Source organism: Pseudomonas sp. RIT623, assembly GCF_004519305.1.
Classification (GTDB): domain Bacteria; phylum Pseudomonadota; class Gammaproteobacteria; order Pseudomonadales; family Pseudomonadaceae; genus Aquipseudomonas.
Window position 1 is genome coordinate 1 of record NZ_SOZA01000041.1, and the last position, 44316, is coordinate 44316.

The following is a 44316-nucleotide window of genomic DNA, read 5'->3' on the forward strand; positions in this document are numbered from 1 at the left end:
GTCGCACGTGGGCTATGGCGCTAGCCTCTCGTTCGGCAACGGCAACGGCAACGGCAACGGCAACGGCAACCGAGCAGTTCCAGGTGGTGCAGGAGCGCGCATGGCGCCTGTAGGAGCCGGCCTTGCCGGCGAAGGGGCCGGACCGGCCTACTTGAATTTCGGCCCCGAGCGGGTATTGAGCCCCTTGGCCATGCGGTCATACAGCACCACGTTGACCGTCGCCGCGAGGTTCATGCAACCCTGGGTCGGGATATAGATAGTCTCTTCGCACCAACCACGTACGTCCTCGCTCAACGAGCCATCCTCAGGCCCGAAGATATAGATCGCCCGGTCCGGGTGGGTGTATTCGGGCAGGGCGCGCGCACCGTCCACCAGCTCCACCGCCACCGGCGTGCAGCCCAACGGAATGATGCGTTGCAGGTCGTCGATGCCGATCAGCGGGATGTCGTAGTGCACCCGCTTGGTATCGGTGACGAAATCGCGGGCGCGCTCATAGCGCTTGCCGGTGTAGAACACCGAGTTGACGCCATAACAGCCTGCCGCGCGCATCACCGAGCCGACGTTCTCGGCCGATTTGGGGTTGAACAGGCCGATGCAGCTGTACCGTTTATTCGCCACGTGTCGGGGCCCTTCGCAAAAAAAGCGCGATTATACGGGCTTGCCGACACGCCGGGGGCGGCAATCGACGGTCAGTCCTTGTTCATCAGCGCGGCCAGGCCGGCGAACGGGTTGTGGGTGGCCACGGCGACCTTCGGCGTGCTCAACGAGCCTTCGCTGAAATACTGCTGGTCGGTGTAGCGGGCGTGCTCGTTGTCGTGGCAGTACAGACACAGCAGCTCCCAGTTGGAGCCGTCCTGCGGGTTGTTGTCGTGGTTGTGGTCACGGTGGTGCACGGTCAGTTCCGACAGGCGCTTGCCAGAGAACTCACGGGTGCAGCGGCCACAGACGTGGGGATACATCTTCAGCGCCTTGTCGCGGTAGCCCATTTCCTTGTCGCGCTTGGCGTCGGCGAGGATACGGTCGAGGCGGGCGGTGGCGTCGGGGGTGGAGCTCATGGTGTTACCTTTTTCTGATCAGGCTGAGTGACGGTTATGCCGTTGAGTCTAGCGTGCCTGCAGGGCGGGCGGACAGGCGAAAATGCGCGGTTAGGCGTAGCCTGTAGGAAGGTTTCTGACAGGAGGTTGCCGATGCTGCATGCGATCCTCGCCGCCGTGCTGCTGGCCGCGGCTCCGCTGGCCGATGCTGCCGGCCAGCAACAGCGCCCGCTCACCCCGGTGCCCGGTGCCCCCGGCACGCCGACGCCCACGCCGTACCCGCAGATAACCCCCAGCACGCCGCCCAAGGCCGGTGCCAACCGGCCCGGTGCGCCGTTGCTGCCAGCGATGCCGGTGCCGGGGCCACCCAAGGACCAGCCGTTGCCGGGCCTGCAGCCGGCGCCGCCGAAGCCTGCGCCCAAGGCCGACTAAACCTGTTGCGACAGGCGCTGGCCGTCCTGCATGCGCAGGCGCCTGGAGAGCGCCACGGCCAGGGCGCGAATGATACGGGCGGCAATACGCGGCGCGTCGGCGAGCATCTTCTCCAGCGAGTCCTTGCCCAGGGTCAGCAACTGACAGTCGCTGGCGGCCACGCAGGTGGCCGAGCGGCGCTCGCCGTCGAGCACGGCCATCTCGCCGAAGGCACGGCCCTTGCGCAGGGTGGCGATTTCCACCTTGGTGCCGTTGCCGTCGGTCTTGCGCACCGAGACCACGCCACGGTGGAGGATGCACATGAAGGTACCGGCGTCGCCTTCGCTGAACAGGGTCTGGCCTTCGCTCACGGCGGTGAGGCTGAAATAGCCGGCGGCGGTGACGAAGTCGCTGGGCTGCAGGGTGTCGAACAGACCGCAGTCCATGAGCATGTCGCGGATTTCGGCGTTCAGGTGCTGGGTGTCGGGCATGTGTTGTTCTTCTTCGCATGTCTGGAAAGCGCCGCGTGCGCACAATCAGTGGCCGTGGCGCTTGTGAGACAACGAAATTCGCGTTTTACGCCACGCCCAGCTCATTGAAGACGAACGCATACTCCAACGCCACGTCGCGCAGCCCCTGGTAGCGGCCGCTCATGCCGCCGTGGCCTGCGCCCATCTCGGTCTTGAGCAGCAGCAGGTTGGCGTCGGTCTTGCGCGTGCGCAGGCGCGCCACCCACTTGGCCGCCTCCCAGTACTGCACTCGGCTGTCGTTGTAGCCAGCGATCACCAGCATGGCCGGGTAGGCCTGGGCCCTGACGTTCTCGTACGGCGCGTAGGCCTTGATCCGCGCATACACCTCGGGGTCTTCCGGGTTACCCCATTCGTCGTACTCGGTAACGGTCAGCGGCAGCTCGGGGTCGAGCATGGTGTTGAGCACATCGACGAACGGCACTTCGGCGATGGCGCAACGGAACAGTTCCGGGCGCAGGTTGAGCACCGCGCCCATCAGCAGGCCGCCGGCACTGCCGCCACTGATGGCCAGGCGTTCGCGGCTGGTCACGCCTTCGGCGATCAGGTGTTCGGCGCAGGCGATGAAGTCGTCGAAGCTGTTGTGCTTGTGTTCCTGCTTGCCGGCCCGGTACCAGGCTTCACCCAGCTCGCCGCCACCGCGCACATGGGCGATGGCGAAGGCCACGCCGCGCTCCAGCAGGCTGAGACGGGCATGGGAAAACCACGGGTCGAGGCTTTCGCCGTAGGCGCCGTAGCCGTAGAGGTACAACGGTACGCACTTGCCCTCGTCGGCGCGGCGGCGCACCAGGCTGATCGGCACCCGGGTGCCGTCCTTGGCCACTGCCCACAGGCGCTGGCTGATGTAGTCGTCGGCGTCGAACGCACCCAGTACCGGGGTTTGCTTGAGTACCTGCTGCTCACCGCTGGCCAGCTCCAGCTGACGCACCTGGGCCGGGCGGTTGAGCGCTTCGTAGCGCAGGCGGATGCGCGTGCTGGCGAACTCCAGGCTGTCCTGCACGTAGAGGCTGTAGGCGGCGTCCGGCAGCTCGACGCGGTAGGCCGGCAACCCCTGTGGATGCACCTCGATGATCGGCAGGCCGCCTTCGCGCAGGCTCAGGGATAGCGCCGTGGCATTGAGGCTGAGCCCTTCGAGCATAACGTCGTCGCGGTGCGGTACCAGCACCTGCCACTGCTCGCGGGTCGGCACTCTGTCGGCCGGCGCGTGGTACAGGGCGAAGTTGATGCCGGCCTGGTTGCTGCGCACGAACCAGCGCCACTGACCGTCGAGCTGGCCGTGGTCGGGGAAATACTCGTGGCCTTCGAGCCGCGGCGCCAGGCAGGTGAAATCAGCCTGTGGCGTGGCGGCATCGAGTACCCAGGCCTCGCTGGTGGTCTTGCTGTTGAGCAGCAGCACCAGCTGGCGCTCGGAGCTGGCGCGGTAGCAGTGCAGGAAGAAGCGTCCGTCGGGCTCCTCGAACACCGTGACGGCGCAAGCCTCGCCCAGGGTGTGGCGACGCAGGCGCCAGGGGCGATGAGTGTCGTCCAGTTCGGCGAAGAACAGCGTCTGGCTGTCATTGGCCCAAGTCATGCTGCCATCGCAGTCGTCGAAGGGCAGGGTGGTCAGCGTGCCGCTGGCCAATTCCTTGACGTACAGGGTGTAGACCTCGTCGCCACTGGTATCCAGGCTGTAGGCCAGCAGGCGATGGTCGGGGCTGATGCTGAAGGCGCCGAGGGAGAGGAAACCGTCGTTCGCCAGCGCATTGGGGTCGAGCAGCAGTTCCTCGCGGCTTTCATCTACCGTATTGCTGTCGTCGGCCGGGCGCGGGCAGCGGTAGTGACGCGGGTACTCGTCGCCGGCGGTGGTGCGGGTGTAATAAAGGTACGGGCCCCAGGGCGAGGGCAGCGACAGGTCGGTCTCGAGGATGCGGCTCTTGATCTCTGCGAACAGTTGCTCGCGCAGCGGCGCCTGGCCGGCCAGGCAGGCTTGCTGGTAGGCGTTTTCCTCGGCCAGGTAGGCCAGCACCTCGGGCGTGTCGCGGTCCTGCAGCCAGGCATAAGGGTCGTTGCCGTCGGCTTGATGGGCGATAGGGGCGGGAAGGGTCAGGGGCATGGGTGATCTCATCGATTGTGGACCCCATCGCGGGTCCCTTGCGGTGCGGGGGCAGCCTGCGCCGGTAAAAGTGTTTATCATAGGCCTCTCTTTGCCTGGCTTGCACCAACACCATGACCGAACACGACTATACGCTGGCCTGGGGCCTGTACGCCGTTGCCGCCCTGGGCTGCCTGCTGGTGGGCTTCAAGCTGACTGGCTGGATGTGGCGCTGGCTGCGCGAGCCGCTGCGGGTGATCATCGCCGTGCTGCTGTTTACCCCGACCATCGTCGACCCGGTCAAGGAAAGTTTCGCCCCGGCCATCGCCATCACCGCGCTGGATGTCGCCTTCAAGGTCGGCAACAACGCCTGGCGCGCAGCCTCCGACCTGGCCATGTACGGGATGATCGCCTTTGCCTTGTACTTCGTCTTCGTGCTGATCCGCTGGCCGCTGGAAAAGCGTGCCCGCGAACGCCGCGCCCAGCGCGAGGCCGTCGCCCAGCGCCAAAAGCAGGACGATGACCAGGCCACGGTCGAGACGCCGGTGGTCGCCAACCGCCAGGACCGCTACCGCGAAGAACCGCCGGCCACCCCGGTGCGCCGCGCGGGCCCCGGCCAGGGCCGGGTCGAACCACGTCTGTAAGCCAGGAGCCGCGAGCATGTGCGAACTACTGGGCATGAGCGCCAACGTCCCCACCGACATCGTCTTCAGCTTTACCGGCCTGATGCAGCGCGGCGGGCGCACCGGCCCGCACCGCGATGGCTGGGGCATCGGTTTCTACGAGGGGCGCGGCCTGCGCCTGTTCCAGGACCCGGCGGCGAGCAGCGAGTCGGAAGTGGCCAACCTGGTGCAGCGCTACCCGATCAAGAGCGAAGTGGTCATCGGCCATATCCGCCAGGCCAACGTCGGCAAGGTCTGCCTGTCCAACACCCATCCGTTCGTGCGCGAGCTGTGGGGCCGCAACTGGTGTTTCGCGCACAACGGCCAGCTGGGTGACTTCGCCGGCCGGCGCACGTTCTACCGACCGATAGGCGATACCGATAGCGAGGCCGCCTTCTGCGACCTGCTCAATCGTATCCGCGAGGCCTTCCCCGAGCCGGTGGCAGCCGAGCAGCTGTTGCCGGTGCTGGTCGAGGCCTGCGCCGAGTACCGCGGCAAGGGCGTGTTCAACTGCCTGCTCAGCGACGGCGACTGGCTGTTCTGCTTCTGCTCGACCAAACTGGTGCACATCACCCGCCGCGCACCCTTTGGCGCGGCGCGGCTGAAGGATGTCGACCTGATCGTCGACTTCCACACGCAAACCACCCCCAACGACGTGGTCACGGTGATCGCCACCGAGGCCTTGACCGAGAACGAGACCTGGAACCGCTACGAGCCGGGTCAATGGGGGCTGTGGCGCCATGGTGAGTGCGTCGCCCACGGCCAGAGCTAAGGAAGCTCCATGTTCAGAAGCTACCTGCGTTTGCTGTTGTTCACCTTCGGCCTGCTGGCCGGTCTCCAGGTGCCGGGGCTGGTCAAGGACTACAGCCAGCGCGTCGAGGCGCACCTGCTCGAGTCGCGCCAGGCCCTGGACGGCTTCCGCCAGACCGCGCAGCGCTTCTTCAATGGCGACCTGCAGGCGCTGGTGCGGCATTACCGCGGCAGCGACGATCCGGTGTTCAACAGCGATGCCAACAGCATCGACAGCCTGCTGATCCGCAACCAGGCGCTGGAGCATGAATGGCAGGCCCTGCAAGGCTCGTGGGTGAGCCGCACCTGGCATGTGCTGGTGCAGCCGGAGCCGGCGCTGCGCGAAGAGACGCTCAAGGGCTACAGCTACCGGATCCTGCTGGTGCCCGAGGCGATCGGCTGGGGGATTGGCAGCGGGTTCGTGCTGGCGTTCGTGGTCGAGAGCCTGTTGCTGGTGATTGGCTGGGTGATTCTCGGTGGGCGGCGCAAGGTGGTGAAAGAGAGCTGGCGCTAGGTTCGCCAGCAAGGCTGGCTCCTACAGGGGCCGCGCTCAACCTGGAGCCGGCCTTGCCGGCGAAAGGGCCTTTCAGACCAGCACGATCCGTTGCCCACCCACATCCCGCGCATAGCGCTCCAGCACCTGCCGGCAAACCCCCACCACCTCGTCCACCAGTGCCACACCGGTTTGCCAGGCCACTACCAGCTCCAGGCTCGGCGGCGGTTGCAAGCCGGCGAGCAACACCAGTTCACCGCGGCTCAATTCGCCATCCACCAGCGCCGGTGGCAAGGCGCCAATACCGAAGCCGTCGCGCAGCAGACGAGTGATGGCTGCCACCGAGTTCACGCAGTTCAGCCGCGGCGCCTCGGCCCCGGCGCCCTGCAGCAGGCTGAGCACTTCCTGGTGCGGCCGTGAGTTCTTCGAGAAGGTGATGATCCGCTCGCGGGCCAGCTGCGCCAGGTCGGCGTAGGCGCGGTGCTGCGGCGAGCCGGCGGCGACCAGCCAGCCCATGGGGTAGCGCGCCAGGTCCTGGCTGCGGATCGACTGCTCGCGCAGCAGGTCGGTCTGCAGGATCACGTCGAGAAAACCCTTCTGCAACTGCTCGCGCAGGTTCAACGCGGTATCGGCCACCAACTCGATCTCCACCTGCGGGTAGCGCTCGCCCAGTTCCGCCACCAGCGCGCTCATCCAGGTGTGGATCACCGTGTCCATTACCCCCAGGCGAATGCGCCCGGTCTTGGCCCGGTCGCTGTCCAGCGACTGCTTCATGGCCTTGGCGGTGTCGAGCATGCGCTCCGCGTATTCAAGCACCTTGGCGCCCTCAGGCGTCAGGCTGACCCCGCGCGAATCGCGCAGCAGCAGCTTGACCCCCAGGTCGGCCTCCAGCGCGGCGATGCGGCTGGAGACCGAAGCCTGGGTGGTGAACAGCTTCTCGGCGGTGAGGCGGAAGCTCTTGAGCCGGGCGACCCAGACGAAGGTTTCGAGGAAACGGAGGTTCATGATCAGTTTTTCTTGTTCCAGACCGACGGTTTTTCTCGTTGGACGGCCAGGGCATCGGCCTTCGAACATGGCGTCCAGGCCGCGACCTCGACGTCGCCCATAGAACAATACCAACAAGCCGAGGCAATCATGAACCCGACCGGCGTGCAGCAGCAGGCCCCCGCCCGTTCTTCGAGCGGCCCTTTCGCCTGGTACCGCGACATCGACTCCCAGCAACGCCGCACCTTCTGGAGCTGCAAGATCGGCTATGGCCTGGACGGCATGGACACGCAGATGCTGAGTTTCGTCATCCCCACCCTGATCATGCTGTGGGGCATCACCACCGCCGAGGCCGGGCTGATCCACACCAGCACCCTGATCGCCTCGGCCCTGGGCGGCTGGATCGCCGGGATTCTCTCCGACCGCATCGGCCGGGTGCGCACCTTGCAACTGACGGTGCTGTGGTTCGCCTTCTTCACCTTCCTGTGCGGCTTCGCCCAGAACTACGAGCAATTGCTGATCGCCCGTACCCTGATGGGCTTTGGCTTCGGTGGCGAGTGGACTGCCGGCGCGGTGCTGATCGGCGAGGTGATCCGCGCCCAGGACCGTGGCAAGGCGGTGGGCATGGTTCAGTCGGGCTGGGCCATTGGCTGGGGCCTGACCGCGATCCTCTATGCGCTGCTGTTCACCTGGCTACCGGCCGAGCAGGCCTGGCGCGCGCTGTTCCTGCTGGGGCTGTTGCCGGCGTTGTTCGTGATCTTCGTCCGGCGCCTGGTCAAGGACCCGGAAATCTACCGGCAGGCCAAGGCCGTGGAAAAGGCCGAGGCACCTTCGCACTTCTACGAGATCTTCGCCCCGGGCATGCTCTGGACCACCATCCGCGCCTCGCTGCTGACCACCGGTGCGCTGGGGGGCTATTACGCCATCACCTCGTGGTTGCCGACCTTCCTCAAGAACGAACGCGGTTTAAGCGTGCTGGGCACCGGCGGCTACCTGGCCATGGTCATCGTCGGTTCCTACATCGGTTATGTGGTCAGCGCCTACCTCTGCGACCTGCTGGGGCGCAAGAAGAACTTCATCCTGTTCGCCGTGGGCTCGTTCGTCATCGTGCTGCTGTACACCCAACTGCCGGTCAGCGACCAAGTGATGCTGTGGCTGGGCTTTCCCCTGGGCTTCTTCGCCTCGGGCATCTTCAGCGGCATGGGGTCGTTTCTCACCGAGCTGTTCCCCACCCGCGTGCGCGGCTCGGGGCAGGGGTTTTGCTACAACATCGGCAAGGTCATCGCGGCGATGTTCCCGCTGCTGATCGGCCTGCTGGGTGAAAAGATCCCGTTGGGCCTGGGTATCGGTGCCTTCGCCGCGGTGTCTTACGGCGTGGTGATCCTGGCGGCGTTGAGCCTGCCGGAAACCCGCGGCAAACAACTCCAGGCGCGCTAAGGTAGGCAGCATGAACATCGAAACAGGAGTCCGCGAAGTGAAACGCCTGCTGCTCAACTGCGACATGGGCGAGAGCTTCGGTAACTGGCGCATGGGCCAGGATGCCAAGGTCATGCCTTTCATCGACTGCGCCAACATCGCCTGCGGCTACCACGCCGGCGACCCCGGCACCATGCGCCGCACCGTGGCCCTGGCGCTGGAGCACCGGGTGGCGATAGGCGCGCATCCGGCCTACCCGGACCTGGCCGGTTTCGGCCGTCGTTCCATGGCCTGCAGCAGCGAGGAGATCCGCGACCTGCTGCACTACCAGATCGGCGCCCTGGACGGCATCTGCAAGGTGCTGGGTGGTCGAGTCGCCTACGTCAAGCCGCACGGCGCGCTGTACAACGACATGATGGCCAACCCGGACATCCTGCGTACCGTGCTCGAGGCGGTGGCGGCGTTCGACAGCGGCCTGCCGCTGATGCTGATGGCCACTGCCGACGACCGCGCCGCCCAGGCCCTAGGTGACGAGATCGGCGTGCCGTTGTGGTTCGAAGCCTTCGCCGACCGTGGCTACACCGCCAGCGGCCACCTGATGTCGCGGCGTCTGCCCAATGCGGTGCATCACGACCCGGCGCTGGTGGTCGAGCAGGCCTTGCGCCTGGCCAAGGGCGAGCCCCTGGTGGCCGACGATGGCAGCGAGGTACGGTTGAACGCCAGCACCCTCTGCGTGCATGGCGACAACGACGGCTCGGTAGCCGCCGTGCGCCAGATCCGCCAGGCCCTGGACGCGCTGGAGCAAGCATGACGCCACGTATCGAGGTGGTGGCCATCGACAGCCTGATGGTGCGGTTGTTCGATGCCATCGATGAAGCCAACATGCCGTGGATTCTTGCCGCCAGCCAGCGCTTGCGCGAGGCTTTCGGCCAACAGTTGATCGACCTGGTGCCGTCCTATACCACGCTGTTGGTGCAGTTCGACCTGGCACCGGGCGTAGCGCGCCAGCGCATCCAGCGCGCGCTGCAAGGGCTGCAGCCGGATGCCGGCAGTGGCGGGCGCCGGCACGAGATACCTGTGTGGTACCACCCCAGCGTCGGGCCCGAGTTGCCGCTGCTGGCGGCGCGCAGCGGGCTGAGCGAGGACGAGGTGATTGCCCTGCATGGTAGCCGTGATTACCCGGTGTTCGCCCTGGGCTTCGCGCCCGGCTTCGGCTTCATGGGGTTGGTCGACGAACGCCTGGCCACGCCGCGCCTGAGTACCCCGCGCAAACGCGTGGCGGCGGGCAGCGTCGGTATCGCCGAGCGTCAGACTGCAGCGTACCCGGCCGTTTCGCCGGGGGGCTGGAACTTAATTGGCCGCACCCCAGTGCGCCTGTTCGCGCATAGCCATAGCCTGCTGCAGCCCGGTGACCGGGTGCGCTTCGTGGCGGTCGGGCATGCCGAATTCATCAACCTGGGCGGTGACGACAGCCCGCTGGAGGCCCAGGCATGAGTCAGTTGAGAGTCGAAGCCAGCACCGCGCTGTGCCAGTTGCAGGACGCCGGGCGTTTCGGTGTGCGCCACTTGGGGGTGACCCAGGGCGGCGCGCTGGACTGGGTGGCCATGCGCTGGGCCAACTGGCTGCTGGGCAATGCCCTGGACAGCGCCGTGGTGGAAATTGCCCTCGGCGGCTTCAGCGTGGTCGCCGAGCAGGACTGCGTGATGGCACTGGCCGGGGCCGACCTGGATGCGCAGGTCGACGGGCAGGCTGTGGCGCCCTGGACCAGCTTCAACCTCGGCAAGGGCCAGCAGCTGACGCTGCGTCAGCCTCGCCAAGGGGTACGTGCCTATCTGGCGGTGCCGGGCGGGTTCGTGGGCGAGTCGGTGCTGGGGAGTTGTGCCACGGTGGTTCGGGAAGAACTAGGTGGAGTAGACGGCCAGGGCCTGGCGTTGGTGATAGGGGAGGTACTGCACGCTGCCGGAGCCATCGCGGGGCAAGTCGGGGCGCCGAACCGCCGCTTCCACGTTCCCGAAACGTTGCGGCCGATGTATGCGGACAAGCCTGTGCTGGACCTGGTGATGGGGGCGCAGATCGGCGATTTCAGCGGCACCAGTCTGTTCGAGGCGTTCAATCGCGACTGGACCCTGGACAGCCGCGCCGACCGCATGGGCATCCGCCTGCTTGGGCCGCAGCTGGTGTACCAGGGCGCGCCGATGATTTCCGAAGGGATCCCGCTTGGCGCTGTTCAGGTGCCACCAGACGGGCAGCCGATCGTGCTATTGAACGACCGGCAGACCATTGGTGGGTATCCACGGCTGGGGGCGCTGACACCGCTGGCGCTGGCGCAGTTGGCGCAGTGCATGCCGGGCGCGTCGGTACGCTTCAGGGCGGTGGTGCAGGATGAGGCCTGGCGGGAGCAGCAGGCCTTTGGTCGGCGTTGGCTTTGAGATTTTAGGGCCGCAGAGCGGCCCCAGGGCATTAGCTACTTGGACAGGTAACGCATCCCATCCTCCAACCCCTGCAAGGTCAGCGGGTACATCTTGTCCTCGATCAGGTCGCGCACCAGGTGGGTCGAGGCGGTGTAGTCCCAGGCCTGTTTGGGGTACGGGTTGATCCAGATGATCTTCCTGAACTTCTCCATGAAGCGCTGCATCCACACGTACCCGGCCTCTTCGTTCCAGTGCTCGACGCTGCCGCCGGGCTGGGTGATCTCGTAGGGTGCCATGGCCGCGTCGCCGACGAAGATCACTTTGTAGTCGTCGCCGTACTTATGCAGCAGGTCGAAGGTGGAGAAGCGCTCCGAGGTGCGGCGCAGGTTGTTCTTCCACACCGACTCGTAGACGAAGTTGTGGAAGTAGTAGTACTCCAGGTGCTTGAACTCGGTCTTGCAGGCCGAGAACAGCTCCTCGCAGACCTTGACGTGGGCGTCCATCGAGCCGCCGATATCGAACAGCAACAGCAGCTTCACGGTGTTGCGCCGTTCGGGGCGCATCTGGATGTTCAGCAAGCCGGCGTCACGGGCGGTGTGATCGATGGTACCGTCGATGTCCAGTTCCTCGGCGGCGCCTTCGCGGGCGAACTTGCGCAGCCGGCGCAGGGCCAGCTTGATGTTGCGCGTGCCCAGCTCGACCTGGTCGTCGAGGTTCTTGTATTCACGTTGGTCCCAGACCTTCACCGCCTTGCCCTGGCGCTTGCCGGCCTCGCCGACGCGGATGCCCTCGGGGTTGAAGCCGCCCGAGCCAAACGGGCTGGTGCCACCGGTGCCGATCCACTTGTTGCCGCCGGCATGGCGTTCCTTCTGCTCCTCGAGGCGCTTCTTGAATTCCTCGATCAGCTTGTCCAGGCCACCCAGGGACTGGATCTGCGCGCGTTCCTCGTCGCTCAGCGAGCGCTCGAACTCCTTGCGCAGCCACTCGTCGGGGATCAGCGCCTCGATATGCTGGTCGAGGTTTTCCAGGCCCTTGAAGTAGGCGGCGAACGCCCGGTCGAACTTGTCGAAGTGCCGTTCGTCCTTCACCAGGATGGCGCGGGCGAGATAGTAGAAGGCGTCCATGTCGGCGAACACCACGCCCTTTTGCAGGGCGTGGTGCAGGTCGAGCAGTTCGCGCACCGACACCGGCACCTTGGCCGCGCGCATTTCATTGAACAGGTTGAGCAGCATGGCCCGGCTCCTGTCAGCGGTTGCCGCGCCGGCTCATGAAGGCCAGGCGCTCGAGCAGCGTCACGTCCTGTTCGTTCTTCACCAGGGCCCCGGCCAACGGCGGGATGGCCTTGGTTGGGTCGCGTTCACGCAGCACCGCCTCGCCGATGTTGTCGGCCATCAGCAGCTTGAGCCAATCGACCAGCTCAGAGGTGGAGGGCTTTTTCTTCAGGCCCGGCACCTTGCGCACGTCGAAGAACACGTCCAGCGCCTCGCTGACCAGCGACTGGCTGATGTTCGGGTAGTGCACGTCGACGATCTGCTGCAGGGTGGTGCGGTCGGGGAAGGCGATGTAGTGGAAGAAGCAGCGGCGCAGGAAGGCGTCGGGCAGCTCCTTTTCATTGTTGGAGGTGATGATGATGATCGGGCGCTGCTTGGCCTTGATGGTCTCGTCGATTTCGTAGACGTAGAACTCCATCTTGTCGAGTTCCTGCAACAGGTCGTTGGGGAACTCGATGTCGGCCTTGTCGATTTCGTCGATCAGCAGGATCACTCGCTCTTCGGCTTCGAAGGCTTCCCACAGCTTGCCCTTCTTCAGGTAGTTGCGCACATCGTGGACCTTGTCCACGCCCAGCTGCGAGTCGCGCAGGCGGCTGACCGCGTCGTACTCGTACAGGCCCTGGTGGGCCTTGGTGGTGGACTTGATGTGCCAGGTGATCAGGCGTGCGCCGAAGGAGGCGGCCAGTTGCTCGGCGAGCATGGTCTTGCCGGTGCCCGGCTCGCCCTTGACCAGCAGCGGGCGCTCCAGGGTGATGGCCGCGTTGACCGCCAATTTCAGGTCGTCTGTGGCGACGTAGTCGCGGGTGCCTTCGAACTTCATTAACCGATCCTCTGGGGTGGCTGGCTGGCGTCATTGCGGGCAGACCCGCTCCCTGTGGGAGCCGGCTTGCCGGCGATAGGGCCGGCCCAGGCAATACATGTTTATTGATGTGCCAACGACTATAACGCCACGCCCGACGCGTGAAAACGCAGACCGGGTATTCAGTCCCTGAATGGTCCGTCACCCAGGGCTCAGTCGGATTTTGGCGCGGGCTGCTCGTAGCGTGCGTTGAACGCCTGGATGAAGCCGTTGCGCAGGATCTGCAGGAACGCCTCGAAGGCGCTGATGTCCTGTTGGTGCACGCTGCCGCTGAGTTCCACGCGGGTGGCGAACTGGTTTTTCGGCTGGTTCTTGAGCACGGTCTCGGTGGCGCCCACGACGGCTTCCCATATCGAGCGCAAGAAGCCCTTGTCCTTGTCTTCCACGTCCTGCTGCCAATTGAACACATCGACATCGCGCAACAGCGGCTTGATGTAGCCCTTGAGCCGGCCGTTCTCGGCCTCGGCCTCGATCACCACATCGCCATGCCCGGCATTGAAGTCGAACTTGCCGTAGGCGCTGGCGAAGTCGTTGAGCCGGCGCAGTTCGATGCCGGTGGCGCGCAGGCGGAACTGGAAGTCGTCGAAGTCGCTGAAGGGGTCGAAGCTGGCGCGGCTCTCTACCTTGGCATCGCCCAGCAGCAGCGCCGTTCCTTCGAAGCTGGCGTCGCGCCGGCCCTTTTCGTCGCGCACGTTGGTCAGGTTGCGGATGCTTGCGTCCAGCCGGGTGGCCTTGAGGTCCACTGGCGGGCTGGAATTGAAGTTGCGGAAGGCCAGGGTGCCTTGTTCGATGCGTACGTCGTTGAGGGTAATGGGCAGCAGTTTTTCCAGCTGTTGGCGCCAGTCGGTGCCCTGGCCGGTCTGAGAGTTCTGTTTGTTACCGCCGTCGACGAAATTGAGTTCGGGGCGAACGAAGGTTACTTCGGCGACCACGGCGCGGTCGTACCACAGCGAATGCCAGCTTACCGACAGGTCGATCAGCGGTGCGTCGAGCAGTGGCACTGGCACCTTGGCGCTGACCTTGACGATCTTCAGGCCATTGATCTGGTAGGCGCCGCGCCACCAGGCCAGGTCCACGGCGCGGACCTGGCCGCGGTAGTCGCCCATGTCTGCCAGCTTGTCGTTGAGGTAGTCACGCACCAGGTAAGGCATGGCCAGGTGCAGGGCCACCAGCAGTGCGAGCAGGCTGGCGAAGCCGAGCAGTGGCCAGCGGTAGCGCGCTTTCATCGGGTTTCTCCACGGGAGCATGTGCGGTTGACCGCGGGTCGTTTCGTCGAGTTCGAACGGGCTTTACGCTGACCGATTGCAGGCTTACCCTCAGGGTTTTCCCTGCACATTTTTCCTGTTCAAGGACCGCCGCCATGAGCCGTATCTACGCCGACAACGCCCACTCCATCGGCAACACGCCGCTGGTGCAGATCAACCGTATCGCCCCGCGTGGGGTGACCATCCTGGCCAAGATCGAAGGGCGCAACCCAGGTTACTCGGTGAAATGCCGGATCGGCGCGAACATGGTCTGGGATGCCGAAGGCAGCGGCAAGCTCAAGCCGGGCATGACCATCGTCGAGCCGACCTCGGGCAACACCGGCATCGGCCTGGCCTTCGTCGCCGCCGCCCGCGGCTACAAGCTGATCCTGACCATGCCGGCGTCCATGAGCCTGGAGCGGCGCAAGGTGCTCAAGGCGCTGGGCGCTGAGCTGGTGCTCACGGAACCGGCCAAGGGCATGAAGGGTGCGATCGAGAAGGCCAACGAAATCGTCGCCTCCAACCCTGCGCAGTACTTCTTGCCAGGTCAGTTCGACAACCCGGCCAACCCGGCCATCCACGAGAAGACCACCGGCCCGGAGATCTGGAACGACACCGACGGCGCGGTGGATGTGCTGGTGGCCGGTGTCGGCACCGGCGGCACCATCACCGGTGTGTCGCGCTACATCAAGCAGACCCAGGGCAAGTCGATCCTGTCGGTGGCGGTCGAGCCGGTCAGCTCGCCGCTGATCAGCCAGACCCTGGCCGGCGAGGAGCTCAAGCCCAGCCCGCACAAGATCCAGGGCATCGGCGCTGGCTTCGTGCCGAAGAACCTCGATCTGGCCATGGTCGACCAGGTCGAGACGGTGACCGATGAAGAGTCCAGGGCCATGGCCATCCGCTTGATGCAGGAGGAGGGCATCCTCTGTGGTATTTCCTGCGGCGCGGCGATGGCGGCGGCGGTACGCCTGGCCGAGAAGCCTGAGATGCAGGGCAAGACCATCGTGGTGATCCTGCCGGACTCGGGCGAGCGCTACCTGTCGAGCATGCTGTTCAGCGATATGTTCAGCGAGCAGGAGAACCAGCAGTAAGCGGCAAGCTGCAAGCGGCGAGTCGAAGGCATGGCCGTATTGACGCGGATCAGCTTGAGCTTGCCGGTTGCAGCTTCTGGCTTGCAGCTGCTCCTGATGGGTTTATGATGTCCGGCTATCTGGGGATGGCCTGATTTCCCCTCCAAGGAGTGTTGCATGACCTTTTCCTTCGTCGCCAAGGCGGGTGTCCTGCTGGTGTTCTTCGGCAGCGTGCTGTTCGTGCACCTGCGCGGCAAGGCACGCCTGCCGGTATTGCGCCAGTTCGTCAACCATTCGGCGCTGTTCGCCCCCTACAACAGCCTGATGTACCTGTTCTCCGGCGTGCCCTCCAAGCCCTATCTGGATCGCCAGCGCTTCCCTGAACTGGACGTGCTCAAGGACAACTGGCAAGTGATTCGCGAAGAGGCCATGCGCCTGTTCGACGAGGGCTACATCCGCGCGGCGGAAAAAGACAACGACGCCGGCTTCGGCTCGTTCTTCAAGAAAGGCTGGAAGCGCTTCTACCTGAAGTGGTACGACAAACCGCTGCCTTCGGCCGAAGCGCTGTGCCCGAAGACCGTCGAGCTGGTCAGCGCCATCCCCAACGTCAAGGGCGCGATGTTTGCCTTGCTGCCCGGCGGCAGCCATCTCAACCCGCACCGTGACCCGTTCGCTGGCTCCCTGCGCTACCACCTGGGGCTGTCGACGCCGAACTCGGACAACTGCCGCATCTACGTCGACGGCCAGCCGTATGCCTGGCGTGACGGCGAGGACGTGATGTTCGACGAAACCTTCGTGCACTGGGTCAAGAACGAAACCGACGTCACCCGGGTGATCCTGTTCTGCGACGTCGAACGCCCGCTCAACAGCCCGCTGATGACCCGCATCAACCGTAAGGTCAGCGCCTTCCTCGGCCGTGCCACCGCGCCGCAGAACACCGATGACGAGCGCGTCGGCGGGATCAACCAGGCTTATGCCTGGAGCAAGCGCTTCAGCAATGTCATCAGCACCCGGGTCAAGCGGTTCAAGCGCGCCAACCCCAAGGCCTACCGCATTCTGCGGCCAGTGCTGGCGGTGGTGGTGGCCTACGCGCTGTATCGCTGGTTGTTCTGAGGCGTCATCGCAAGGCAAGTCCGCTCCAATGTGGGAGTGGGCTTGCCCAGCGAGGATTCCCCCGCTATATTCCAAAGCACTTTCTTCCCAGAAGACTTGTTCATGCCTGCCATCCCTTCCATCACTGCTGACGTTCTCGCGCCTGTCGCGGGCGTTGTCGTGCGTGGCAGCCAGCAGCCGGCCATGATCAGTCACTATCCACCACCTGTCAGTGGCGTGGTAGGCGGCGTAGCTCCGCCTCCTCGCGCAGTCGTGGTGCTGGGCTGATCGGCCGCTGGCCGCATCCCCACCGCACGCGCAACTCACTGAACACGGTCGGCTATCCCTTCATCATGCGATAGGTCCGCCCGTACGGCTTTACTTGCCCATACAGGTGGCAACACATGTCTGTCCTTTCCAAAGCATCCGTGGCCTCGGCGGCCACTACCAGCCTGTTCGTCCTGCTGTGGAGCAGCGGGGCGATCGTCTCCAAGCTCGGCCTGGCCCAGGCCAGCCCCTTCGCCTTCCTGCTGCTGCGCTCGGCCCTGGCCCTGGCCGGGTTGTTGCTGATCGGCCCACTGCTCGGACTGCGCTGGCCGCGCAGCCGTAGTGGCATCCTGCGTGCCCTGGGCACGGGTTGCGTGCTGCTGGGCGCTTACCAGATCTTCTACCTGCTGGCGTTGAACACCCATGTCACGCCCGGGGTAATGGCCACGGTCATGGGCGTGCAACCCATCCTCACCGTGGCGCTGATGGAGCGCCAACGCTCGTGGAGCCGGCTGTTCGGCCTGGGGCTTGGGCTGGGTGGCCTGGTGCTGGTGGTCTTCCAGAGCATCAACCTGGGCGGGGTGTCCCTGGCCGGGATGCTGTTCGCCCTGCTGGCGCTGGCCAGCATGACCTGCGGCTCGATCCTGCAGAAACGCATCACCGACAACCCCATGGGCACCTTGCCGCTGCAGTACATCGCAGGTTTTGCCCTGTGCGCGTTGTTCGCACCGTTCCAGCCGCTGCATGTCGAGTGGAGTGCGAGCTTCCTCGGCGCCTTGCTGTGGATGGGGTTGGTGGTCTCGCTGCTCGCCACGCTGCTGCTGTATCGGCTGATCGCCCGGGGCAACCTGGTCAATGTCACCAGCCTGTTCTACCTGGTGCCGGCGGTAACCGCGGTGATGGACTTCATCATCTTCGGCAACCGCCTGGCGCCGCTGAGCCTGCTGGGAATGGGGTTGATCGTGGTTGGGTTGCTGTTTGTCTTCCGCAAGCCGGCGTTGCGCACGGCTGAGGTTTGAGATGAATCGGTGGGAGCCGGCTTGCCCCGCGATGCGTTCGGCCAGGTTGTATTGTTGCCTGGCCTGACGCAATCGCGGGGCAAGCCTGCTCCCACGTCATGATCGTGCCGGGCGCAGTACCAGCCACAGCGCCGCGCCGATCAACACCCCGCCATACAAGTGGGCCATCGACAGTGGCTCATCCAGCAGCCACGCCCCCCACAGCACGCCAAACACCGGGATCAGGAAGGTCACGGTGCTGGCCTTGACTGGCCCGATTTCGTTCAGCAGGCGGAAGTACAGGATGTAGGCGAATGCCGTGCACAGTAGCCCCAGGCCCAAGAGCGACAACCATACTTGCCAGCCACCCCAGCTGGCCGGTGGTTGGCTCAATGCGCTCCAGGCGAACAGCGGGCTCAACAGCAGGGTGGCGCCGAGCATGCTGCCCAGGGCCGAGAGGCGGCTGTCCAGGGTGCCGACCCAGCGCCGCGCCAGGAACCCGGCAAAGCCATAGCAGGTGGTGGCCGCCAGGCAGGCCAGTGCGCCTTGCACCAGGGCCATGTCCAGCGCCACCGGCCCGGCGCCGCTGAGGATGCCGACGCCGAACAGCCCGAGGAAGATACCGCAGAGCTTGGGCAGGGTCATCGCCTCGCGGAAGCACAAGGCACCGATCAATACGCCCATCAGCGGCGTGGTGGCGTTGAAGATCGCCGAGTAGCCGGCGGGCAACACCTGGGCGGCCACCGAGTAAAAAGTGGCCGGGATCCCCGAGTTGATCATGCCCAGCACCAGGCAGGCGCCCAGCTTGCCGTCGAAGTCCCAGCGCACGCGAGCGGCGGCGAGGATGGCGATCAGCCCCAGGCAGGCGATCGACACGCGAAAGAAAGCGGTCGGCACCGTGCCCAGTTCGGGGGCGATGATACGCATGAACAGGAAGCTGGCGCCCCAGACAGCGGCAAGGGTCAGCAGGCGGGCGAGGGCAATGGGGCTCACGGTGGTCTCCGGCGGTGGGGCAGGGCGCGAGTGTACGTCAGGGCGAGTGGGGGATTCTTGTGCTTTCTTGCTGTGTGAATCCGCGATTGCCTCACGGGCTTCATCGCCGGCAAGTCGGCTCCCACAGGGCTCGTATCCGACTAAGCTCTCTCGGTGACCATTGCATAGAGGCACGCGCATGACCCCAGCCTGGCCCGCCGTCGATATCGCCCGGATGATCCTCGATGGCTTCGACGACTACCGCGAGCACTTTCGCCGTATCACCCTCGGCGCCCGCGAGCGCTTCGAACAGGCGCGCTGGCAGGACATCCAGCACGCCGCCGCAGCGCGCATCAACCTGTATGAAGAGAAGGTCGCCGAGGTCAACGGCTGGCTGCGCCAGCGCTTTGCCAGTGCGGTGTTGCTGGACGTCGAGCAGTGGCCGCTGGTCAAGAACGCCTACATTCGCCTGATCGACCCTCGCTTGGACGACGAGCTGTCCGAGACCTGGTACAACTCGTTGTTCTGCAGCCTGTTCAGCCATGACCTGATCAGCGATGGCTGCATGTTCATCCACACCACCCGGCCATCGATGCGCGGCCATGAGCGGGCGGCGCAGACGCGCACCTATACGCTGCAGGACGGTCTCAAAGGCTTGTTGCGAGCGATCTTCGCCGATTATGCGTTCGATGTGCCGTATGGCGACCGGGAAGGCGATATCGCGCGCCTGGAGGATCAATTGCGCGAATGCCTGCCCGACTGGGTCTGCAAGGACCCGACGCTCAGGGTGGAGCTGTTCACCTCGGTGCTGTACCGCAACAAGGGCGCCTACCTGGTCGGCCGCCTGTACACCCCCGACGAGCAATGGCCGCTGGTGATCCCGCTGCTGCACCGTGAAGGCCACGGCATCGAGGCCGATACCTTGATCACCGACGAAGCGCAGGTGTCGATCATCTTCTCCTTCACCCGTTCCTACTTCATGGTCGATGTGCCGGTACCGGCGGAGTTCGTCAACTTTCTCAAGCGCATGCTGCCGGGCAAGCACATCGCCGAGCTGTATACCTCCATCGGTTTCTACAAGCATGGCAAGTCGGAGTTCTACCGCGCGCTGATCAACCATCTGGCCAGCAGCGACGACCGCTTCGTCATGGCCCCGGGTGTGCGCGGCATGGTCATGAGCGTGTTCACCCTGCCGGGCTTCAATACGGTGTTCAAGATCATCAAGGACCGTTTCTCGCCGTCGAAGACCGTAGACCGCGCCACGGTGATCGAGAAGTACCGCCTGGTGAAAAGCGTCGACCGTGTCGGGCGCATGGCCGATACCCAGGAGTTCGCTGATTTTCGCTTCCCGCGCGGCAAGTTCGACCCCGATTGCCTGGCTGAATTGCTAGAGGTCGCGCCATCCACGGTGGCCCTTGAAGACGACAGCGTGCTGATCCGCCACTGCTGGACCGAACGGCGCATGACCCCGCTCAACCTGTACCTCGAGCAGGCCAGCGAGGCCCAGGTACTGGAAGCGTTGGAAGATTATGGGCTGGCGATCAAACAACTGGCGGCGGCGAATATCTTCCCCGGCGACATGCTGTTGAAGAACTTCGGTGTCACCCGCCATGGCCGGGTGGTGTTCTACGACTATGACGAGATCAGCTTCCTTACCGAGGTCAATTTCCGCCATATCCCGCCGCCGCGTTACCCGGAAGACGAGATGTCCGGCGAGCCGTGGTATTCGATCGGGCCGCATGACGTGTTCCCCGAAGAATTTCCGCCGTTCCTGTTCGCCGATATCGGCCAGCGTCGGCTGTTCAGCCGGCTGCATGGCGAGCTGTACGATGCCGATTACTGGAAGGGGCTGCAGGAGGCGATTCGCGCGGGGAAGGTGATAGATGTGTTCCCGTATCGGCGCAAAGGCCGTTGATCAGGCGCAGGTGGCCCCGGTGAGCGAGGGCGCGTGGGAGCGGGCTTGCCCCGCGATGCCGGCGAAGCCGGTGGCATCCAGCGCAAGGCAAGACCGCTAGTCGCCACTCACCCCTTAAGGCACTTGAGTTCGCTGAAGTCCGCACGCACCTTGCCCAGCCGCTGCTGCAGAAACTGCCGTTGCGCCGGGCTGCTCTGCTTGAGCAAATCCACCAGCAGGCTGCGCGCCTGGCGCTCGGTGTTCTGGAACGCCAGGCGATATTCGGGCGTCCACAGGCTTTCCTTGCGCTGCAGCAACTGCGCCAGCCGTGGCTCGAAGCTGGGCGTTGCGCGCTGGTCCATCACCAGCACCAGTTGCTGCTGCCAATGGGCCCTGTTGGCGATCCACTGGCGGTTCTGGTCGCCCAGCGCCTGTGACCAGCTCATCACCCGCAGGCGCTGTTCGGCGCTCAGTTCGCCCAGCCAGGGCTCGAGGCGCTTCTGCATGCGCTTGGCGCGGTTCTCGACCTGCTCGGGCAGGGGCGTGTCGACATAGGCCTTTTGCCGTTGCTCGATGTCCTCGCGGAACGCCCGGCGCATCTCGCTCACCTGCTTGTCGCTCATGCCGCGCAGCAGCTCGGTGGCAGACGGAGTGATCTGCTCGGCGACCCGACCGATGGCCTGGCGTGCCTCGGCCGTGCGCTGGCGCAGGGCTGCGTCGGTGACCGTGTCGCTGGCCACCATCAACCGCACCCGGTCGAGCCAGTCGAGGTAGCCCGGCAACTGGGTCTTGCAGTGCCAGGCCAGGTGCGCCTTGAGCTGTTCGTCGAGCAGGCGCTTCTGCTCGCGGTTCATGTCCAGGTAGTCGCCCAGCGACCAGGGTACCAGGCGGTCGAGGTTGCGGTAGGCCAGGTCGATGCGGCTGCAGGCGGCCAGGGCCAGGGTGATGCCGAGGATCAGCAGCAGGGCGTGGGTCAGGCGTGATGGCATGGGCGAATCCTTGCGAGGACTGACCTGGCGATAGACGCGCAGCCAGCCTGGCAGGTTCCTGCGCGGTTGGGCGAGGCCTGCCGGATGGCTTCACCACCAGCGTAGCCTGCGCGGCGGGATCGATCAGCCCAGGCGGAACGATCCCGCCACCAGTTCGATGATCAGTTCCCTGACCTGCAGCAGAGCCGTGTCGTGCTTGCTGCCCACGCGCATGCCGATCTCCAGCTCGTAGGACGGCATGGGCACGGGGCAGGCAAAGGTCCGGATGCGGCTGATCCGTTCCAGCGCCAGCGCGGCATGGGTGGGGACCGTGGTGATCAGGTCGGTGTCGACGAGCAGGAACGGGACTGCCGCGAAGTGTGAGGTGGAGGCCCTGATACGACGCTTGTAGCCTGCGGCATTGAGCCCTTCGTCGACGATGCCGACGTAGCCGGCGGACGATACCAGCAAGTGCGGACGCTGGGCATAGTCCTGCGCGCTGGTCGGCACGGCGTTGTTGGCGTCGGCAATGCCCAGGTAGTTGCCTTTGCCCAGGCGCTGGCGGGCGATCAACGGGGAGGACAGGCCGCCGGCGCTTACAGCAATGTCGATCTGATGGCGCATGAGCATGTCCTGGACCAGGCCGCTGTGGGTCTGCCGGAAAATGATCCGCAAGCCCGGCAACTGTTGCTCGACACGTTGCAGTAGCTGTTGCCCCAGGGCGATCTCGCTGTCGTCCGACAAGCCGATGGTCAGCGTGCGACCGTTGACCTCCTTGCCACCCGCTGACAACGCCAGGGCCTGGCGACAGCGGTTGAGCGCCTCGCTGATCAGCGGAGCCAGTTCGTTGGCGCGCATGGTTGGCCGCAAGCCTCTGCCGGTGCGTTCGAACAGGGGGTCGGCGTACAGCTCGCGCAATCGCCCCAGGGCCGCGCTGACGGCGGGCTGGGTGACGCCGAGGCGAATCGCCGCGCGGCTGGCACCGCCTTCTTCGATCAGGGCGACGAATACCCGCAACAAGTTGAGGTCGATTCTTTCGATATCAACTGAATTCATAACAGATATCCTTTATGGCGCGTTGATTTATAGTCTACGCCTCTGCACCATGTTTTCAATGTTGCTGGCGGGCGCTGAACTTTGAACAAAGTTGCTGGCCGGGTGTTATTGCAAGTTGTTGATGTGGTGCGATTTAAAGCGATGAAAAAGATCAGGCGGGTTTATTGGCTGTTGCTGTTGCAGGTGTTTATCGGCGTCGCGGGGGCCAGTGCCGATGAGTGGGCGGGAGCACCGGGTATCGCTGCCCAGGCGTGGATATTGATGGATGCCGACAGCGGCGCGGTACTGACCGAAGGCAATGCCGACACGCCGGTGGAGCCGGCCAGCCTGGTCAAGATCATGACCAGTTATCTACTGGGTCAGGCCCTGAAGTCGGGAGCGCTGCTAGCCACCGACAAGGTGTATGTAGGCACAGAGGCCTGGGCTGCGGGGAATCCGGTGTTGCAAGGGTCTTCGCTGATGTTCCTCAAGCGGGGTGACCAGGTATCGGTGGCCGAGCTGAACAAAGGCATGGTCGTCGCCTCCGGCAATGACGCCTGTATCGCACTGGCCAACTACCTCGCCGGGAGCCAGGACGGCTTCGTCAAGTTGATGAACGAGGCCGCCCGGACGCTAGGGCTGAGCAATACCACGTTCAAGACCGTGCATGGCTTGGCGGCGCCTGGTCAGTTCAGCAGCGCACGTGACATGGCGGTGCTCAGCCGTGCGCTGATCCACGACCTGCCGGAGGAATATGCCCTTTTCAAAGAGCGGGCGTTCACCTTCAACGGCGTGCATCAGTACAACCGCAACCGCCTGCTGTGGAGTACCAGCCTGCAGGTGGACGGTTTGAAAACCGGCAACTCGCGGGAGGGAGGATTCAGCTTGGTGGCGTCCGCGGTCTCGGGCAATCGTCGCTTGATTGCCGTGGTGATGGGCGCTGACTCCGACCACGCCAGGTTCCAGGAAACCGAAAAGTTGCTGAAATGGGGCCTGCGCGCGTTCGAGACCGCCATGCCGATCAAGGCCAATGAGGTCTTCATCGAAAAGCGCGCCTGGTTTGGCGCCGCGCGAACTGTGCGGCTTAACGCCGGCGAGCGTCCCGCGATCACGGTCCCTTATGGCAAGGCGGACGCGGTGAAGATCAGCGCCATCCTCAACGAACCTTACTTGCGGGCACCGCTACGCAAGGGCCAGGTGGTAGGTGTCGTCAACTTTCAACTCGATGCGCTGACGATTGCGCAAAAGCCACTGGTGGTCATGGAAACGGTTGAACAGGCGGGTTGGTTCAGCCGCCTGTGGGACGCCGTGTTGTTGAAGCTCCATCAATGGCTCGGTGTCTGCGTGGCCTGTGCCGTCTGATGCTGCGGGCCCAACCTTGGAACATTCAGTTGATGAGCGTGTGGCCCATGAATGCCTTGCGGATGTATTGGCTTGTCCTGCTTGCACTGATGTTGTCGGGATGCAGTGTGGATGCCGACAGCGGCCCCGACGCGCTGTGGGTAAACCTTGCGCAGGCCGATCAGCTGCAGGCTGCGAAACTCCAGCAATTGTCGGACGAGCAGGACAATGTCGCGGGATTGGTGGCGTTGTTCGGCTCGGACAGCGCGCAAGTGAGCAGTGATGTGCAACGCCAACTGCGGGTCGTCGGCCGTTACCTGAATGCCCACCCCATGGCAGAGGTGCGTATCGAGGGGCATACGGATGACCTGGGCTCGCCCGAGCAGAACGCGGTGCTGGCCCAGGCTCGGGCGCAGATGGTCAGTTATTACCTGATCAAGTACGGCGCCTTGTTCGAGCAGATCGACACCTCGGCCTACGGCGAGCGCTATCCGCAGCGCGATGGGCAGACCGCGCAGGATCGGCAGTGCAACCGGCGGGTGGTGGTCGAATGGACGATTTATTGACCCAACGCAGGTGCTCGACCAAGTGGCGCACGCTGCCAAGCCTGGGGATGTGCTGGCTGCTGGTCCTGGGCGTTGCGCTACCCTGTTCGGCGCGCGCACTCCCGGAGCATGAAGGCTCGGCCCCCTTGGGCACGGCCTTGGTGGTCAGGCTGCAAGGGGCATTGCAGGCCCGCGAATATTATCGCGGCGAGATCGATGGCCTTGCCGGGGCGCAAACCCAGCAAGCCATCTACCTGATGCAACTGGACTTCGAGCTGCCGCTCACTGGCAGTGTCAACGCGAGGCTGCTGCGCCTGCTCGATATCCCGGCACCTGCCTGGTTGGCGCAATGAACCTGCGCTGGCGTTTCAGGGTGGTGGTTTTTCTGGTGGTGTTCATGGCGGCGATTGTCAGTGGCCGGGTGGTCTACCTGCAGGTTATCGATACGGCGTTTCTTCGCCAGCAGGGCGATGCCCGCAGCCTGCGCCATGTGCCGATCGCCGCGTCGCGAGGGCTGATCACGGACCGGGTCGGGCGACCGCTGGCGGTCAGCACGCCGATGGTGACGGTGTGGGGCGATGCCAGGGTGCTGATGACGCAGCAAGCCAAGTGGCCGCTGATCGCCCAGGCACTGGATGTGCCTCTGCCGTTGCTGGCGGCGACATTGCGTAGCCGTCGCGACCGGGCGTTCAGTTATCTGCGGCGGGGTTTGTCGCCGGAGCAGGGGCAGAGGCTCGTCCAGATGTTGCGGCGTGAGCAGATCCAGGGCGTGCACACCGTGGAGCAGCCGCGGCGGTTCTACCCGGCGGGGGCGGTCGCGGCCCATGTGGTCGGCGTCACCGATCGGGACAATCGCGGCAGCGAGGGCATGGAGCTGGCATTCGATGCGACCTTGCGGGGTGTCGATGGTCGGCGTCGGCTGGTCAAGGATCGCCGTGGCAGTGTGATCGAGGATCGGGGTGTCAGCCGGGTGGCGAGCCCAGGACAGGCGTTGGCGTTGTCGCTGGACCTGCCGTTGCAGTACCTCGCCAACCGCGAGCTGCGCCATGCTCTCGATGAGCATGCCGCCGTGGCCGGCAACGTCGTGGTGCTCGATGCGCGCAGCGGGGAAGTGCTGGCGCTGGCCAGCCAGCCGACGTTCAACCCGAACAACCGCACACGCTTGCGCCCATCATTGATGCGCAACCGCGCATTGGTCGATGTATTCGAGCCTGCGTCCACCCTGAAACCTTTCGCGGTGGCGGCGGCGCTGGAGAGTGGCCGCTGGCTGCCGGGCGATACCGTGAAGGTCGAGACCGGCAACTTGCAGGTAGGGCGGTATCTGATTCGCGATGCGTCGCGAACCGCTGGTGAAGTGCTGGACATGACGCAGATTCTCGTGCGTTCGAGCAACGTTGCCATCAGCACGGTTGCTTTCGATATTGGTGCGGCGCGGATCCACGGGTTGCTGCGGCGTGCAGGGCTGGGCCAAGCGACCGGCACAGGGTTTCCCGGCGAGCGTTCGGGCGCCTTGCCTGTGCGCAAGGTCTGGCAACCTGCCGAGACGGCGACCTTGGCCTATGGCTACGGTGTTTCGCTGACGGCGGTGCAGTTGGCCCGGGCCTACGCCGCTTTGGCCAACGGCGGCCAACTGCTGCCGGTTTCGCTGTTACGGGTCGATGCACCGCCGGCGATGACCCAGGCCCTAAGCCCTGGCATTGCCGACAGGGTCAGGGACATGCTGGTACAGGTGGTCGAGGACCGCCGAGGGATCCACCGGGCGCGGGTGCCTGGCTACCGGGTGGGGGGTAAAAGCGGCACGGCAAGGCTGTCCAGGGTGGGCTCCCGTGGTTATGCGGGGCACGCCTATCGGGCGATCTTCGCCGGTTTTGCCCCAGCCAGCGCGCCGCGCTTCGTGGTGGTCGTGGTAATCGAGGACCCGACCCGCAATGGCTATTACGGTGGGCGGGTGGCCGCGCCTGTGTTCAGCCGGGTAATGGCGCATGCGCTGCGCCTCTATCAGGTCGCGCCCGACAATCTGCACTGAAAGCCTAGACTGGGTGAACCGTAGGTCAGGGCCTGGCTGTCAATGCGCGGCAATCTTTGACATCCACCTGTGTCTCTGGAAAATAGCCGCCTTGTCTTGAGGATCTTCGGAAATGGCTCTGCTTGGGCGTTACAACAGTTTGCAAATCGTGAAACACGTGGAGTTCGGCCTGTACCTGGACGGCGGCGCCGACGGCGAAATCCTCCTGCCGCGGCGTTACTTCCCCAAGGACGCCGAGCTGGAGCTGGATGACTGGCTCAACGTGTTCATCTACCTCGACAGCGAAGACCAGCTGATCGCCACCACCGAGAAACCGAAGATGCAGGTGGGCGAGTTCGCCAGCCTCAAGGTCAAGGACATCAATGGCGCGGGTATCTTCCTCGACTGGGGCCTGTCCAAGGACCTGCTGATGCCGTACTCGGAAGAGTCGCGGCCATTGAAGATTGGCGACTACTGCGTGGTGCACGCCTATCTGGACAAGCGTACCCGGCGCATCACCGCCACCGCCAAGCTGGATCGCTACCTGGACCTCGCCCCGGTCGACTATCAGATCGGCCAGCCGGTGGAACTGCTGGTGGCCGGCGAGACGTCCATGGGCTTCAAGGCGATCATCAACAACCGCCATTGGGGCCTGATCCACAAGAACGAAGTGTTCAAGTTCCTGCGTTCAGGCATGCACGAGAAGGGCTTCATCAAGGAAGTGCGCCACGACGGCAAGATCGCCCTGAGCCTGCAACCGGTGGGTCAGGCGTTGGCCGACAGCCTGCACGAGCAGATCATGCAGCGCCTGGAGGCGGCCGGTGGTGTGTTGCCGGTGTGCGACAAGAGCGACCCGGCGCTGATCAGCCAGATGTTCAACGTCAGCAAGGGCAACTTCAAGAAAGCCATCGGCGCGCTGTTCAAGCAGGGCCGCATCGTCATCCATGACGATCGCATCGAGCGGGCCTGATCAGGCCTGCACGAAGGTGCTGAAATCCAGCTGCTCGCCACCCGGGCGGGTGTCGCGCAGCCGTGAGTCGCGGTCGGCGCTCAAGGCCAGGCTGATGGTCGAACGGCGCTTGCCGGGGTTGCGCACTTCCATTTGCTCCTGGTGAGCGCGCAGGAAGTTGGTGGGCACCTTCAGGTGCTGCAGTTCGTCGGTTTGCGGGGTGTGCAGCAGCAGGTTGACCCAGTCGGGCTGACCCTTGCGCAGCAGGGCCACCGGCACCTCGAACCACCACAGGTTGCGCTTGGGGTCGAGGATGGCGAACAGGGTGTTGTCGCGGTTGAGCACCGGCCGGGTCAGCGCTTCGTTGCGCCGCGCGATGGCGGTGGGCTTGTCGAGTTTCATGCAGGTTCCTGCGGGTTGACGCTAGATTGGCCTGCCATTGTGCGGCGGGCTCCATCGCGGGGCAAGCCCGTGCTCGCGTCGTCCCTCGCAACAAATTGAAACTCTGGCGAGGCGGCATGGGTCGATCTGATGTCGACACGATTTTCCGTGTCTTTCCTTCAAGGAGACATCCCATGAGTGGCACCAAGGACAAAGCGAAGGGCCTGGCCAACGAGGCCGTGGGCAACATCAAGCAGGGCGTCGGCAAGGTGACCGACAACGACAAGCTGCGCGCCGAAGGCAAGGCCCAGGAGCTCAAGGGCGAGGCGCAACAGGCGGTAGGCAAGGTCAAGGATGCCGTGAAGAAGCCGTGATGCCTGCCTGATTGAACTGTAGGCGCCAGCAAGGCTGGCGCCTACAGTCATCATCATGATTTCGGGTAGCCGTTTTCCTGCATTGGCCATTGAGCCGTCACAGTTGCGGCACGGTCTATTAGACTTGCCTGCATTGCCAGGGTTTTTTCGGCGTTGGCCGGCCCTCCGATGATCAAGCGGCGAAAGGAGACGCTATGATTTTTCCCGACCTGCGCGGCCTGCCTCTGCACCGTGTGCTGGTGCGTACCGTCAAGGAGTTTCTCGATGACGAGATGTCCACTTATGCCTCCGCGCTGGCCTACCAGATGCTGTTCTCGCTGTTCCCCTTCCTGCTGTTCCTGATCGCCCTGATCGGTTTTTTGCACCTGCCGGACTTCTTCTCCTGGTTGCGCCTGCAATCGGAGCTGGTGCTGCCGCCCCAGGCCCTGGAGCAGGTCAACCCGGTGATCGACCAGTTGCAGCAATCCAAGGGTGGCTTGCTTTCGGTGGGTATCGTCATTGCCCTGTGGACCGCCTCGGCCGGCGTGCGCCTGATGATGAGCGCGATGAACGCCGCCTACGATGTACCGGAGGGCCGCCCGGTGTGGAAGCGCTTCCCGCTGTCGATCATCTACACCGTGGGCATCGCCGGCATGTTGCTGGCCGCCGCCGCGCTGATGGTGCTGGGGCCGCAAGTCATGGAGTGGATCGCCTCCCAGGTCGGGCTGGAGGAAGCGGTGGTGGTGGTCTGGACCATACTACGCTGGCCGGCGATCATCATCCTGATGATGGTGGCAGTGGCGTTGATCTATTACGTGATGCCCGATGTGAAACAGAAATTCCGCTTCATCACCCCGGGCTCGGTACTGGCGGTGGTGGTATGGATCGTCGCCTCGCTGGGCTTTGCCTACTACGTGAAGACCTTCGCTGACTACAACGCCATGTATGGCAGTATCGGCGCGATCATCGTGCTGCTGCTGTACTTCTATATCTCCGCCGCCGTGTTGCTGCTGGGCGCGGAGATGAACGCGGTGATCGAGCATATGTCCGCCGAGGGCAAGGACCCTGGCGAAAAGACGTTCAATGAGGACAACCCGCAGCAGACCGTCACCGTGCTCGGCCATGAGCACCCGGTAACCTCCGAACCCCAGACCCGCGAGCCGAACACCTGATGATCCGTGACATTCTCAAGATGGGCGATGAGCGCTTGCTGCGCATTGCCCCGCTGGTACCTGAGCACATGCTCGGCAGCGCCGAACTGCAGCAACTGATCGACGACATGTTCGAAACCATGGCCCATGTCGGCGGGGTTGGCCTGGCCGCGCCGCAGGTCGGTATCGACCTGCAACTGGTGATCTTCGGTTTCGAGCGTAGTGAGCGCTATCCGGATGCCGAACCGGTGCCGCGGACCATCCTCCTCAACCCGGTGATCACGCCGCTGGCCATGGAGGTCGAGGACGGCTGGGAGGGTTGTCTGTCGGTGCCGGGCCTGCGTGGTGTGGTACCGCGCTACAAGCACATCAGCTATTCGGGCATCGACCCCCAGGGCAAGCCGATCAACCGCTTCGCCGACGGTTTTCACGCGCGGGTGGTGCAGCATGAGTGCGATCACCTGATTGGCCGCCTATACCCCTCGTGCATCCAGGACTTCAGCAAGTTCGGCTACACCGAGGTGCTGTTCCCCGGGCTTGATGTTGCCGACGACTGACCGCGGACCATCGCCATCAGCGGCTTGCTGCGCCGGTAGCGGGCCAGGCGCGAGGCCAGGGCTTGGGGTAGGTCGACGGCGGGGGTGAAGGCCAGGTTCTGGTAAAAGCGCGACAGGTCTGGGTGGCAGAACAGCCAGGTGGCGCCGGGCGCATCCCTCAGCGCAGCGTCGAGCAGGCGCGTGGCCACGTGTTGGCCCCGCCATTGCGGTGCGACGAACAGGGCGGTCAGCCACTGACCGCCGGTGACGGGAGTCAGGTTCACCCCGGCAATGATTGCATCCGCGCGGGCTACCCATTGCTCGCCTTCGCCGGCCGCGCGCATGCGTGAGCCATGCTGGCGGTAGAAGTGATCCAGCAGGCGGCGCTGAACCTCGGGAAGGCGGCTGTAATTCATGGCAATTCAGTCAAAGGAGGATGAGTACGGGCGAGGGCTTTGTCGCAGATTGTTGCAAATACGGCAAGGGTGAATGTCCGAGTTTGGGGTTCAACTATTCCGGCCTGGGAGTAAAATTTCCCACATCCCCCCAGCAGTACGATAAAGCGGGATCGGTACTTCGTGTCATCTTCGCAGTCGATGACAACTTCTCCGCGCCATTGACGGCTTCAGAAGTCACGCGATCAGCTTGATAGCCATCAAGGTCAACACCCATGAAAGCCCTACTGATTCTTGCATTGGTCGGTATGTCCTCGTTCGCCCTCGCCGATGAGGCCAAGATCGCCTCCAGCCAACCTGCCGTCGAGCAGTACGACTACTCGACCAACCTCGACATCAAGCGTGTCATCAGCTTGTCGACCATCCCCAACGTGTGCGACGTGGTGCCTGCCACCATGACCTACGAGGACCATCAGGGCCAGGTGCACACCCTGCAGTACCGCGCCATGGGCGAAGGTTGCCGGCTGAATTGAGGCCCGGTGTCGTGGGCGTCGGTGTTCGCCGGCAAGGCCGGCGCCTACAGCGATAGTTGTCGACGTATCAGTTCCAGGCCCTGTTTCAGCTGGGCCCGGCTGCGCGCCGCCGACAGGCTGACCCGTACCGCCGGCACGATGTCGGTGCCAACCGCGAACACGCTGGCCGGGACGATCTCCACCCCTTGGGCGCGACAGCGCGCAACCAGTGTCTCGGCTTCTGTTGGCGTGGCCAGCCAGGCATGGGGCGAAGCTACGCCATCGGTTGTCAGCGCGTTGCCCAGGATCGTCCGCGCCAGGCGCCAACGTTCATCCAGCTCTTTGCGCTGCCAGGCCAGGCGCCGGGCAGCGCTGCCGTCGGCGATCCACTGGCAGGCGATGTGCAGGTTCAGCGGTGACACCGACCAGTGGGTGGCCTGGGCGTGGGGGTCGACCTGTTCCAGCAGGTCTGGCCGGGCGACGATCCACCCCAGGCGCAGGCCGGCGGCCACGGTCTTGGACAAGCTGCTGATCAGCACGCCACGGCCTTCGAGCAAGGGGTAGAGCGGCGGCAGGTCGGTCAAGGCGCCATACACGTCATCCTCGATCACCAGCAAGTCGTGGCGTCTGGCGACTTGCGCCAGCGCCTGGCGCCGAGCCTCGCCCATGCATGCCCCGGTCGGGTTGTGCAGGGTCGGGGTGGTCACCAGCACCCGCGCGCCGCTGGCGCGGGTGACCCGGTCCAGCTCGTCCGGGCGCAGGCCCTGGTCGTCGAGGGCCACGCCATGCACCGGCAGGCGCAATTGGCGACAGGCCGCCTTGATGCCGGGGGCGGTCAGCGCTTCGACCAGCACCGGTTCGCCCGCCTGGCACAGCGACTGCAAAACCAGGATCAGGGCCTGTTGGGCGCCACCGCACAGCAGCACCTGCTCGGGGACAAGCGCCAGGCCGCGGTTGGCCAGCCAGCGAGCCCCGTGGATCCGCCCCAGCAGCAGCTGCTCTGGCCCCAGGTAATGGTCGAGCAACGCGCTTTGCCCCTGCTCGAGCAAGTGGCGCAAGCTATGCGCGAGGTCATGATTGCGCGGGTCAGCCACCGGCACATTGGTCGACAGGTCTATCACCTGGTGTTGACGGTCGGGTTGCTTGAGCCGGAACAACGTCGCCTCCTTGCTCCCCGCCAGCACATAGGTGCCGCGCCCCACCTCGCCAGAGACCAGGTGCCGCGCGGCAGCCTCGCGGTAGGCCTGTTGCGTGGTACTGGGGTTCAGGCCCAGGGCCCAGGCCAGGCGTCGCTGCGGCGGCAGGCGCTCGCCTATCTTCAGCTCGCCGTGCTCGATGGCGGTGGCGATGGCCTCGACCAGCGCCAGGTAGCGCGGTTGCTGGTTGTCCGCCAGGGTGGGAAGCCACACGAAATTGTCGCCCATGCAATATAAGTTTGGACCCATACAATGCCCGGCCCTTAGCATCGGTTCAACCCATTACCGATAAGGACGCCCGCCATGTTCGACCTGCCCGCCCTGCGCGAAGCCGCCGCCTTCGTTCACCAGCATGTTCCGCCGACCCCGCAGCACGCCTGGCCGTTGCTGGCCGAACGGGTGGGCTGCGAGGTGTGGGTCAAGCACGAGAACCATGCTCCCACCGGCGCCTTCAAGGTGCGCGGCGGGCTGGTCTATGTGCGCTCGCTGCTGGCCGGCGACCAGGTGCCGCACGGGTTGGTCACCGCCACCCGGGGCAATCACGGCCAGAGCATGGCCCTGGCGGCGCGTCAGGCCGGCTTGCCACTGGTGATCGTGGTCCCGGAAGGCAACTCGCCGGAGAAGAATGCCGCCATGCGCGCCCTGGGGGCCGAACTGGTGGAGCATGGCGTGGACTTCGACGTGGCCCGGGAAGAGGCAGCGCGCCTGGCTGAGGCGCGAGGCTATGCAATGGTGCCGTCGTTCCACCCGGAACTGGTGCGCGGGGTGGCCACCTATGCCCTGGAGCTGTTCGAGGCAGTGGCCGCGCTCGACTGCGTGTATGTACCGATCGGCATGGGCTCGGGTATTTGCGGGCTGATCCAGGCGCGCAATCTACTGGGGTTGTCCACCGAGATCGTCGGGGTGGTCTCCAGCGCAGCCGATGCCTATGCCCGCAGCTTCGAGCAAGGGCGTATCGTCACCACTGCCAGCGCCAATACCTTCGCCGATGGCATGGCCTGTCGAGTGCCGCAACCGCAGGCGTTTGCCATGGTACGCGAACACGCAGCGCGTATCGTGCGGGTAGAGGACCGCGAGATCGCCGAGGCCATGCGTTTGTACCACGAAACCACCCACAACACTGCCGAGGGCGCGGGTGCGGCGGGCCTGGCCGCGTTGTTGCAGGAACGTGAGCGCCAGGCCGGCAAGCGCGTGGCGGTGGTGCTCAGCGGGGCCAATGTCGATCGCGAGCGCTATGCGCGGGTGCTGGCGGGTTGAACAACCCTGATTGAGTGGTTCGCCCTGTACCGCCAGGCAAGATTCGGGTTCAATCCAACGTTTCGCTTGTGACCGAGCCATCCATGCCCTTTTCCAACGGTTTTCTTCTCAGCCTGTCCCTGTGCCTGGACATCGGCATTGCCAACATCGCCATGATTACCTTAGCCATGCAACGTGGCTTCCTGCAGGGTTTCTGGCTTGGGTTGGGCACTTGTGTCGGCGACCTGGTCTACGCCATCGCGGCGCTGGCGGGCATGACCGTGCTGCTGCAGTTCGAGAGCGTGCGCTGGACGCTGTGGCTGGGTGGTTCGGCGTTGCTGGTGTGGTTCGCGTTGAAGATGCTGTTGGCGGCCTGGCGCGGCGGGCACTTGGAATCGCGCGGTGAGGTGGTGCTCGAGTCGGGCTGGCGCGAGTTTCTGCGCGGCATCTTCCTGGCCATGTCGTCGCCCAGCGCTATCCTCTGGTTCGCCGCGGTGGGTGGCGTGCTGATTTCCCGGTCCGGCGCGGGCAGTGCGCTCGATGCCGGCTTGTTCCTCGGCGGTTTCTTTGCCGCGGGGCTGTTCTGGTGCGCCGGGCTGTGCGGTATCGCCAGCCATGGCGGGCGGCTGCTGGGCGATCGCCTGCTGACCTGGTCCTACCTGCTGTCGGCGGCGATTTTCTGTTACTTCGCCGGGTATGTGATTTTGTCGGGTTATCGCGAGTTCATCCTGGCCGTTCCTGCCTGAGGTTGTTTTTTCGGCTGTGTTGTCGATTCGCGACGTTCTCGTTCGACCAGTGTTGAAGGTGCCGGAATGTGTTCGGCGCCACGCCGGCAAACACTGGGAGAAACCACCGATGAATGCTGCAGCTGAAACCGAGATCCGCCAACTGATCGAGCAATGGATGCAGGCCGTGCGCGAGCGTGACATCGAGCGCATCGTCCAACCCTACGCCGACGACATCCTGGCCTTCGATGCCATCCAGGCCCTGCAATTCAAAGGCAAGGCCGCCTACCGCGCGCACTGGGAAATGTGCATGGGCTATTGCACCGGGCCGATGGTGTTCGAACTGGCGCAGTTGACCGTGCACGCCGACGGCGATCTGGGCCTGGCCCATTGGCTCAACCGCTGCGGCCCGTCCGACGATGAAAGCCAGTGCGGTTTCATGCGTGCCACTGTTGGCTACCGGCGCAGCGGCGGTCAATGGCAAGTGATCCACGAACATTGGTCGGCGCCGATCGACATGGAAACGCAGAAGGCCCTGTTCAACCTCAAGCCTTGATACCGCCCATCGGCTATTACCCGCCCGACCTGCCGGAGACGATCATGAAATACCTGTGCCTGGTCTATTGTGACGAAGCGCTGTTGCACAGCTTGCCCGACAGCCCCGAAGACGCCGAGTGCATGGCCTATGCCGAGTCCATCCACGGCTCTGGACGCATGCTCGCCGCCGAGGCGCTCAAGCCGGTGCAAACCGCCACCACGGTGCGTGTACGTGCCGGGCATATGAGCCTGACCGACGGTCCATTCGCCGAAACCAAGGAGCAACTGGCCGGTTTCTACCTGGTCGATGCTCGCGACCTCAACGAGGCGCTGAATATCGCCAAGGGCATCCCGGCGGCGCGGGTCGGCAGCGTCGAGGTTCGGCCGGTACGTGAACTGCAACCCTGAACGGGAACGAGGACCACCCGCATGGCGCAACAGGGAATGCCCATCCGATGACCGCTGAAGGGCGGGTGCGTCAGGAGGTCGAGGCGGTCTACCGTCGTGACTCCCGGCGTATCCTCGCGACCCTGATTCGTCTGTTGGGGGACTTCGACCTGGCCGAGGAGGCCATGCACGATGCCTTCTTCATCGCCGTCGAGCGTTGGCGGCGCGACGGCATCCCGGACAACCCGCGGGCCTGGCTGGTCTCCGCCGGCCGTTTCAAGGCCATCGACGGCTTGCGTCGGCGGGCGCGTTTCGATCGCTCCCAGGCAGACCTGATCATGTTGCTTGAGGGCGAGGCGAGTGACCCGAGTGAACAGGCGTTGCTGGCCGACGACCGCCTGCGGTTGATCTTCACCTGCTGCCACCCGGCGCTGGCCGCCGATGCCCAGGTGCCGCTGACCCTGCGCGAGGTGTGCGACCTGACCACCGAGCAGATCGCCCACGCCTTCCTGCAGAGCCCGGCAACCATTGCCCAGCGCATCGTGCGGGCCAAGACCAAGATCCGTGATGCGAGGATTCCGTATCAGGTGCCGGAACTGGCCGAACTCCCGGAGCGCCTGGGAAGTGTGCTGCGGGTGATCTACTTGGTGTTCAACGAAGGCTACTCGGCGTCCTCGGGCGAGCATGTGACAACCCGTGAACTGATGGACGAGGCCATTCGCCTGGGCCGGCTCGTGGCGCAACTGCTGCCCGATGCCGAAGTGCTAGGGCTGTTGGCGCTGATGCTGTTGCAAGCTTCGCGGCAACAGGCGCGTAGCGATGCCAGCGGTGAACTGGTGCTGCTCGACGAACAGGACCGCAGCTTGTGGGACCGCGCGCAGATCGACGAAGGTTGCCAGTTGGTGCAGCAGGCGCTGCGCAGCCGCCAATTTGGCCCTTACAGCGTGCAGGCAGCGATCGCCGCGGTGCATGCCGAGGCGCCCAGTGCCGAGGCGACCGATTGGCACGAGATTGTCGGTTTGTATGATGTGCTGCAGCGGCACTGGCCGTCGCCTGTGGTGGCACTGAACCGGGCGGCGGCGTTGGCCAGGCGCGATGGCGCGCAAGTGGGGTTGCAGGCGGTCGAGGCGATCCTCGCAGCGGGTGAGCTGGGCGATTACCACCTGGCCCATGCCGCGCGGGCCGAGCTGCATTGGCAACTGGGCAACCTCGAACAGGCCCGCGCCGCCTGGCAACAGGCGCTGGCGCTGACCCGCCAGGGGCCAGAGCGCCGGCATATCGAGCGACGCTTGCGCGAGCTGGGCTGAGCGACTACCGGTAGTCTGTAGGAGTCGCTGTGCTTTCAGCTGGCGACGAACGCCGGCGGGCTGACCAGCTCGACGGTCTGTTGCTTGCGCGGCGCGAGGATTTCAGCCTCGCCAGCAACCACCAGCTCGTCGTTCTGGTTGTACACATTGGTGGCGATACGCACCTTGAACTTGGGCAGCTTCTCGAGAATTTCCAGGCGCACGGTCAGGGTGTCGCCGATCTTCACCGGTTTCTGGAAGCTCATCTGCTGGCCCAGGTAGATGGTGCCAGGGCCAGGCAGGGTGCAGGCCACTGCGGCGCTGATCAGCGCGCCGCTGAACATGCCATGGGCGATGCGCTCCTTGAACATGCTCTTGGCGGCGAACTCGGCGTCCAGGTGCACCGGGTTGTGGTCACCGGACATGGCGGCGAACAGCTGGATGTCACGCTCTTGCACGGATTTCTTGTACTCGGCTTTCTGGCCGACTTCGAGGGCTTCGTAGGGCGTGTTGCTGACCTGGGTCATCAGGGCTTCCTTGTGGGGCGGCGAGGGCGGCTATCATTCACTGCGGGCAGGGCGGCCAAGGGCCAGCGCCTGTTCCAGCCAGCCGATGATATCGGCGCTGACCTCATCGCGATGGGTTTCGTTGAGCACTTCGTGCCGTGCACCGGGGTAAAGGCGCAACTGTACATGACAGTTGCCGGTCGCGCGCAGGGCGTCGGCCAGACGGGTGAGACGCTTGCCGGCACTCACCGGATCACATTCGCCGCCCATCACCAGCAATGGCAGGTTCGGATCGATCTGCGCCAGCTGCCGCGCCTGGCTGATTTGCGCCAGGCCTTGCAGGAGATCGAGCCACAGCTGGTTGCTGCAACGAAAGCCGCACAGCGGGTCGGCGATGTACTTGTCCACCTCTACCTCATCGCGGCTGAGCCAGTCGAACGCGGTGCGGTTGGGCTTGAACGCCTTGTTGAACGAGCCGAACGACAGCCAGTCGATCAGCGCGCTCTTGCCCAGCGGCCCCTGGCGCCAGGCTTCGAGCCGGGCGATCAGGCGGGCCACGCGGTACAGCGTCACCGGCTGGAAGTTCGAGCCGCTGAGGATCGCCCCCTGCAGGCTGGCGCTGTGGTGCAGCAGGTAGGCCTGGGCGATGTAGCTGCCCATGCTGTGGCCGAACAGGAACAACGGCGTGCCGGGAAACTGCTGGCCGATGTGCTGGGCCAGCAGGCCCAAGTCGTTGACCACGGCATTCCAGCCATTGTGGCGGGCGAACAGGCCCAGGTGGCCGAGCTCGGCGGTGCGACCATGGCCGCGCAGGTCGGGGGCGAGCAGGGCAAAGCCTGCGGCATTGAGCGCCTGGCCCAGGCGCTGGTAGCGCCCGGCGTGCTCGGCCATGCCGTGGGCCAGCAGCACCACGGCCTTGACCGGCGTGGTCGGCAGCCATTGGTGCACGTACAGGCTGCAATGCTCGCTGGCAGGCAGCCAGAAGGCGTCGTGGGGCATGGCGGGTCCTTGCGCGCAGGGGGTGCCAACAGTGTATGCGCAAAGCGGCCGATTGCAGGAAGGGCAGAAAAGAGATTCACAATGTTAATGGCGGCACTTGGCGTATTTGCCACCTTCGGCATTGCTGCTAACGTCGGCTGATCGCCTTTTTGCCACCAGGCAATCAGGTCAGGGACGGTCCCGGCAGAGGAACAACAATAAATGCAAGCCGATTTCTGGAATGACAAGCGCCCGGCGGGCGTGCCTTCGACCATTGACCTGAATGCCTACACCTCGGTCGTCGATGTCTTCGAGCGCTCCTGCAAGCGCTTCGCCGACCGCCCGGCGTTCAGCAACCTGGGCGTCACCCTCAGCTACGCCGAGCTTGAGCGCCATTCTGCAGCCTTCGCCGCCTGGTTGCAGCAGCACACCGACCTGCAGCCTGGCGACCGCATCGCGGTGCAGATGCCCAATGTCCTGCAATACCCCATCGCCGTGTTCGGCGCCATGCGCGCCGGGTTAGTTGTGGTCAACACCAACCCGTTGTACACCGAGCGCGAGATGCGCCATCAGTTCCAGGACTCCGGCACCCGTGCCCTGGTGTTCCTGAACATGTTTGGCAAGCGGGTCCAGGAGGTGTTGGCGGACACCGGCATCGAATACCTGATCGAGGCGAAGATGGGCGACCTGTTGCCGGCGGCCAAGGGCTGGCTGGTCAACACCGTGGTCGACAAGCTGAAGAAGATGGTGCCAGCCTATCAGTTGCCCCAGGCCGTGTCGTTCAAGCAGGTGCTGCGCCAGGGACGCGGGTTGCTGCACCAGCCGGTGCCGCAGGTGCTCGACGACGTCGCCGTGTTGCAGTACACCGGCGGCACCACGGGCCTGGCCAAGGGGGCCATGCTCAGCCACGGCAACCTGGTGGCCAACATGCTCCAGGTGCTGGCGTGTTTCGGCCAACATGGTCCGGATGGCCAGCCGCTGATCAAGGAAGGGCAGGAGGTGATGATCGCGCCGCTGCCGCTGTACCACATCTATGCCTTCACCGCGAACTGCATGTGCATGATGGTTACCGGCAATCACAACGTGCTGATCACCAACCCGCGGGATATCCCCGGTTTCATCAAGGAGCTGGGCAAATGGCGCTTCTCCGCGCTGTTGGGGTTGAATACGCTGTTCGTCGCGCTGATGGACCACCCAGGTTTCAAGGCGCTGGACTTCTCGGCGCTCAAGGTCACCAACTCCGGGGGCACCGCGCTGGTCAAGGCCACCGCCGAGCGCTGGGAAGCGCTCACGGGCTGTCGCATCGTCGAAGGCTACGGGCTTACCGAAACGTCACCTGTGGCCAGCACCAACCCCTATGGGCAGTTGGCGCGCCTGGGCACGGTGGGCATCCCGGTCCCGGGTACCGCGTTCAAGGTGATAGACGACGAGGGCAACGAGCAGCCTGTGGGCGAACGCGGTGAACTGTGCATCCAGGGGCCGCAGGTGATGAAGGGCTATTGGCGCCAGCCCGAGGCGACGGCCCAGGCGCTGGACGCCGAGGGCTGGTTCAAGACCGGCGATATCGCGGTGATCGACCCGGATGGCTTTACCCGGATCGTCGACCGCAAGAAGGACATGATCATCGTCTCGGGTTTCAACGTGTACCCCAACGAGATCGAGGATGTCGTGATGAGCCACCCGCAAGTGGCCAGTTGCGCGGCCATCGGTGTGCCCGACGAGCGCTCCGGCGAGGCGGTGAAGCTGTTCGTGGTGCCGCGTGCGGGCGGGGTCAGCGTCGATGAGCTCAAGGCCTTCTGCAAGGCCAACTTCACTGGCTACAAGGTGCCCAAGCACATCGTGCTGCGTGAGTCGTTGCCGATGACGCCGGTGGGCAAGATCCTCAGGCGTGAGCTACGGGACATCGCCTGACAGCATGCCATGGGTGCGGCGCGACGCCGCCCCCATGGCTGAACAAGGATGGCTCTAGCGCAAGGTTTTCAGGCGAATTCGCGACATTTTGTACAATTACTCTAAAAATGACCTATAAGGTTCTTTGAGTCATTTTTGTGACCGATCGGGCTGCTTTGGCCTCTAGGCGACCCTTGGCAAAGCTGTTACTCTCGGCGCGCTTTCAGATGATTCGGTTTGCAATGAACCGTCATCCCATATCAATAATAAGCGCATCGACGCGTACCGAATTCGCTGTTGCTGAAGGAGCGGGCTTCCATGATCGAACATTTTTGGAAGGATAAGTACCCAGCCGGAATTACGGCGGAAATCAATCCTGACGAATTCCCCAATATCCAGGCGGTGCTCAAGCAATCCTGCCAACGCTTTGCCGACAAACCGGCCTTTAGCAACCTGGGCAAGACCATCACCTACGGCGAGCTGTATGCCCTGTCCGGCGCCTTCGCCGCCTGGCTGCAACAGCACACCGACCTCAAGCCTGGCGATCGCATCGCCGTGCAACTACCCAACGTCCTGCAGTACCCGGTCGCCGTGTTCGGCGCCATGCGTGCCGGACTGATCGTGGTCAACACCAACCCGCTGTACACCGCCCGCGAGCTTGAGCACCAGTTCAACGACTCCGGGGCCAAGGCCCTGGTGTGCCTGGCCAACATGGCGCACCTGGCGGAAAAGGTGGTGCCCAAGACCCAGGTCAAACACGTCATTGTCACCGAAGTGGCCGACCTGTTGCCACCACTCAAGCGCCTGTTGATCAACAGCGTGATCAAATATGTGAAGAAAATGGTCCCGGCCTACAACCTGCCGCGGGCCGTGCGTTTCAACGACGCGCTGGCGCTGGGCAAGGGCGGGGCGGTCACCGAGGCCAATCCGCAGCCCAACGATGTTGCCGTGCTGCAGTACACCGGCGGCACCACCGGGGTGGCCAAGGGCGCCATGCTGACCCATCGCAACCTGGTGGCCAACATGCTGCAGTGCCGCGCGCTGATGGGGGCCAACCTGCACGAAGGTTGCGAGATCCTGATTACCCCGCTGCCGCTGTACCACATCTATGCCTTCACCTTCCATTGCATGGCCATGATGCTGATCGGCAACCACAACGTGCTGATCAGCAACCCGCGCGACTTGCCGGCCATGGTCAAGGAGTTGGGCAAGTGGAAGTTCAGCGGCTTCGTCGGCCTGAATACCCTGTTCGTGGCCCTGTGCAACAACGAAGGGTTCCGCAACCTCGACTTCTCCTCGCTGAAGATCACCCTGTCCGGTGGCATGGCCCTGCAGTTGAGCGTGGCCGAGCGTTGGAAGGCGGTCACCGGCTGCGCCATCTGCGAAGGCTACGGCATGACCGAGACCAGCCCGGTGGCGGCGGTGAACCCGAGCGAGGCCAACCAGGTCGGTACCATCGGCATTCCGGTGCCGTCCACCCTGTGCAAGGTCATCGACGACAACGGCCAGGAACTCCCCCTGGGTGAGGTCGGTGAGCTGTGCGTGAAGGGCCCGCAGGTGATGAAGGGTTATTGGCAGCGTGATGAAGCGACGGCCGAGATCATCGACAGCGAGGGTTGGCTGAAGACTGGCGATATCGCCCTGATCCAGGCGGACGGCTACATGCGGATCGTCGACCGCAAGAAGGACATGATCCTGGTCTCGGGCTTCAACGTGTACCCCAACGAGCTCGAAGACGTGCTCGCGGCCCTGCCGGGCGTGCTGCAATGCGCGGCCATCGGTATTCCCGACGAGAAATCCGGCGAGGTGATCAAGGTGTTCATCGTGGTCAAGCCGGGCATGACCCTGACCAAGGAGCAGGTGATGGAGCACATGCGCGCCAACGTTACCGGCTACAAGGTGCCCAAGGCCATCGAGTTCCGCGATGCCTTGCCGACCACCAACGTCGGCAAGATCCTGCGTCGCGAGCTGCGTGACGAAGAGCTGAAGAAGCAGGGCCTGAAAAAAATCGCCTGATCTGCAGCCTGCTTTGGGATTGAAACATGGGAGCGGGGCAAGCCCGCTCCCATTTTACGTTATGAAGCTCAGCGCAGCCTCTCAAGCATCTGGTAGTACCACATTCCCGCCGCCAGCAGCGGATTGCCCAGCAAGTCGCCCATCGGTACCTTGATGTGCTGGCATGCCGCGAAGGTATCGAACTTCTCCAGCGTCCCGGTCAAGGCCTCGGCCATGATCTCGCCCATGATGTGGCTGGTGGCGATGCCGTGCCCGGAGTACCCCTGGCAGTACCAGACATTGTCCGACAGCTTGCCCAGTTGCGGGATGCGGTTGACCACGATGCCCATGGCGCAGCTCCACTGGAATTCGATCGGCACGCCCTTGAGCGCCGGGAAGGTGCGCTCGATGCACGGGCGCAGTTCGCCCTCTATGTCTCGTGAATCGCGCCCGGAGTAGTTGGCGCCGCCGCCGAACAGCAGGCGTTTGTCGGCGGTCAGGCGGTAGTAGTCGAGGACGAAGCGGCAGTCGTAGACAGCCAGATCCTGCGGGTTGATCTGTTCGGCCAGCTCGCCCAGCGGCGCGGTGGTGACGATGCCGCCCATGGCCGGGAAGATCTTGCCTTTGAGTTGGCGTTTTTCCAGCTTGTGGTAGACGTCGCCGGCCAGCATCACCTGGCGTGCCTCGATGCGCCCGTTGGCGGTAACCACGGCTGGGCGGGGGCCGTGGATGATCTCCAGCACTTCGGAATTCTCGAACAGCAGCGCGCCGAGGCCATGGGCGGCGCGGGCCTCGCCCAGGCACAGGTTGAGCGGATGCAGGTGCAGGTTGCGGCGGTTCTTCAACGCGCCAAGGTACAGCGGGCTTTGCAGGTGCTGTTGCATGGCGTCGCGATCAAGCAGTTGCACCAGGTCGCCCATGCCGCGGCGCTGGGCTTCGGCCTCGAAGGCGCGTAGTTCGGTCATGTGCGAAGGTTTCATCGCCGCGTGCAGGTGGCCGTGCTTGAGGTCGCACTGGATGCCGTAGCGTTCGACGCGCTGTTCGATGATCTGGTGGCCGCGCCAGCGCAGGTGCCAGATGAAGTCGTCCACCTCGGCGCCCAGGCGGTCGCGCATCTGCGCGCGCATGGCCTCGTCGCCCGACAGACTGCCGGTAACCTGGCCACCGTTGCGCCCACTGGCGCCCCAGCCGATGCGGTTGGTCTCGACGATGGCAACCTTCAGGCCACGTTCGGCCAGCTCCACCGCAGTGGCCACGCCGGTGAAGCCGCCGCCGATGATCGCCACGTCCACCTGCACTGTGCCTTTGAGCGTGGGGTATTCGGTCGCGTCATTGAGAGTGGCGCTGTAGTAGGACGGCGCGCGCTGGGCCGGCCCGTTGTTGACTGCTGCGTTCATGGGTGTTCCTTGTTGTAGTTCGTCTGTCAGGCCTGGTGCAGGTACCAGCGCCAGTCCTGTTCGCCGACTTCGGCCATGAGCTGGCGGTACTCGGCGCGCTTGACCTTCAGGTACACGCCGAGAAAGGCCTCGCTCAGCGCCTCCGGGGCCCAGGTCGACTGTTCCAGGGCCTCCAGGGCAGTCAGCCAGTCGGTGGGCAGGTACTCGCGGGCCTGGGCATAGCCGTTGCCTTCGACCGGCGCGCCGGGATCGAGCTGTTCGCGGATGCCCTGGTGCGCGGCAGCAAGTATCGCGGCGGCGGCCAGGTATGGGTTGGCGTCGGCGCCGCAGATGCGGTGCTCCACATGCCGGCTGTTGGCCGGGCCGCCGGGCACGCGCAGGCTCACGGTGCGGTTGTCCACGCCCCAGGTCGGCGCCAGCGGGGCATAGCTGTTGGCCTGGAAGCGGCGGAACGAGTTGGCGTTGGGGCAGAACAGCAGCAGCGACTCACGCAGGTGGCGCAGCATGCCGGCCACCGCCTGGCGCAACAGTGGGGTGCCGGCCTTGTCCTCGCTGGCGAACAAGTTGTTGCCGGCGGCATCGGCCAGGCTCAGGTGCATATGCATGCCGGTGCCGGCCAGTTGCGCGAACGGCTTGGCCATGAAGCAGGCCTGCATGCCGTGGGCATTGGCGATGCCCTTGACCAGACGCTTGTAGCGCACGGCCTGGTCCATGGCCTGGAGCGCATCGCCGTGCTCCAGGGTAATTTCCACCTGCCCCGGGGCATACTCGGAGATCGCCGTGCGCACAGGGATGTCCTGGGCCTTGCAGGCAGCATACAGATCGGCAAGGAACGGTTCGATCTGCTCCAGCTCGCGCAAGCCATAGACCTGGGTACCGCGTGGGCGGCCGCCGTCGCTGTCCAGCGCCGGCTGCGGGCGGCCCTGGCTATCGCGCTGCTGGTCGAGCAGGTAGAACTCCAGCTCGCAGGCCATCACCGGGTGGAAGCCATCGGCCTTGAGGGCGTCGATCACCCGCAGCAGCACATGACGCGGATCCGCCACGCTGGCCGGCAGGCCTTCGCTGGGGTGCATGCTGACCTGCACGGCGGCGGTCGGCACCCGGCGCCAGGGCAGACGCACCAGGCTGCCGTCCAGCGGGTAGGCCCGGCAGTCGATGTCGCCGACGTCCCAGACCAGACCGGAGTTTGCCACGTCGTCGCCATTGAGGGTCAGGCCGAGGATGGTGCTGGGCAGCGGGCGGCCACTTTCGTACACGGCCAGCAGTTCGTCGCGATGTAGCAGCTTGCCGCGGGGCACGCCGTTGGCGTCGAGGATGAACAGTTCGATCAGGTCGATATCGGGGTTGTCGGCCAGGAAACGCCTGGCTTGCTCGGCAGGGGCAAAGTGCATGGTGGATTCGCTCTGGGGCACGCAGGACCGCCGCGCAGGTGGGCGGTCAGGCTGAGTCAATCGGCCAGTGGTGGCCGGGTCGGGTCAGGAGTGCGTGAGCGAAGTGTCCGGTGGGCGCGCGTGACGGCAATGCCACAGCGCCCAGAACGCCAGGAT

Annotated in this window: 46 protein-coding genes; 28 read left to right on the forward strand and 18 right to left on the reverse strand. The window is 64.6% G+C overall.

The features are described 5' to 3' along the window. Positions 1 to 147: 147 nt before the first annotated feature. Positions 148 to 618 carry an RNA methyltransferase gene (locus E3U47_RS21150; RefSeq protein ID WP_023632487.1) on the reverse strand — a complete coding sequence of 157 codons (471 nt, stop codon included), beginning with the start codon at positions 616 to 618 and terminating at the stop codon, positions 148 to 150. A gap of 71 nt (positions 619 to 689) precedes the next feature. Next, entirely contained in the window at positions 690 to 1055 is a 366-nt protein-coding gene (locus E3U47_RS21155; RefSeq protein WP_134693555.1) for a YajD family HNH nuclease, read from the reverse strand. A 132-nt stretch (positions 1056 to 1187) separates the two neighbouring features. Between E3U47_RS21155 and E3U47_RS21160 the strand changes: the two genes are divergently transcribed. Next, positions 1188 to 1466, forward strand: coding sequence for a hypothetical protein (locus tag E3U47_RS21160; RefSeq protein ID WP_134693556.1), 279 nt, complete (start codon positions 1188 to 1190; stop codon positions 1464 to 1466). Here E3U47_RS21160 and E3U47_RS21165 read toward each other — a convergent pair. After that, complete coding sequence (locus tag E3U47_RS21165; RefSeq protein WP_134693557.1) at positions 1463 to 1936, reverse strand: cyclic nucleotide-binding domain-containing protein; 474 nt, start codon at positions 1934 to 1936, stop codon at positions 1463 to 1465. The genes E3U47_RS21160 and E3U47_RS21165 overlap by 4 nt on opposite strands. Positions 1937 to 2021: 85 nt before the next feature. Next, entirely contained in the window at positions 2022 to 4064 is a 2043-nt protein-coding gene (locus E3U47_RS21170; protein ID WP_134693558.1) for a S9 family peptidase, read from the reverse strand. 113 nt (positions 4065 to 4177) lie between these two features. Here E3U47_RS21170 and E3U47_RS21175 point away from each other — a divergent pair, with 113 nt between their 5' ends. Genes E3U47_RS21175 through E3U47_RS21185 form a run of 3 tightly spaced genes read left to right on the forward strand, consistent with a single transcriptional unit; the run spans position 4178 to position 6008 of the window. Further along, on the forward strand, positions 4178 to 4687 hold the full coding sequence (locus E3U47_RS21175) for an MFS transporter (protein WP_134693559.1): 510 nt from the start codon (positions 4178 to 4180) through the stop codon (positions 4685 to 4687). 16 nt (positions 4688 to 4703) lie between these two features. Further along, entirely contained in the window at positions 4704 to 5477 is a 774-nt protein-coding gene (locus E3U47_RS21180; protein WP_134693560.1) for a class II glutamine amidotransferase, read from the forward strand. A gap of 9 nt (positions 5478 to 5486) precedes the next feature. Continuing rightward, positions 5487 to 6008 (forward strand): DUF2937 family protein, encoded by a 522-nt coding sequence (locus E3U47_RS21185; protein ID WP_134693561.1) that lies wholly within the window; start codon positions 5487 to 5489, stop codon positions 6006 to 6008. A 72-nt stretch (positions 6009 to 6080) separates the two neighbouring features. Here the strand turns inward: E3U47_RS21185 and E3U47_RS21190 are convergent, their stop codons facing one another. After that, complete coding sequence (locus E3U47_RS21190; protein ID WP_134693562.1) at positions 6081 to 6992, reverse strand: LysR family transcriptional regulator; 912 nt, start codon at positions 6990 to 6992, stop codon at positions 6081 to 6083. A gap of 129 nt (positions 6993 to 7121) precedes the next feature. Here E3U47_RS21190 and E3U47_RS21195 point away from each other — a divergent pair, with 129 nt between their 5' ends. From E3U47_RS21195 to E3U47_RS21210, 4 genes are read left to right on the forward strand one after another with little or no spacing between them, the layout of a single operon-like run. Continuing rightward, positions 7122 to 8408: an MFS transporter gene (locus E3U47_RS21195; RefSeq protein WP_134693563.1), complete on the forward strand. Its 1287-nt coding sequence runs from the start codon at positions 7122 to 7124 to the stop codon at positions 8406 to 8408. Between the two features lie 10 nt (positions 8409 to 8418). Continuing rightward, positions 8419 to 9198, forward strand: coding sequence for a 5-oxoprolinase subunit PxpA (locus E3U47_RS21200; protein ID WP_134693564.1), 780 nt, complete (start codon positions 8419 to 8421; stop codon positions 9196 to 9198). Then, a complete protein-coding gene (gene pxpB, locus E3U47_RS21205; RefSeq protein WP_134693565.1) occupies positions 9195 to 9881 on the forward strand; it encodes a 5-oxoprolinase subunit PxpB in 687 nt (228 codons plus the stop codon). Before E3U47_RS21200 ends, pxpB begins: the two co-directional genes overlap by 4 nt. Then, the gene (locus E3U47_RS21210; RefSeq protein ID WP_134693566.1) at positions 9878 to 10816 is read left to right on the forward strand and encodes a biotin-dependent carboxyltransferase family protein; all 939 of its coding nucleotides are present in this window, start codon (positions 9878 to 9880) and stop codon (positions 10814 to 10816) included. Before pxpB ends, E3U47_RS21210 begins: the two co-directional genes overlap by 4 nt. Positions 10817 to 10851: 35 nt before the next feature. On the opposite strand, the gene E3U47_RS21215 is transcribed toward E3U47_RS21210, so the two are convergent. The 3 genes from E3U47_RS21215 to E3U47_RS21225 all read right to left on the reverse strand — a co-directional run bounded on the left by E3U47_RS21215 (position 10852) and on the right by E3U47_RS21225 (position 14154). Then, positions 10852 to 12030, reverse strand: coding sequence for a VWA domain-containing protein (locus E3U47_RS21215; protein ID WP_134693567.1), 1179 nt, complete (start codon positions 12028 to 12030; stop codon positions 10852 to 10854). 13 nt (positions 12031 to 12043) lie between these two features. Continuing rightward, on the reverse strand, positions 12044 to 12889 hold the full coding sequence (locus tag E3U47_RS21220) for a MoxR family ATPase (protein WP_134693568.1): 846 nt from the start codon (positions 12887 to 12889) through the stop codon (positions 12044 to 12046). Between the two features lie 191 nt (positions 12890 to 13080). Continuing rightward, on the reverse strand, positions 13081 to 14154 hold the full coding sequence (locus tag E3U47_RS21225) for a DUF748 domain-containing protein (RefSeq protein ID WP_134693569.1): 1074 nt from the start codon (positions 14152 to 14154) through the stop codon (positions 13081 to 13083). A 134-nt stretch (positions 14155 to 14288) separates the two neighbouring features. Between E3U47_RS21225 and cysK the strand changes: the two genes are divergently transcribed. The 3 genes from cysK to E3U47_RS21240 all read left to right on the forward strand — a co-directional run bounded on the left by cysK (position 14289) and on the right by E3U47_RS21240 (position 17620). After that, positions 14289 to 15263: a cysteine synthase A gene (gene cysK / locus E3U47_RS21230; protein WP_134693570.1), complete on the forward strand. Its 975-nt coding sequence runs from the start codon at positions 14289 to 14291 to the stop codon at positions 15261 to 15263. A 156-nt stretch (positions 15264 to 15419) separates the two neighbouring features. Then, positions 15420 to 16355: an aspartyl/asparaginyl beta-hydroxylase domain-containing protein gene (locus E3U47_RS21235; RefSeq protein ID WP_134693571.1), complete on the forward strand. Its 936-nt coding sequence runs from the start codon at positions 15420 to 15422 to the stop codon at positions 16353 to 16355. A gap of 383 nt (positions 16356 to 16738) precedes the next feature. Next, the gene (locus tag E3U47_RS21240; RefSeq protein ID WP_134693572.1) at positions 16739 to 17620 is read left to right on the forward strand and encodes a DMT family transporter; all 882 of its coding nucleotides are present in this window, start codon (positions 16739 to 16741) and stop codon (positions 17618 to 17620) included. 96 nt (positions 17621 to 17716) lie between these two features. Here E3U47_RS21240 and E3U47_RS21245 read toward each other — a convergent pair whose 3' ends face one another. After that, positions 17717 to 18592: a DMT family transporter gene (locus E3U47_RS21245; RefSeq protein WP_134693573.1), complete on the reverse strand. Its 876-nt coding sequence runs from the start codon at positions 18590 to 18592 to the stop codon at positions 17717 to 17719. 178 nt (positions 18593 to 18770) lie between these two features. Here E3U47_RS21245 and aceK point away from each other — a divergent pair, with 178 nt between their 5' ends. After that, positions 18771 to 20486 (forward strand): bifunctional isocitrate dehydrogenase kinase/phosphatase, encoded by a 1716-nt coding sequence (gene aceK / locus E3U47_RS21250; RefSeq protein WP_134693574.1) that lies wholly within the window; start codon positions 18771 to 18773, stop codon positions 20484 to 20486. 107 nt (positions 20487 to 20593) lie between these two features. On the opposite strand, the gene E3U47_RS21260 is transcribed toward aceK, so the two are convergent. Both E3U47_RS21260 and E3U47_RS21265 read right to left on the reverse strand, forming a co-directional pair. Beyond that, positions 20594 to 21454: a DUF6279 family lipoprotein gene (locus tag E3U47_RS21260; protein WP_134693576.1), complete on the reverse strand. Its 861-nt coding sequence runs from the start codon at positions 21452 to 21454 to the stop codon at positions 20594 to 20596. A gap of 123 nt (positions 21455 to 21577) precedes the next feature. Next, positions 21578 to 22489 carry a LysR family transcriptional regulator gene (locus E3U47_RS21265; protein WP_134693577.1) on the reverse strand — a complete coding sequence of 304 codons (912 nt, stop codon included), beginning with the start codon at positions 22487 to 22489 and terminating at the stop codon, positions 21578 to 21580. Between the two features lie 81 nt (positions 22490 to 22570). On the opposite strand from E3U47_RS21265, the gene E3U47_RS21270 reads away from it, so the two are divergent. The 5 genes from E3U47_RS21270 to E3U47_RS21290 all read left to right on the forward strand — a co-directional run bounded on the left by E3U47_RS21270 (position 22571) and on the right by E3U47_RS21290 (position 27329). Further along, complete coding sequence (locus E3U47_RS21270) at positions 22571 to 23830, forward strand: serine hydrolase (RefSeq protein ID WP_218568164.1); 1260 nt, start codon at positions 22571 to 22573, stop codon at positions 23828 to 23830. Between the two features lie 107 nt (positions 23831 to 23937). Continuing rightward, positions 23938 to 24375, forward strand: coding sequence for an OmpA family protein (locus E3U47_RS21275; RefSeq protein WP_167659516.1), 438 nt, complete (start codon positions 23938 to 23940; stop codon positions 24373 to 24375). Continuing rightward, a complete protein-coding gene (locus tag E3U47_RS21280) occupies positions 24372 to 24707 on the forward strand; it encodes a peptidoglycan-binding protein (RefSeq protein WP_167659517.1) in 336 nt (111 codons plus the stop codon). The genes E3U47_RS21275 and E3U47_RS21280 overlap by 4 nt, the downstream gene beginning before the upstream one ends. Continuing rightward, a complete protein-coding gene (locus E3U47_RS21285; protein ID WP_134693580.1) occupies positions 24704 to 26380 on the forward strand; it encodes a penicillin-binding protein 2 in 1677 nt (558 codons plus the stop codon). The genes E3U47_RS21280 and E3U47_RS21285 overlap by 4 nt, the downstream gene beginning before the upstream one ends. A 112-nt stretch (positions 26381 to 26492) precedes the next feature. Further along, positions 26493 to 27329: a S1 RNA-binding domain-containing protein gene (locus E3U47_RS21290; RefSeq protein ID WP_134693581.1), complete on the forward strand. Its 837-nt coding sequence runs from the start codon at positions 26493 to 26495 to the stop codon at positions 27327 to 27329. On the opposite strand, the gene E3U47_RS21295 is transcribed toward E3U47_RS21290, so the two are convergent. Beyond that, positions 27330 to 27710 carry a hypothetical protein gene (locus tag E3U47_RS21295; protein WP_134693582.1) on the reverse strand — a complete coding sequence of 127 codons (381 nt, stop codon included), beginning with the start codon at positions 27708 to 27710 and terminating at the stop codon, positions 27330 to 27332. Between the two features lie 173 nt (positions 27711 to 27883). Here E3U47_RS21295 and E3U47_RS21300 point away from each other — a divergent pair, with 173 nt between their 5' ends. The 3 genes from E3U47_RS21300 to def all read left to right on the forward strand — a co-directional run bounded on the left by E3U47_RS21300 (position 27884) and on the right by def (position 29750). After that, the gene (locus tag E3U47_RS21300; RefSeq protein ID WP_023629533.1) at positions 27884 to 28063 is read left to right on the forward strand and encodes a CsbD family protein; all 180 of its coding nucleotides are present in this window, start codon (positions 27884 to 27886) and stop codon (positions 28061 to 28063) included. 194 nt (positions 28064 to 28257) lie between these two features. Continuing rightward, on the forward strand, positions 28258 to 29214 hold the full coding sequence (locus E3U47_RS21305) for a YihY/virulence factor BrkB family protein (protein WP_134693583.1): 957 nt from the start codon (positions 28258 to 28260) through the stop codon (positions 29212 to 29214). Continuing rightward, positions 29214 to 29750: a peptide deformylase gene (gene def, locus E3U47_RS21310; protein WP_134693584.1), complete on the forward strand. Its 537-nt coding sequence runs from the start codon at positions 29214 to 29216 to the stop codon at positions 29748 to 29750. The genes E3U47_RS21305 and def overlap by 1 nt, the downstream gene beginning before the upstream one ends. Here def and E3U47_RS21315 read toward each other — a convergent pair. Next, entirely contained in the window at positions 29705 to 30145 is a 441-nt protein-coding gene (locus E3U47_RS21315; RefSeq protein ID WP_134693585.1) for a GNAT family N-acetyltransferase, read from the reverse strand. The two genes, def and E3U47_RS21315, sit on opposite strands and share 46 nt — an antisense overlap. 254 nt (positions 30146 to 30399) lie before the next feature. On the opposite strand from E3U47_RS21315, the gene E3U47_RS21320 reads away from it, so the two are divergent. Then, positions 30400 to 30657, forward strand: coding sequence for a DUF2790 domain-containing protein (locus E3U47_RS21320; protein WP_134693586.1), 258 nt, complete (start codon positions 30400 to 30402; stop codon positions 30655 to 30657). A gap of 44 nt (positions 30658 to 30701) precedes the next feature. Here the strand turns inward: E3U47_RS21320 and E3U47_RS21325 are convergent, their stop codons facing one another. Continuing rightward, positions 30702 to 32045 (reverse strand): PLP-dependent aminotransferase family protein, encoded by a 1344-nt coding sequence (locus E3U47_RS21325; protein ID WP_134693587.1) that lies wholly within the window; start codon positions 32043 to 32045, stop codon positions 30702 to 30704. 90 nt (positions 32046 to 32135) lie between these two features. Between E3U47_RS21325 and E3U47_RS21330 the strand changes: the two genes are divergently transcribed. From E3U47_RS21330 to E3U47_RS21350, 5 genes are all read left to right on the forward strand, one after another. Next, positions 32136 to 33089 (forward strand): threonine dehydratase, encoded by a 954-nt coding sequence (locus E3U47_RS21330; protein WP_134693588.1) that lies wholly within the window; start codon positions 32136 to 32138, stop codon positions 33087 to 33089. Positions 33090 to 33172: 83 nt separating this feature from the next. Further along, on the forward strand, positions 33173 to 33814 hold the full coding sequence (locus E3U47_RS21335; protein ID WP_134693589.1) for a LysE family translocator: 642 nt from the start codon (positions 33173 to 33175) through the stop codon (positions 33812 to 33814). 109 nt (positions 33815 to 33923) lie between these two features. Next, positions 33924 to 34349: a nuclear transport factor 2 family protein gene (locus E3U47_RS21340; RefSeq protein ID WP_134693590.1), complete on the forward strand. Its 426-nt coding sequence runs from the start codon at positions 33924 to 33926 to the stop codon at positions 34347 to 34349. 44 nt (positions 34350 to 34393) lie between these two features. Next, positions 34394 to 34738: a YciI family protein gene (locus E3U47_RS21345; RefSeq protein ID WP_134693591.1), complete on the forward strand. Its 345-nt coding sequence runs from the start codon at positions 34394 to 34396 to the stop codon at positions 34736 to 34738. Positions 34739 to 34785: 47 nt separating this feature from the next. Next, entirely contained in the window at positions 34786 to 36024 is a 1239-nt protein-coding gene (locus tag E3U47_RS21350) for an RNA polymerase sigma factor (protein WP_134693592.1), read from the forward strand. A gap of 35 nt (positions 36025 to 36059) precedes the next feature. Here the strand turns inward: E3U47_RS21350 and E3U47_RS21355 are convergent, their stop codons facing one another. Next, positions 36060 to 36530 (reverse strand): MaoC family dehydratase, encoded by a 471-nt coding sequence (locus E3U47_RS21355; RefSeq protein WP_134693593.1) that lies wholly within the window; start codon positions 36528 to 36530, stop codon positions 36060 to 36062. 33 nt (positions 36531 to 36563) lie between these two features. Continuing rightward, positions 36564 to 37508, reverse strand: a complete 945-nt coding sequence (locus tag E3U47_RS21360) for an alpha/beta hydrolase (RefSeq protein WP_134693594.1) — start codon at positions 37506 to 37508, stop codon at positions 36564 to 36566. 201 nt (positions 37509 to 37709) lie between these two features. Between E3U47_RS21360 and fadD2 the strand changes: the two genes are divergently transcribed. Next, on the forward strand, positions 37710 to 39398 hold the full coding sequence (fadD2, locus tag E3U47_RS21365; protein ID WP_134693595.1) for a long-chain-fatty-acid--CoA ligase FadD2: 1689 nt from the start codon (positions 37710 to 37712) through the stop codon (positions 39396 to 39398). Positions 39399 to 39695: 297 nt separating this feature from the next. Continuing rightward, on the forward strand, positions 39696 to 41393 hold the full coding sequence (gene fadD1, locus E3U47_RS21370) for a long-chain-fatty-acid--CoA ligase FadD1 (protein WP_134693596.1): 1698 nt from the start codon (positions 39696 to 39698) through the stop codon (positions 41391 to 41393). Positions 41394 to 41461: 68 nt separating this feature from the next. On the opposite strand, the gene E3U47_RS21375 is transcribed toward fadD1, so the two are convergent. Continuing rightward, complete coding sequence (locus E3U47_RS21375; protein ID WP_134693597.1) at positions 41462 to 42769, reverse strand: FAD-binding oxidoreductase; 1308 nt, start codon at positions 42767 to 42769, stop codon at positions 41462 to 41464. Positions 42770 to 42795: 26 nt separating this feature from the next. After that, positions 42796 to 44160: a glutamine synthetase family protein gene (locus tag E3U47_RS21380; protein ID WP_134693598.1), complete on the reverse strand. Its 1365-nt coding sequence runs from the start codon at positions 44158 to 44160 to the stop codon at positions 42796 to 42798. Positions 44161 to 44316: the final 156 nt, after the last annotated feature.

What these genes read in the sequence shown, in the direction of transcription:
- E3U47_RS21155 (WP_134693555.1), bottom strand. Translation starts at nt 1,055, where the DNA reads ATGAGCTCCACCCCCGACGCCACCGCCCGCCTCGACCGTATCCTCGCC.
- E3U47_RS21160 (WP_134693556.1), top strand. Translation starts at nt 1,188, where the DNA reads ATGCTGCATGCGATCCTCGCCGCCGTGCTGCTGGCCGCGGCTCCGCTG.
- E3U47_RS21165 (WP_134693557.1), bottom strand. Translation starts at nt 1,936, where the DNA reads ATGCCCGACACCCAGCACCTGAACGCCGAAATCCGCGACATGCTCATG.
- E3U47_RS21170 (WP_134693558.1), bottom strand. Translation starts at nt 4,064, where the DNA reads ATGCCCCTGACCCTTCCCGCCCCTATCGCCCATCAAGCCGACGGCAAC.
- E3U47_RS21175 (WP_134693559.1), top strand. Translation starts at nt 4,178, where the DNA reads ATGACCGAACACGACTATACGCTGGCCTGGGGCCTGTACGCCGTTGCC.
- E3U47_RS21180 (WP_134693560.1), top strand. Translation starts at nt 4,704, where the DNA reads ATGTGCGAACTACTGGGCATGAGCGCCAACGTCCCCACCGACATCGTC.
- E3U47_RS21185 (WP_134693561.1), top strand. Translation starts at nt 5,487, where the DNA reads ATGTTCAGAAGCTACCTGCGTTTGCTGTTGTTCACCTTCGGCCTGCTG.
- E3U47_RS21190 (WP_134693562.1), bottom strand. Translation starts at nt 6,992, where the DNA reads ATGAACCTCCGTTTCCTCGAAACCTTCGTCTGGGTCGCCCGGCTCAAG.
- E3U47_RS21195 (WP_134693563.1), top strand. Translation starts at nt 7,122, where the DNA reads ATGAACCCGACCGGCGTGCAGCAGCAGGCCCCCGCCCGTTCTTCGAGC.
- E3U47_RS21200 (WP_134693564.1), top strand. Translation starts at nt 8,419, where the DNA reads ATGAACATCGAAACAGGAGTCCGCGAAGTGAAACGCCTGCTGCTCAAC.
- pxpB (WP_134693565.1), top strand. Translation starts at nt 9,195, where the DNA reads ATGACGCCACGTATCGAGGTGGTGGCCATCGACAGCCTGATGGTGCGG.
- E3U47_RS21210 (WP_134693566.1), top strand. Translation starts at nt 9,878, where the DNA reads ATGAGTCAGTTGAGAGTCGAAGCCAGCACCGCGCTGTGCCAGTTGCAG.
- E3U47_RS21215 (WP_134693567.1), bottom strand. Translation starts at nt 12,030, where the DNA reads ATGCTGCTCAACCTGTTCAATGAAATGCGCGCGGCCAAGGTGCCGGTG.
- E3U47_RS21220 (WP_134693568.1), bottom strand. Translation starts at nt 12,889, where the DNA reads ATGAAGTTCGAAGGCACCCGCGACTACGTCGCCACAGACGACCTGAAA.
- E3U47_RS21225 (WP_134693569.1), bottom strand. Translation starts at nt 14,154, where the DNA reads ATGAAAGCGCGCTACCGCTGGCCACTGCTCGGCTTCGCCAGCCTGCTC.
- cysK (WP_134693570.1), top strand. Translation starts at nt 14,289, where the DNA reads ATGAGCCGTATCTACGCCGACAACGCCCACTCCATCGGCAACACGCCG.
- E3U47_RS21235 (WP_134693571.1), top strand. Translation starts at nt 15,420, where the DNA reads ATGACCTTTTCCTTCGTCGCCAAGGCGGGTGTCCTGCTGGTGTTCTTC.
- E3U47_RS21240 (WP_134693572.1), top strand. Translation starts at nt 16,739, where the DNA reads ATGTCTGTCCTTTCCAAAGCATCCGTGGCCTCGGCGGCCACTACCAGC.
- aceK (WP_134693574.1), top strand. Translation starts at nt 18,771, where the DNA reads ATGACCCCAGCCTGGCCCGCCGTCGATATCGCCCGGATGATCCTCGAT.
- E3U47_RS21260 (WP_134693576.1), bottom strand. Translation starts at nt 21,454, where the DNA reads ATGCCATCACGCCTGACCCACGCCCTGCTGCTGATCCTCGGCATCACC.
- E3U47_RS21265 (WP_134693577.1), bottom strand. Translation starts at nt 22,489, where the DNA reads ATGAATTCAGTTGATATCGAAAGAATCGACCTCAACTTGTTGCGGGTA.
- E3U47_RS21285 (WP_134693580.1), top strand. Translation starts at nt 24,704, where the DNA reads ATGAACCTGCGCTGGCGTTTCAGGGTGGTGGTTTTTCTGGTGGTGTTC.
- E3U47_RS21290 (WP_134693581.1), top strand. Translation starts at nt 26,493, where the DNA reads ATGGCTCTGCTTGGGCGTTACAACAGTTTGCAAATCGTGAAACACGTG.
- E3U47_RS21295 (WP_134693582.1), bottom strand. Translation starts at nt 27,710, where the DNA reads ATGAAACTCGACAAGCCCACCGCCATCGCGCGGCGCAACGAAGCGCTG.
- E3U47_RS21300 (WP_023629533.1), top strand. Translation starts at nt 27,884, where the DNA reads ATGAGTGGCACCAAGGACAAAGCGAAGGGCCTGGCCAACGAGGCCGTG.
- E3U47_RS21305 (WP_134693583.1), top strand. Translation starts at nt 28,258, where the DNA reads ATGATTTTTCCCGACCTGCGCGGCCTGCCTCTGCACCGTGTGCTGGTG.
- def (WP_134693584.1), top strand. Translation starts at nt 29,214, where the DNA reads ATGATCCGTGACATTCTCAAGATGGGCGATGAGCGCTTGCTGCGCATT.
- E3U47_RS21315 (WP_134693585.1), bottom strand. Translation starts at nt 30,145, where the DNA reads ATGAATTACAGCCGCCTTCCCGAGGTTCAGCGCCGCCTGCTGGATCAC.
- E3U47_RS21320 (WP_134693586.1), top strand. Translation starts at nt 30,400, where the DNA reads ATGAAAGCCCTACTGATTCTTGCATTGGTCGGTATGTCCTCGTTCGCC.
- E3U47_RS21330 (WP_134693588.1), top strand. Translation starts at nt 32,136, where the DNA reads ATGTTCGACCTGCCCGCCCTGCGCGAAGCCGCCGCCTTCGTTCACCAG.
- E3U47_RS21335 (WP_134693589.1), top strand. Translation starts at nt 33,173, where the DNA reads ATGCCCTTTTCCAACGGTTTTCTTCTCAGCCTGTCCCTGTGCCTGGAC.
- E3U47_RS21340 (WP_134693590.1), top strand. Translation starts at nt 33,924, where the DNA reads ATGAATGCTGCAGCTGAAACCGAGATCCGCCAACTGATCGAGCAATGG.
- E3U47_RS21345 (WP_134693591.1), top strand. Translation starts at nt 34,394, where the DNA reads ATGAAATACCTGTGCCTGGTCTATTGTGACGAAGCGCTGTTGCACAGC.
- E3U47_RS21350 (WP_134693592.1), top strand. Translation starts at nt 34,786, where the DNA reads ATGACCGCTGAAGGGCGGGTGCGTCAGGAGGTCGAGGCGGTCTACCGT.
- E3U47_RS21355 (WP_134693593.1), bottom strand. Translation starts at nt 36,530, where the DNA reads ATGACCCAGGTCAGCAACACGCCCTACGAAGCCCTCGAAGTCGGCCAG.
- E3U47_RS21360 (WP_134693594.1), bottom strand. Translation starts at nt 37,508, where the DNA reads ATGCCCCACGACGCCTTCTGGCTGCCTGCCAGCGAGCATTGCAGCCTG.
- fadD2 (WP_134693595.1), top strand. Translation starts at nt 37,710, where the DNA reads ATGCAAGCCGATTTCTGGAATGACAAGCGCCCGGCGGGCGTGCCTTCG.
- fadD1 (WP_134693596.1), top strand. Translation starts at nt 39,696, where the DNA reads ATGATCGAACATTTTTGGAAGGATAAGTACCCAGCCGGAATTACGGCG.
- E3U47_RS21375 (WP_134693597.1), bottom strand. Translation starts at nt 42,769, where the DNA reads ATGAACGCAGCAGTCAACAACGGGCCGGCCCAGCGCGCGCCGTCCTAC.
- E3U47_RS21380 (WP_134693598.1), bottom strand. Translation starts at nt 44,160, where the DNA reads ATGCACTTTGCCCCTGCCGAGCAAGCCAGGCGTTTCCTGGCCGACAAC.